Below are 55,417 nucleotides of genomic sequence, written 5' to 3'. Positions count from 1 at the left end.
GGCATTGTAGCGCGTCACGAGGCTTGCGATGCGTTCCGGCCGAAGCCGGTTTTGCGCGTCTTTGTGCCGCACAGCAACATTTGCTCCAGCTAAATTGACGGTTTCACACCAGTAACATCGCGCCCCGGCCAGCGCTTGGGTACAATTCCACGCTAATTTGATCGAGTATCAGGAACACTTACATGATCGCTTGCCTGCGGCTGTTCACTGCCCTCTGCCTCGCTGCCTTGCTGGCGGCCTGCGCCAGCTCCCCTTCCTCCAGCCTTGGCGAACTTCCACGGACCCCGGATGCCAGCATCGAGCAACTGCTCGAACAGGCTACCCAGGCCAAGACACCGGAAAAAGCCGCCCTGTTGCGCTTGAGCGCGGCAGACCTGGCTTACCGCCAGGGTAATGCCGGCCAGTCCGCGCAGATCCTGCAACAAGTGCCGATGGAGCAACTCAAGCCAGGCCAGCAGATCTTCGCCAGCACCCTGTCCGCTGAACTGGCGATGACTCGCAATCAGCCGAAAGCCGCGCTGACTGCCCTGAGCCATCCGAGCCTGCAGCATCTGAGCGAAATGCCGGAAGACCAGCAAGTGCGCACCGGCACCGTGCATGCCCGCGCACTGGAAGCCGATGGCCAGACCCTGGCGGCCGCTCGCGAGCGCATCTTCATCGCGCCAATGCTCAAAGGCGAAGCCGCGAGCAAGAACCACGAAGCGATCTGGACCCTGATCGCTTCGCTGCCAACCGATCAACTGCAACCCAATACCTCCGACGACCTCGGTGGCTGGATGGGCCTGGCCCTGGCAGTGAAAACTGCCGGCACCCTGGAACAGCAGCAAGCCGCGATCGATACCTGGCGCGCACAAAACCCGAAACACCCGGCTGCTATCAACCTGCCGCTGCCCCTGACCAAACTCAAGGAGCTGGCCAGCCAGCCCCTGAGCAAAATCGCCCTGCTGCTGCCGCAAGACGGCCCACTGGCCTCGGTCGGCAAGGCCCTGCGTGAAGGCTTCATGGCGGCGCACTATCAAGCGCAACAGGCCGGCCAGAAGCCGCCCGCCATCGAGTTCTACGACAGCTCCAAGCTGACCTCGATGGATGAGTTCTACCGCAAGGCCCAGGCTGACGGCGTGCAACTGGTGGTCGGTCCGCTGGAGAAACCACTGGTCAAACAACTGAGCACTCGTCCGCAACTGCCGATCACCACCCTCGCATTGAACTACAGCGAAGGTGATCAAGGTCCGGCGCAACTGTTCCAGTTCGGCCTGGCGGCTGAAGACGAAGCCCGCGAAGTTTCGCGTCGCGCCCGCGCCGACGGCCTGCACCGTGCGGCGATCATGGTGCCGAAAGGCGAATGGGGCGACCGAGTACTGCGTGCGTTCAGCCAGGACTGGCAAGCCAACGGCGGCAGCATCGTCGCCACCGAACGTGTCGATCAGCCAGTGCAACTGGCCCAGCAGATCGCCGACATGTTCCAGCTGCGTCAAAGTGAGGCCCGCGCCAAGAGCCTGCAGAATGCTGCCGGCACCAACGTAGCCGCACAGCCTTCGCGTCGTCAGGACATCGAGTTCATCTTCCTCGCCGCCACCCCGCAACAGGCGCAGCAGATCAAGCCGACCCTGAATTTCCAGTACGCGGGTGACGTTCCGGTATACGCGACTTCCCACGTCTACAGCGCCAGCGGCGACGTGAACCAGTACAACGACATGAACGGCGTGCGCTTCTGCGAAACCCCATGGCTGCTCGAAGCCAACGACCCGCTGCGCCAGCAAGTCACCGCACAGTGGCCACAAGCTGCCGGCAGTCTTGGTCGCCTGTACGCGATGGGCGTCGATGCCTACCGTCTGGCACCCCGCTTGGGCCAATTGAAAGCTCTGCCGGACAGCCGCATCGAAGGTCAGTCGGGCAGCCTGGGCATGACCCAGACCCAACGTGTAGTGCGGCAGTTGCCATGGGCGCAGTTCGTCAACGGTCAGGTTCAACGCCTGCCGGACACCCCGCGCTGATGCCCGACAGCTCGCACCTGCAAAGCGGTAAAGATGCCGAGCGCCAAGCGCTCGAGCATCTGCAACACCACGGTCTGCGCCTGCTGGCGCAGAACTGGTCATGCAAACGGGGCGAGCTTGATCTGGTCATGCTTGATGGCGATACAGTAGTATTCGTCGAAGTCCGCTACAGAAAAAACACTCAATGGGGTGGCGCGCTCGCTAGCATCGATGAGCGCAAACGGCAAAAACTGATTTTCGCCGCACAGTATTTTCTTCAGCGCGAGTCACGCTGGGCCGATTCCCCTTGCCGCTTCGACGTGGTGGCCATCGACAGGCACCCGGATCAATTGAACTGGTTGCAGAATGCGTTCGATGGTTGATTCTCTGCACACCACCCCGGACACTTTCACCGACAATTTTTGCTCTTTGCTTTGCGGGCTGCACATTCACGTGCCGAACAGCCGCGCCACTTAAGGTCACACAGATGGACATGCAATCCCGAATTCGCCAGCTTTTCCAGGCCAGTATCGACACCAAGCAACAGGCGATGGACGTACTTGCACCGCACATCGAGCAAGCCAGCCAGATCATGGTCAACGCCCTGCTCAACGAAGGCAAAATGCTTTCGTGCGGCAACGGTGGCTCTGCCGGCGACGCCCAGCACTTCTCCTCGGAGCTGCTCAACCGCTTCGAACGCGAACGCCCGAGCCTGCCGGCCATTGCCCTGACCACCGACAGTTCGACGATCACCTCGATCGCCAACGACTACAGCTACAACGAAGTGTTCTCCAAGCAGATCCGCGCACTCGGGCAACCGGGCGACGTACTGCTGGCGATTTCGACCAGCGGTAACTCGGCGAACATTATTCAGGCGATCCAGGCCGCACATGATCGCGAAATGATTGTCGTAGCATTGACCGGACGCGATGGCGGCGGCATGGCGTCATTGCTATTGCCCGAGGACGTCGAGATTCGCGTACCGGCCAGCGTCACTGCACGTATTCAGGAAGTCCACCTGCTGGCGATCCATTGCCTTTGCGATCTGATCGACAGCCAACTGTTCGGGAGTGAAGAATGACCCCTAATCGCCTTGGCCTTCTGGCCTTGACCCTGTGCCTCGGCATCAGCGGCTGCACCTCGGTGGTGAATGCCAGCCGTGAAGCGCCGATTGAAGACGACCGCGGCACCCGAACCTTCGGCAGCAAAATCGACGACTCGCTGATCGAGACCAAAGTCGGCGTCAACGTGGCCAAGGCCGACCCAGGCCTGGACAAGGACTCGCATATTGTCGTCACCAGCTTCAACGGCGTGGTGCTGCTCGCCGGCCAGACGCCGCGCGAAGACCTCAAGGCCAAGGCCGAACAGGCCGCCGCCAACGTCCAGCGCGTGAAGAAGGTGCACAATGAGCTGCAAGTGATTGCGCCGTCGAGCTTCCTCGCCCGCCAGAACGACGCCTGGCTGACCACCAAGATCAAGACCCAGATGCTGACCGATGCCAGCATTCCCGGCTCGCGCATCAAGGTCGTGACCGAGAATGGCATCGTCTATCTGCTGGGCCTGCTGACCAAGCAGGAAGCGCAACAGGCGACCAACCTGGTGCAGAGCGTTTCCGGTGTGCAGAAAATCGTGAAGCTGTTCGAATACATCGACTGAGGTGCACTTCTGTAGGAGCTGTCGAGTGAAACGAGGCTGCGATCTTTTGATCGTCAAAAACAAGATCAAAAGATCGCAGCCTTCGGCAGCTCCTACGTAATAAAAAAGGCGACCCTTTCGGGTCGCCTTTTTTATTACTTCACCACTTTCAAACTTGGCCGACCGCTTGGGCGCGGCGGCTCGCTGTCCGGTGGCGGCAAGTCGTCATCGGGTTCGATATCGTCTTCGTCATCCATCGGCGACTCGAGATCGAAGACCATGCCCTGACCATTCTCCCGGGCATAGATGCCCAGAATCGCACTGATCGGCACATACAGACTGTGCGGAACGCCACCAAAGCGACCCTCGAAGGTCACCACGTCGTTGTCCATGTGCAAGTGACGCACGGCACTGGGCGAAATGTTCAGGACGATCTGCCCGTCACTGGCAAAACCCTGCGGCACCTGCACCGCCGGGTATTCGGAATTGACCAGCATGTGCGGGGTGCAATCGTTATCCACAATCCACTCGTAGAGCGCGCGGACCAGATAAGGTCGACTGGAGTTCATAGCGGCTCCTTAAGCCTTAGCGCATATCGCGTTCGACGCCAGACAGACTCGCCTGGAAAGCCTCACGCGCAAACTGGCGCTCCATATAATCAAGCAGCGGCTTGGCCGGCCGCGGCAGTTCAATACCCAGAATCGGCAAACGCCAGAGTATTGGCAATAGGCAGCAATCCACCAGACTTTGTTCCTCACTGAGGAAAAACGGCTTGTCGGCAAACAGCGGCGACACGCCCGTCAGGCTTTCACGCAATTCCTTGCGCGCCACGACACGCGCGGCCTCCTTGGTTTTCGGATCAAGAATCAGATCCACAAGACCACACCAGTCACGCTGAATACGGTGAATCAGCAGACGGCTGTTGGCACGCGCCACCGGATAAACCGGCATCAGTGGCGGATGCGGGTAACGCTCATCCAGATATTCCATCACCACGGTCGACTCCCACAACGCCAGGTCGCGATCGACCAGCGTCGGGAGACTGCCGTAAGGGTTCACCTCAATCAGTTTAGGCGGCTGGCGACCAGCTTCCACGTAAATGATTTCGGCGCTGACACCCTTCTCTGCAAGCACGATGCGCACTCGGTGGGAATAGTGGTCGGCGGGGTCGGAGTAACAGGCCAACCGATTGGTCACGCCCATGGCGATCCTCCTCGCTTGTTGAAATTATCGGAACCGGAAAAACGCGCGCGCCCAGAGGGCGCCTCACGCACTGCCTGGCGAACCAGGCGTTGCGTTTTCAGAGGCACCCTTGGGCGCGCGCGATTAACAGCAATGCTTGAAGCGTATCAGTGCACGTCTTTCCAGTATTCACGCTTGAGCAGATAGGCGAACACAAAGAAGAACGCCAGGTACAGCAAGACGTAAGTACCGATGCGCTGATGTTGCAGCTTAACCGGGTTAGCCGAGTAAGCCAGGAAGGTTACCAGATTCTTGACCTTCTCATCGAACTGCTCTTCGTTCAGAGCACCGGTTTTCGGCACGATGGTCAACTGATCGCACGCTTCATGCGTCAACGGCGTACCGGTCAGCGGATCGTATTGCTTCTTGCCGTCCTCGACGATCTGCACTTGCTTGCAGCCCACCACCTGACGCCCTTGCAGGCCGACCAGCACGTTAGGCATGCCGACGTTCGGGAAGACCTTGTTGTTCACGCCCCATGGGCGCGCCGGATCTTCGTAGAACGAGCGCAGATAACCGTAGAGCCAGTCGGTGCCACGCACGCGCGCCACCAGGGTCAGGTCCGGCGGTGCTGCACCGAACCAGGTCTTGGCGTCAGCCGGTTGCATACCGATGTTCATGTGGTCACCGATCTTGGCACCGGTGAAGACGAGTTTTTCCAGCATCATGTCATGCGGGATCCCCAGGTCATCGGCAACGCGCTCGTAACGCTGGAACTTGGCACTGTGGCAACCCATGCAGTAGTTGGCAAAGGTACGCGCACCATCCTGCAGGGCAGCCTTGTCGGAAACGTCGATGTCGACTTTTTCCAGATCCGGACCGTGTTCGGCAGCAAAAGACAGCACAGGCAGAGCAGCAAAAATCAGAGCAAAAAATAACTTTTTCATCAGCCAGTCACCCTTTCCGGAACCGGTTTGGTCTTCTCGAGCCTGGTGTAGAAAGGCATCAGAATGAAGTAAGCGAAGTACAGAAAGGTGCAGACCTGCGAGATCAGCGTGCGCTCAGGCGTCGGAGCCAGAACACCGAGAATGCCGAGGATCACGAACGCGACGCAGAACACCAACAACCAGACTTTGCTCATCCAGCCCTTGTAGCGCATCGATTTCACCGGACTGCGATCAAGCCACGGCAGCACGAACAGCAAGGCAATCGACGCCCCCATGGCGATAACGCCCATGAGCTTGTCCGGGATTGCCCGCAAGATTGCGTAGAACGGTGTGAAGTACCAGACCGGTGCAATGTGCTCTGGAGTCTTGAACGGGTTGGCTTGCTCGAAGTTTGGCTTTTCGAGGAAGTAGCCGCCCATTTCCGGGAAGAAGAACACAATGAAGCAGAAGATGAACAGGAACACCACCACGCCGACGATGTCTTTCACGGTGTAGTACGGGTGGAAGGCGATGCCGTCCAGCGGGATGCCGTTTTCGTCTTTGTGCTTCTTGATGTCGACGCCATCAGGGTTGTTCGAGCCAACTTCGTGCAGCGCCAGAATGTGCAACACCACCAGACCGAGGATCACGATCGGCAGGGCCACGACGTGCAGGGCGAAGAAGCGGTTCAGGGTGATCCCGGAAATCAGGTAGTCACCACGAATCCACTGGGTCAGGTCGTTGCCGATGACCGGAATCGCACCGAACAGCGAGATGATCACCTGGGCCCCCCAGTAGGACATCTGACCCCACGGCAGCAGATAACCCATGAAGGCTTCAGCCATCAGCGCCAGGTAGATCAGCATGCCGAATACCCACACCAACTCGCGGGGTTTCTGGTACGAACCGTAGAGCAGGCCACGGAACATGTGCAGATAGACCACGATGAAGAACGCCGAAGCGCCGGTGGAGTGCAGCAGACGCAGGATCGAGCCGTACTCGACGTCGCGCATGATGTATTCGACGGAAGCGAACGCCTCTTCTGCCGACGGCGTATAGCTCATCGTCAGCCAGACACCGGTGACGATCTGGTTGACCAGCACCAGCAGCGCCAGCGAGCCGAAGAAATAGAAGAAGTTGAAGTTTTTTGGCGCGTAATACTTGCTGAGATGGTCTTCCCACATTTTGGTCGCAGGGAAGCGCGCATCAACCCAATCCATGAACTTGCTCATCACGCTTTCTCCGTATCGACGCCAATGACAATCAGGTCATCGGTCTCATAGGAATGCGGGGGAACTGGCAGGTTCAAAGGCGCAGGTTGCGACTTGTAGACGCGGCCAGCCAGATCGTAGTGGGAACCGTGGCAAGGGCAGAAATAGCCACCGACCCAGTCTTTACCCAGATCCGCAGGTGCCACTTCGGGACGGAAGGTTGGTGAGCAACCCAGGTGAGTGCAGATACCGATCAGCAGCAGAATTTCCGGCTTGATCGAACGCACTTCGGGGTCGACATAGGTAGGTTGCGTGGAGTTTTTGGAAGTCGGATCGGAGAGCTGGCCCTCGATCTTCTTGAGATTCCCCAGGATTTCCGCAGTACGGCGGACAATGAACACCGGCTGGCCGCGCCACTCGGCAATCATCTGCTGTCCTGGCTCGATCTTGCTGACATTCACTTTCACCGGTGCACCGGCGGCTTTCGCCTTGGCACTGGGAAACCATGACCCCACGAACGGGACCGCAGCCCCCACCGCTCCTGCAGCACCCACCACGGATGTGGCTGCTACCAAGAAGCGACGCCGGCCTGCATTCACGCCGTCATTGCTCATTCAGTCCTCTCCCATCAGCTTTTGTGGCCTGTTAAATCAGGCATCTACTAAATAAATCAATGTTACTTATAAAAATTTTGCCGAGATGGTAATGAAAAGCCCCAATTCTGACAAGGGAATTACCCGGAGCTCCCACCCTCAAGCCTTGTAGTATAGGGGGTCTACGAATGTGGCAAGTTGTCACAGCGCAATTCTTCAATAAATCGCAGGCATAAAAAAACGCCCGGTTCCGTGAGGAATCGGGCGTTCTTTTTTGAACGTGGAAACGAATTAACGCTTCGAGTACTGCGGACGCTTACGCGCTTTACGCAGACCAACTTTCTTACGTTCAACTTCACGGGCGTCGCGAGTAACGAAGCCAGCTTTGCGCAGAGCGCTACGCAGGGTTTCGTCGTAGTCCATCAGAGCGCGAGTGATGCCGTGGCGGATTGCGCCAGCCTGACCACTTACACCACCGCCGATCACGGTGACGTAGATGTCGAATTTCTCGACAGTCTCGGTCAGCTCCAGCGGCTGACGAACTACCATGCGGGCAGTTTCGCGGCCGAAGAAGTTATCCAGCGAACGGTTGTTGATGGAGATGTTACCAGTACCCGGACGCAGGAAAACGCGTGCGGTTGCGGTCTTGCGACGGCCAGTGCCGTAATTTTGAGTCGCCGACATAATGAACTATTCCGTTAAATCTTCAGTTCTTGGGGCTGCTGAGCAGTATGAGGGTGTGCAGCGCCCGCATAGACTTTCAGCTTACGGTACATGTCGCGACCCAGTGGGTTTTTAGGCAGCATGCCTTTAACCGCGGTCTCGATCACGCGCTCAGGGGCTTTGGCGATCAGCTTTTCAAAGTTGATCGACTTGATGCCGCCCGGGAAACCGGAGTGGGAGTAGTACATTTTGTCAGTGGTTTTAGCGCCGGTAACACGGATCTGCTCGGCGTTGATTACGACGATGTAGTCGCCAGTGTCAACGTGAGGAGTGTATTCAGGCTTGTGCTTGCCACGCAGACGGCTCGCGATTTCGGTGGCCAGACGACCCAGGGTCTGACCAGCAGCGTCGACGACAAACCAGTCGCGCTTTACTGTTTCCGGTTTAGCAGTAAAAGTTTTCATTCTTTATAGCCTCAGGGGCCGCCTGTAAATAAGACGGCGGATCTTACTGAATAGTGCGTACTTTGACAAGTCAAAGGCAGCCGGATACAGACGCTTTCGGGGGCTCGGGTCGGCGCGTCCGTTCAACGGCAAGATTCTTCGGCGGCGGCGCATCACTTCCACTGCAGAAAGAGGTCGGCAATTATGCAGATTGCGAAAAATTTTTCAACCTGCTTTTATGATTGTTTTGCCCAAGGAGCACCCGATGGACTATCGCCAGCTAGGCCGGACCGACCTGAACGTGAGTGCAATCTGCCTCGGCACCATGACCTGGGGCGAGCAAAACACTGAAGCTGAAGCCTTCGCCCAGATCGAACGGGCCAAGGAAGCCGGGATCAATTTCATCGACACCGCCGAGATGTACCCGGTGCCGCCGAAAGCCGACACCTACGCCACCACCGAACGCTACATCGGCAATTACTTCAAAACTCGCGGCGACCGCGCCGACTGGATTCTCGCCAGCAAGATCGCCGGCCCCGGCAACACCATCGACTACATCCGCGACAAGAACCTGCGCCACAATCGCCAGCACATTACCGCTGCGGTGGATGCCAGTCTCGAGCGCCTGCAGACCGATTACATCGACCTCTACCAACTGCACTGGCCGGAGCGCAGCACCAATTTCTTCGGCCAGTTGGGTTACAAGCACAAGATCGAAGCCAACCTGACGCCGCTCGAAGACACCCTCGAAGCCCTCGACGAACAAGTGAAGGCCGGCAAGATCCGTCACATCGGCCTGTCCAACGAGACGCCGTGGGGCACCATGCGTTTCCTCGCCCTGGCCGAAGCCCGTGGCTGGCCGCGCGCGGTGTCGATCCAGAACCCGTACAACCTGCTCAACCGCAGCTTCGAAATCGGCCTGGCGGAAATCGCCATTCGCGAACAGTGCGGCCTGCTCGCGTACTCGCCGCTGGCGTTCGGCTTCCTGTCCGGCAAGTACGAAGGTGGCGCTCGCCCGCCGAAAGGCCGTCTGAGCCTCTACAGCCGCTTCAGCCGCTATTTCAACCCGCAATCGGAGGCTGCTTGCAGCCGCTATGTGGCACTGGCCCGGGAACACGGTTTGGATCCGGCGCAGATGGCGCTGGCATTCGTCACCCAGCAACCGTTCGTCACCAGCAACATCATTGGTGCGACCACGCTGGAGCAACTGGACAGCAACATTGCCAGTTTTGATCTGAAACTTTCCGATGAAGTGCTGGCCGGGATTGAGGCGATTCACAAGGATCATCCGAATCCGGCGCCTTGATAGCCCGTTAAAAGCTTCGCGAGCAGGCTCGCTCCCACAGGTACGGTAATCCCTGTGGGAGCGAGCCTGCTCGCGAAGAGGCCCGTCAATGCAGCGAAGATCAAAGCGAGCGCGCAATGATCTCCTTCATGATTTCATTGGTGCCGGCATAAATCCGCTGCACGCGCGCATCCGCCCATGCCCGGGCCACCGGGTATTCCCACATGAAGCCGTAGCCGCCATGCAACTGTACGCACTCGTCGAGCACCTTGCATTGCAGGTCGGTGCCCCAGTATTTGGCCATCGCCGCTGTCGGCACGTCGAGCTTGCCCTGCAGATGCAATTCCAGGCACTTGTCGACAAATACTCGACCGATCTGAATTTCAGTGGCCATTTCCGCGAGTTTGAAACGGGTGTTCTGGAAGTCGGCAATCGCCTTGCCGAACGCCTTGCGATCACGGGTGTAATCCAGCGTCCATTTCAGCGCGGCTTCGGCTGAGGCCAGACCACCAATCGCCACCGTAAGACGTTCCTGCGGCAATTCCTGCATCAGGTAGGCAAACCCTGCCCCGGCCTGACCCAGCAGGTTTTCTTTCGGTACGCGCACGTCCTGGAAGAACAATTCCGACGTGTCCTGAGCCTTCATTCCGACCTTCTCCAGGCGTTTGCCCTTCTCGAAGCCCGGCGTATTCGCTTCCACCACAAACAGGCTGGTGCCCTTGGCGCCGGCCTTTGGATCGGTCTTGGCGACCACGATCACCAGGTCAGCGAGGAAGCCGTTGGTGATGAAGGTCTTGGAACCGTTGATCACATACTCGTCGCCATCCAGCACTGCGGTGGTCTTGACTCCCTGCAGGTCGGAACCGGCGCCCGGCTCGGTCATCGCAATCGCGCTGACCATCTCGCCCGAGACCAGTTTCGGCAGGTACTTGTGCTTCAGCGCTTCACTGCCGTAATGCAGGATGTACGGCGCAACGATGTCCGAATGCAGCGAGAAACCGATACCGGTCAGGCCGAGACGACCGACCTCTTCGATCACCACCGCGCTATACAAAAAGTCCGCGCCCAGGCCGCCATACTCCTCCGGCAGATGCGAGCAGAGCATCCCCGCCTCCCCGGCCTTGTTCCACAGTTTGCGGTCGATGTGGCCTTGTTTCTCCCACTGCGCATGGAACGGCACGGCCTCTTTTTCGAGGAAGGTTCGTACGCTGTCGCGGAACAATTCGTGCTCGGAGCTGAACAAGGTTCTGGGGATCATGCGGCACCTTTCATTCTTGTTGGAGGGATATGACCTTCAGAGACTAAGCCTCACCTCCGATACAGGACACTGGACACATCCGACAAAAAATAAGACGATCCAGCCGTCTGGTGACCACTTTCCCTTATAAAAACAAAACAAAAGTTGAATTATGTCCAAGCAAGTCTCCACGCCCTTGCGGCGCGTCAGCATCCTGGCAATCGACCGGGTTTTCGCCTCCACCCTCATGCAGGCCAAGGATTTCTTCCATCTGGCCAGCCTGCGTTACGGCAAACAACTGGGCCACGGCCTGACTCCGGCGTTCGAAACCCGCCTGGTCAGCCCCGACGGTAAACCGGTGAACAGTTTCAGTGACGTGATGATGCCGGTGGACGGCGCCCTGGAAAACGCCGACGTGATCATCCTCCCGGCGTTCTGGGACGATTTCGATACGCTTTGCGGCCGTTATCCACAGATCCTGCCATGGCTGCGCGAGCAGCACGCCCGCGGCGCCGTATTGTGCGGCGAAGCCACCGGGGTGTTCTGGCTGGCCGAGGCCGGCCTGCTCAATGGCAAGGAAGCGACCACTTACTGGCGCTTCTTCAATGCCTTTGCCGAGCGCTTCCCCAAGGTGTACCTCAATCAGGACAAGCACCTGACCGACGCCGACAACCTGTATTGCGCCGGCGGCACCACCTCGGCCTGCGACCTCTATATTTACCTGATCGAACGCTTCTGTGGCGCCAACGTCGCCCAAGCCGTGGCCCGCGACATTCTGTATGAAGTGCAGCGCAGTTACTCGCCGGGACGTATCGGTTTCGGCGGCCAGAAGCTGCACCAGGACGTGATCATCCTGCAGATCCAGCACTGGCTCGAAGAGCACTTCGCTGACAAGTTCCGCTTCGAAGACGTGGCCCGCGAGCACGGCATGAGCATCCGCAATTTCATGCGCCGCTTCCAGACCGCCACCGGCGACAAACCGCTGCACTACCTGCAACGGCTGCGCATCGAGACCGCCAAGGGCTTGCTGTCCGGCAGTCGAAAAAGCATCAAGACCATCAGTTATGAGGTCGGCTACGACGATGCGAGCTTCTTTGCGCGGCTGTTCCGCCAGCATACCGAGCTGTCGCCGAACCAGTATCGGCAGCAGTTTCAGCAGGCTGCATAAATCCCTGCCCACGCACAAAACCACTGTGGGAGCGGGCTTGCTCGCGAAAGCGTACTTTCAGTTGGCATCTATTTAGCTGACACACCGCATTCGCGAGCAAGCCCGCTCCCACAGGGGTACTGCGTCGCATAAAAAAAGGCCTGCAATTGCAGGCCCTTTTTATTTGCCGAAGCCGTTTAAGGCTTGTGCGCCCGCGACAGGAATTCGTGCGATTGCATCTCCAGCAGACGGCTGAGCGTACGCTGGAATTCGAACGTCAGGCGCCCGCCGGTGTACAGGTCTTTCAACTCGACTTCGGCAGAAATGATCAGCTTGACGTTACGGTCGTAGAACTCGTCGACCATGTTGATGAAGCGTCGGGCGATGTCGTCAGTGGTGACGCTCATCTGCTCCACGCCACTGAGCAGCACGGCGTGGAAGATCTTGCCCAGCTCGATGTAATCGTTCTGGCTGCGCGGGCCGTCGCACAGTTCGCGGAAGTCGAACCAGGCCACGTCGTCGCAAGTGCGCAGGGCACGGATTTCGCGGTTCTCGATGATCAGCACATCGTTTTCCACCGCGGCGGTGCATTCCGGCGTGAGGGCCTTGAAGCTCTTGCGCAGGCTTTCGTGCGCCGCTTCGTCCAGCGGATAGTGGAACAGCTCCGCTTGTTCGAGGTGGCGCAGACGGTAGTCGACGCCGCTGTCGACGTTGACGATTTCGGTGTTCTGCTTGATCAGCGCGATGGCCGGCAGGAAGCGCGCACGTTGCAGGCCATCCTTGTACAGACCGTCTGGAACGATGTTCGAGGTCGCGACCAGGGTCACGCCGTTCTTGAACAGCTCTTCCATCAGCGTGCCGAGGATCATCGCGTCGGTGATGTCCGAGACGAAGAATTCATCGAAGCAGATCACTCGCGATTCGGTGGCGAAGCGCTTGGCGATGATGGTCAGCGGGTTTTTCTCGCCGCCGAGGGTTTTCATCTCTTCGTGCACACGCTTCATGAAGCGGTGGAAGTGAGTGCGGGTCTTTTCCTTGAACGGCAGCGCTTCAAAGAAGGTGTCGACCAGGTAAGTCTTGCCGCGGCCCACGCCGCCCCAGAAGTACAGACCCTTGACCGGCCTCTGATCCTTTTTGCCAAACAGCTTGCCCAGCAAACCCGGCTTGTTCTGCTCGGCCGCGATCAGATCGTCGTACAGGCGCTGCAGATGACGCACGGCAGTTTCCTGCGCGGCGTCATGGAAGAAGTCCGGGCGTTTCAGATCAGCTTGGTATCGTTCTAGGGGCGTCATAATTCGTTAGCAAGGCAACAAAAACGGGCCGTCACTGTAGCGACGGCCCGTAGGAATGGCAATCAGCCCTTGGTCGGGCCGCGCCGCGGATTAGTCCTGAACCGGGGTCAGCGCAACGCGCAGAGCCTCGATGGCTGCGTCCCGCGCAGCAACATCAGCGAACGTCGGGCTGTCGCCAACGCACTCGCCTTCCAGCCACACGCTGAAGCTCAGGTCTTGATTGCGAATGTCCAACGCCTGACCGGCCTGCAGTTGCTTGGTCACCTGCCCGGCGGTTTTGCCGTCGGCGAAGTTGCGCGACAGCAGCAGTTGCTCGCCATCGGCCGCCAGCAGACGGAAACGGAAGCTGCCGTCATCTTCACGGAAGCTGACGAAACGTGCGGCTTTCGCGGCTTTCTTCTTGGTGGTCGCAGCAACTTGCACCTGATTGACGAACGAACGCAGACCGACCGCTTCACGCAGCTCGTTGAGGAACGGCGTCGCCACCGCACGGGCCTTTTTCGCACCGTGTTGCAGAATGTCTTCCAGATCCGCCGGGCGCTCGATCAACTGGTGGTAACGCTCGCGAGACTCGCCCAGCTCGTTATCCAGCAACTGGAACAGACGGTTCTTCGCCTCGCCCCAGCCCAGACCACCGAGCAGTTCGCTACGGAATTCGTCAGCCTGCGCAGGCGTTGCGAAGGCCTGGAACAGGGTGAACAGGTGCGAGTTGTCCGGATCTTTCGCCTCGCCCGGCGCCTTGGAGTCGGTGACGATCCGCGAGATCGCATCCTTCATCTCTTTGGCACTGGAGAACAGCGGGATGGTGTTGTCGTAGCTCTTCGACATCTTGCGCCCATCGAGGCCTGGCAGGGTTGCCACGCTTTCCTCGATCAGCGCTTCGGGCATGGTGAAGAACTCCTTGCCCTGGCCGAACAGATGGTTGAAGCGCTGACCGATATCACGGGCCATTTCCACGTGCTGGATCTGGTCGCGACCGACCGGCACCTTGTGCGCGTTGAACATCAGGATGTCCGCCGCCATCAGCACCGGATAGCTGTAGAGGCCCATGGTGATCCCGGCATCCGGGTCTTCACCAGTCTCGACGTTCTTGTCCACCGAGGCCTTGTAGGCGTGCGCACGGTTGAGCAGACCCTTGGCCGCGACGCAGGTCAGCAGCCAGGTCAGCTCGGGGATTTCCGGGATGTCGGACTGGCGATAGAAGGTCACACGATCCACATCCAGGCCACCGGCCAGCCAGGTCGCGGCGATTTCCAGACGCGAGCGCTGGATGCGCAGCGGGTCATCGCATTTGATCAGGGCGTGGTAGTCGGCCAGGAAGTAGAACGAATCGGCATTGCTGTCGCGGCTGGCGATGATCGCCGGGCGAATGGCGCCGGCGTAGTTGCCCAGGTGCGGCGTGCCGGTGGTGGTGATGCCGGTGAGGATACGGGTTCGGTTCGTCATGGGTAATCGCTTGTCAGACTGCAATCAATTCGAGAGACGCGGCAGGATCAGATCCTTGAGATCGGTCAGCTTGCCATGAAAAAAGTGTCCGCATTCTGCCACTTTCAGCAGCTCATGGGGGCGCTGGAGTTTTGCCGACCAGTCGTAGACCACTTGCGGGTCTATCACTTCGTCGGTTTCCGGCTGGATCACGGTCAGCTCGCCGTGCTGTGGCAGTTGATCCTGATCGCCCAGGCGCATCACCGCCGGCGCGACCATGAACAGCTGCTTGAGCTGCACGCCTTGAGCTTCGAGACGACCGCCGAGACTTGCTGCAACAAATCCGCCGAAGGAAAAACCGAACAGGGTCAGCGGCAGATCCGGGTGTTTTTCCAGCAGCCATGCGGCGGCGGCCTGAGCATCGTCGACTTCACCGCTGCCCATGTCGTGCGTACCTTCGCTGGCGCCAACGCCGCGATAGTTGAAGCGCAAGGTAATCAGACCGGCATCGCGCGCGGTGCGCTGCAGAGTCGAGACGACCTTGTTGAGCATGGTGCCGCCCTGCACCGGGTTGGGATGGCAAATCAGCGCGATGCCGTTTGGCTGCTCGTTATCCAAGTACAGCGCTTCGATTTGGCCGACTGGGCCAGCAATCACTACAGGGGTTTCACGCATCAGCAAGGAAGGAACTCCGTGACCTCGAATCGGGTCGACTCGTCTAGCAAATTGTCTGTGCCAATCTATTGCGAGTGAATCGCGGTATACAGCGCAGGTTCGAGCCGTTAACGTAAAGCAAAGCCGTTTATAGAGGAAGGACTCGTGGAACACTCGCTCTTAGTTTGGTTGTTACCGACTCTTGCCCTGGTTGTGGGTGTCGCCATTGGATTCCTGATCGCTCGCGTCGCACCGAATGCCGCGCCGAGCCGCACGCAGCGTCAACTGGATGATATCCAGGAGCGTTTCGACAGCTATCAAAACGAGGTGGTCACCCACTTCAACAGCACCGCGACGCTGGTCAAGAAGCTAACCCAGAGCTATCAGGAAGTGCAGGATCATCTCGCCGAGGGCGCCAACCGCCTGGCCCTGGACGAGCAGACCCGTCAACGCCTGATCGCCGCTTTGCACGCCGATGCCGCCCAGGCACCGCGCGAACGCCTGACGCCGCCGCGCGATCAGGAGCCGCCACGCGACTACGCGCCGAAAACCCCGAACTCGCCGGGCATGCTCGATGAGCACTATGGTTTGAAGAAATAATCGGGTTTCGCGCCCAACAAAAAGCCCCCGGACAATTCGGTTGTCCGGGGGCTTTTTTGTATCTGATGATTTGATGGCGATTGGCCCGGCCCCTTCGCGAGCAAGCCCGCTCCCACAGGGTTACGTGTTGAATACGAAATTGGTTATCAACACCGATCACTGTGGGAACGGGCTTGCTCGCGAAGGGGCCGGCACAGGCCAGACAAAAAAATACCCGATCACCAGGACCGGGCATTTCTTCATGCAACCATTTGGGTTACGGATACTGCTGCACTGTGCCCGGCTGCGGCTGCTGCTGACCACCATACTGCTGACCCGGAATCGCTTTCAGATTGACCTCGACGCGGCGGTTCTGCGCACGGCCATTGACGTCGCCGTTGCTGGCAATCGGGTTATCCGGGCCGGCACCACGGGCGCTCAGGTTGGCACCGCTGACACCTTGCGAGGTCAGGTAGGTCGCCACGCTCTGCGCACGACGCTGGGACAGGTCCATGTTGTGCTGGCGGCTGCCGGTACTGTCGGTGTAGCCGACGATTTCGATCTGGTTCTGGTTGAACTCTTTCAGCGAGTTCGCCAGGTTGTTCAGCGGCTGGTAGAAGCTTGGGGCGATGTTCGCCGAGTCGGTGGCGAAGGTGATGTTGCCCGGCATGATCAGCTTGATCTGATCGCCCTGACGCTGCACTTCAACCCCGGTGTTGGCCATGCTGGCGCGCAATTTTTTCTCTTGCTGATCGGCGTAATAGCCGTAGCCGGCGGCCGAAGCACCGACGACAGCCGCGCCGATCAACGCGCCCTTGCCACGGTTGTTGTGGTCGATGGCAGCACCGGCCAACGCACCGGCCAAAGCGCCGAGACCGCCGTATTTGGCGGTCTTGCTCACACCGCCGCCATCGGCCTGGCCCTGATTGTCATACGGGTTGGGCGAGGCGCAGCCGGCCAACATGGCCACAGCGGTAGCAACAATAATCAAACGAGGCGTGGTGAACATGAAGAGCTCCTGGTTTTCGCATTCTGTGTGGCAGCGGCCCTAGGCAATAGACCTGTGCGGGCGTTGGATCATGACAATGCACAAAAATTCCGCTGCACACTCGTGACAAAATGTTTAGGCGCGCACGAACGGGTTTTCCCGCATTTCATCCCCAAGACGCGTGTCCGGACCATGCCCGGCAACCACTGTCGCGTCTTCGTCGAGCGTGTACAGCCGCTGCTTGATTGATCGCACGATGGTCGCCTGATCGCCGCCCCACAAATCCGTGCGTCCTACGCCACGACGAAACAACGTGTCGCCGGCAATCAACAGCTTAGCCTCGGAAAACCAAAAGCTCATGGAACCGGGTGTATGTCCCGGCGTATGCAGCGCCACACCGCAGCCGCAAGCCAGTTCTTCATCGTCGCTCAACCAGCGATCCGGCGACGGCACCGGGGTGTACGGCACGCCGAACATCTGGCATTGCATCTCGAGATTGTCCCACAGGAACTGGTCTTCCTTGTGCAGATGCAAAGTCGCGCCGGTTTTTTCTTTCATCTGTCCGGAGGCGAGGAAATGATCGAGATGCGCGTGGGTGTGGATGATGCTGACGACTTTCAAGCCCAAGGCATCGAGGCGGGCCATGATCAGATCGGGGTTGCCGCCCGGGTCGACGACGATGGCTTTTTTCGTCAGCGGATCGCCGATGATCGTGCAGTTGCACTGGAGCGGGCCGACGGGGAAGGTTTCGCGGATGAGCGCAGGTGCTGTAACAGTCATGAGGCAATCCTGTTCAATATTCGACGGCGGTGGAAACCGCTGATGCCGAAGATTTTACCGGCACTAGATCATTAACCCCAGCGCCTTGGCCCGCGCCACCGCCTGCGTACGCCGCTCAACGCCCAGCTTGCTGTTGATATGGCTGGCATGGGTTTTCACGGTATGCAGCGAAATGAACAGTTGTTCGCTGATTTCCTGATTGGAACAGCCTTGGGCAATCAAACGCAGCACCGCCAGCTCCCGGCTGCTGAGTTGTTCGGCAGCGGTGGACTCAACCACCGGACGAGTCGCCACCAGCGGAAAATGCGCCAGTAACGGCTGTCCTGCCAACGCCGGTGAGGCGTGCAGTTGGCTGCGTAACCAGTCCGAATATTCTCTGATCAGCGCGTCAAACGGCTGTATCACGCCGCCAGCCGCCGCTTCCAGCGCCTGACTCAACGCCTTGCGCGCCTCCGGTTCGCGGCCAGTGCCCAGCAACAAGGCGACCTTCTGCGCCAGCGCCATGACACATAGCAACTGGCGTCCGGTTTGCTGGCCGTTTTCCAGCAGCACATTCAGTCGCCCTTCGGCGAGCATCGGCTGGCCCTTGATCACATCAAGCAACGCCTGCTGCAGTTCGACGTGCAGCGGCAACTGTGGATGAAACTCCGGTGGCGCCGCTGCACGCTCGCCGGTGTAGGTCTGCCCCAGACGTGCCAGCCAGGCTTCGGCCAGATCGGTACGGCCCTGCGCCAGCCACAGTTCGCATTTGACCAGGGTGATCATCGCCAGGTAGTAGATCGGCGGCACGTCCCAGATGTGCATCAGGCGCTCGGCTTCGGCGAGTTCGGCGAAGGCCTTGGCAAACTCGCCGGCGCTGCCGTCCAGACGGGCGATCACGCAGTGGCCGATCAATACGCTGATATCGCGGCAGGCCCGCGCTTCGGCCAGACCGCTCAGCAAGCGGGCCCGGGCCTGCTGCGGTTGCAGGCGCATTGACAGCAGAAAACCTTCATACAGCGTCAGCCGCGCACGCACCGCGTACAGGCGTTGCGGAGATAATCCACGCAATCGCTCCAAGCCCTGATGCACCTCATCCAGTGCCCGCAGAATCTCGCCACGGGCCTGTAACACCCGCGCACGATCGTAATGCGCCAGCGCTTCGAACAACGGGTTGCCGACCCGCTGCGCCAGCTCAAGCGACTCGCGATTCAGGCCCCGCGCACGCCACAGGTCACCGTCGGCAATCGCCAGATTGGACAAGGTCGACAGGCACATCAGACGCTGCCCGTAACGTTTCACCGGCAGGCTTTCCAGCGCCTCGCTGCAATAGCGCTGGGTCAGTTCGCGATGGCCGCGCCCGCGGGCGATGATCCCGCTGAGCGCCAGCCACTGTGCAAGCATCGACTTCTGTGCGGAGGCCGACGGCGCCGGCAGAAACCGGCTCAGGTGACTGGAAAGCTCTTCGGCCGCATCGAGCTGACAGGCCAGCCCCAGCGCCCAGCTGTACAGCACGATCAAGCGTGGCGTGCTGATCAGCAGGCTGTCGGGCAAGTCCATTTTCCAGCGCAGCAGCATGCCGACGTTCTGCTCGGCGAGCAGTTGTTCCTCGGACAGGTTCTGCACCAGATTGGCCGCCACATCCAGATGCCCGGCGCGCAAGGCCTGTTCGACCGCTTCGTCGAGCAGGCCTTGCGCATTGAACCAGCGACAGGCGCGCAGGTGTAACGTCGCGGCGGGCACCAACGGTCGAGCAACGGGCCGGCTGCGCAGCAGATCGGAGAACAGATGGTGATAGCGATACCAGTGACCGTGTTCGTCCAACGGCACCAGAAATACCTGATGCGCCAACAGAAACCGCAGAATTTCGGCGCTGTCGTGGGCTTCGCGCACCGCGTCGCATAGCTCGCTGCAAAAACGCTCCTGAGGAGCGGTGTCGTAGAGAAACGCCTGCACCTCGGCGGGCAGGCAGTCGATGACTTCTTCCAGCAGGTAGTCGCGAATCAGCCCTTCCCCGCCGTTCAGCGCTTGCGGCAACGCGGCCTCGCTACCGGCTTCGGATGCCGCCAGCAACCAGAAACGCAGCCCGGCCACCCACCCCTCGCTGCGCTGGATCAGGTTTTCCAGCGCCTCACCACGCAATGAACTGCTGTGTCGGTCGAGCAGTGTCAGCGCCTCATCGTGGGTCAGGCGCAGATCCTGTTCATGCAGTTCCAGCAGTTGCCGCGACAGGCGCAGGCGCGCCAGATGCCAGTCAGGGCGCTGGCGACTGGTGACCATGACCAGCAAGCCGTCAGGCAAATGATTGAGAAAAAACTGCAGGCAACGATCGAGCACCGGGCCTTGGGCGAGATGGTAATCATCGAGCACCAGCAGCAACGGCGCGGTGGGTTGCAGTTGCAGCGCCAACTCGTCGAGCAAGCCGTCGAGCCATTCTTCGAAGGCAAAGGGCTGATGGCGCTGACGCATCTTCAACAGGCCGAGCGCGCGACTGCCCAGATCCGGAAAGTAGTCCTGCAGCCCTTCCAGCAACCGCTCGAGAAAGCGCCCCGGATCGTTATCCCGCGGGCTCAATCCCAGCCACAGACTTTGCCAGTGCGCCGGCAGGCTCTGACAGAACTCCACCGCCAGCGAGCTCTTGCCGAAGCCGGCGGGGGCGCAGACCAGCAACAGGCGTCCCGCGAGTCCGCCACTCAGGCGTTCACACAGACGCGGTCGCAGGACATAGCCGTCGGGCAGCGGCGGACGAAAAAAACGCCCGTCCAGTGTCGCGACGGCAGCGCTTGCAGGATCCGGAAGCGGGGACAGATCAGTCATGGCCGGCTCTTGTTTGAATGGCTGTTGGCGGCGTAGCAGATGTCCGCAGCCTAGCCTTAAACGTAGCGGTTATGAAGGTTGCTGCTACAAATGGCTACAAAAAGGTTCAGCCAATAACGCCGGGCAAAAAAAAGCCCCGAACCAGTCGGGGCGTTTTTTCGAGGATGCGGCCTCGGGTCAAAGCTTAGCGGATACCGTCCTGGCCCAGGTTGCCTGGCTGGAATTCGCTCTTGGTGGCAGAGAAGCCGAAGTCATACGCCTGCTTCTCTTCGTTCTTCATGCCCAGTGCCAGGTAGCGTCCCGATTGCAGGTCGTACAGGGCTTCCAGCGCGTACCACGGCACTTGCTTGTCGTAGTAGTCCTCGGCATGCGCCTCGGCCACACGCCACAGTTGACCGCGACCGTCATAGTGGTCGATGACCGCTGCCTGCCAGGTGTCTTCGTCGATGTAGAAATCACGTTTGGCATAAATGTGGCGCTGACCCGGTTTCAGGGTGGCGACCACGTGCCAGACACGACGCAACTCGTAACGGGTCAAGTCCTGGTTGATATGGCCGGCCTTGATGATGTCGGCGTACTTGAGGGTCGGCGAGTCGATCTTGTAGCTGTTGGAGGCAATGTACATCTCCTTCTTGCCTTCGAGCTTCCAGTCGTAACGATCCGGTGCACCGTTGTACATGTCGAGGTTGTCGGAAGTACGCAGACCGTCCGCCGCAGTACCCGGGCCGTCATAGGAAACTTGCGGTGCCTGACGTACACGGCGCTGGCCAGTGGCGTAGACCCAGGCCTTGCGCGGTTCCTTCACCTGATCGAGGGTTTCGTGCACCAGCAGTACGGTACCGGCCAGACGTGCCGGCGCAGTCACTTTCTGCTTGAAGTAGAACAGGATGTTGCCCGGGTTGGCCGGATCGTAGTCCTTCATCTTGTCGCGGAACACGAACTGGTCCTGGAAGTACACCAGGCTGAACGAGCCGTTGGTTTGCGGAGTCGCCTGGGTCACCAGACGGGTCACGCTGCCACCGCGATAGCGAGTGATGTGGTTCCAGATCACTTCCAGACCGCTTTTCGGAATCGGGAACGGCACGGCGGTATCGAAGTTTTCCAGACCGTTGCCGCCGGCGACCAGATTGGTGGTGGTGGCGTTCTTCTTGATCGCGGCGAATACGCTATCCGGCACGGTCGAACCGCGATGGGACGGGTAAACCGGAATCTTGAAGGTCTCCGGGTAGCGCTTGAACATCGCGTACTGGCCCGGGGCAAGCTTGTCCTTGTACTGCTCGACGTTCTGCGCGGTGATGGTGAACAGCGGTTTTTCACTGCCGAACGGGTCGGACAGGAAGCCCTTGCTGTCGACCGTGCCGGCATTTTTCGGCAGCGGTTTCCAGGCCGGGATCGAACCGTCGGCGTTGCCGGCCATTTCGGCGCCCATCGGCGTCAGGCTTTTGCCCAGCTTGTCGGCTTCAGCAGCCGGTACGGCCGCCATGACGCTGCTCGCCAGCAACGACAAGCCCAGAACACCGGCGTGGAACAGACTCTTTGTTATTTTCATATGTGTGTTCGTCCTGAAAAAACTGTGCTTAGAAGTTCATGCCGACGCTGAGGGCCACGAAGTCGCGATCATCCACCGTGCTGTAGTCGCCGCCAAAGAAGTTGGTGTAGGCCAGACTCGCCGTGTAGGTGTTCTGGTACTCAGCATCGAGACCGAGGCTGATGGCCTTGCGACCTTCCTCGAAGTTGCCGCCAGGGCCTGGCGAGTAGCCTTTCACGTCATGCGACCAGGCCACGTTCGGCTTGAGGTTCACACCGGCGAAAACGTCGCTGTAATCCCAGATGGCACGAGCGCGATAGCCCCAGGAAGTGGCCGTGGTGAAACCGTCGTTGTTGCAGTTGCTGGAAACGTTGTCCCGCGAAGCCCCTGCCCCGGCACCGTTGATGGTGGAGGTGTTGAGGATCTGCGAGCAGGTGTTGAGGCCGCCGGTCGACGGCAGTTCACCCGGACCGAACACCGGGTCGCGGCCGTAACGGGCTTCGGATTTGCTTTCCAGACCACCGACGTGGGTCACGCCGACTTCACCTACCAGGGTCAGACGGTTGGCGCCCATTACCTGATCGAAGAAGTGCGTCAGGGTGGTTTGCAGTTGGGTGATTTCCTTGCGGTTGTAACCGTGCAGATCCTGGCCCGGCACGCCGTTGAGGATCGACGCATTGGTCAACGCGCCACCCAGCGGACGTACGCCGGCGAACAGAATGTCGGTGGAGTTCAACTGCACCGGCGCATTCGGCCGGTAGCTGACCTCACCGCTCCACGCCGTACCGGTAGGCAGGGTGGTGGAGAAGCTCAGACCGTAGAGGCGGATGTCTTCAGGGTATTCGATGAAGTATTCCGAGTTGCCTGCCACCACCAGCGGGCCCAGTGCCTGGAACGGCCCTGGCAATGCCTTGACGCCGTTATAGATCGACTGTGGCGCACCGGTGGCGCTGAAGATCGGCGCACGGCTGTGGTAGTTCATGAAGTAGGCGCCGAACTCGGTGGCCAGCGGGTCGAACATGTACTTGGCGGACACACCCCACTGCCCGCTGTCACGCGCATTACGGTTGGGCGAACGACGCACCAGCACACCTTCTTCGTTGACGTCGACGCCAGCGTTGGCCAATGGCCCGAGCGCAATACCCGGAATGGTCGAACGTTTGTTCAGTACCCGCAGGTTGTCGTCGCAACCGGTGGTGACGATGTCCGGCTGCGAGAAGAACGTGCCGCAGTTGTCGGTCACGGTCTTCTGCCAGTCGATCTGATAGAAACCTTCGGCCGAGAGGTTTTCGGTGATGCTCTGGGACACGTAGAACATGTTGACCGGAATCAGGCCTTCCTTGATCTCGGCGCCCGGACGGCGGAACGCGGACACGTCGATCGGGTTGATCGAGTTGATGCCACCGCCGATGAAGGTACTTTCACCCCAGTTCACCACCTGCTTGCCCAGACGCACCGAACCCGGCTCATCGGCAATCGAGTAGTTGTGGTAGACGAAGGCGTCGAGGATCTGCCCGCCGGAAGAACGCGCTGCGACGTCGCGGTTGTGGTTGCTGACGTCCTTGTATTCCAGGTCCTGATTCTGCAGCGCGAAGTCGTACCAGTATTTGCCCCGGACGAAGACCCCGGTGTCACCGTATTTCAATTCGAGATCATGGATACCCTTGAAGATCTTCGAGAAGGCTTGCCCGCTCTTGAAGTTCAAGTGACCGTCGTCGGAGGTCTGGGACAAGCCCTTGCCGCCGTTGTTGACACCAATAAGGTCCTTGTTCGGCTGCTGGGTCGAAACACTCATGCCCAGGGAGAGCGAGGAATCGAACTGACCTTCGATTTCACCGACGTTGAAACTGACGCCGAATGCGGGCCCGGCGAGCGTAGAGGCAAGACTGACGGCCAGAGGCAGTTTAGCCCGGCGCCAGAACTGGTTTACTGATGTCATCGACGCTACTCCATGTGCATTATTGTTATGGCAGTGAGTACTTTTAAAAACGCCTGGAAGACCGGGAGCCAGTAGCCACCCGACGTCACTCCAAAATTGCATCGCCCCGTTTGTGCGTGTGCCCCGTTCTTAAAAATCCTTGAGCGGACTATAGCCAGCAGGTGGTACTGCTTGATCCCTCTAAAGTGTGATTTGCAGCTGCCGGCCACTCTGGAACAGTCCTTTCGCCAGTCCGACAGATGTCGGCCCGGCAAGGATGGCTGATTTTTTCGATTTCACAAGCCAAGCGCTTGCTTGGTGGGTCTGGCGCGCCGTTTTCGGCGCGCCAGCAGACGCTCAGAGCGTCGAGAGGAAGGTGCTGTTGTTGGCCTGCCATTCGGTGATGTCGAGGCGGATGCGCTTCTTGTCGAGTTTGCCGACACTGGTCTTGGGAATTTCCGTAACAAGGGCGATCTGGCTCGGAATCGCCCACTTGCTCAGGTGCCCCAGCTCCACGAATGGCTTGAGGTGTTCCTTGAGTTCGCGCGCGCCGATCTCGTGCCCTTCGCGGATCACCAACAAGGCAAACGGCCGCTCGCCCCACTGCGGATCGGCAATCCCCACCACGGCTACTTCACGCACCGCCACATGCCGGCTGATCAGGTCTTCGAGGTCCAGCGAAGAGATCCACTCGCCGCCGGTCTTGATCACGTCCTTGATGCGGTCGCGGATGTCGATCACGCCCATGCTATCGAGCGTTGCCACATCCCCGGTGTGCAGCCAGCCACCGGCCCAGAGTTCGGCGCCCTTCTGTGGTTCGTTGAAATAGCCTTCGGTCAGCCACGGCGCGCGCAGCACCAGTTCGCCCTGAGTCTCGCCGTCGGCGGGGAGGAAGTTGCCGTCACCATCGACAATCGCCGCTTCCACCAGCGGCCCCGGCACACCGGCCTTGATCCGGTAAGTGGTGCGCTCGTCTTCGGTGCCGGCCATCAGTTCGTCGTTCAGATGCGCACACGAGACCAATGGCCCGGTCTCGGACATGCCGTACGCCGCCGTGAGCTGAATGCCCCGGGCCTTGGCGGTCTCGTACAGCGTGCGATTGAGCGCACTGCCACCGATGACAATCTTCCAGCCGCCGAAATCGGTGCCTTGCGCGCCTTTGGCGTTGAGCAGCATTTGCAGGATGGTCGGCACGCAGTGGGAGAACGTGACCTTCTCCTTGCGCCAAAGCTCGACCAGAAACTCCGGATCGTAACGCCCCGGGTAAACCTGTTTGAGCCCGAGCATGGTCGCCACGTACGGCAGGCCCCAGGCATGCACATGGAACATCGGAGTGATCGGCATGTACACATCGTTGGTGCCGAGCAGGCGCACGCTGTCGATCGCTCCCATGATCGTCGACACGCCCATGGTGTGCAGCACCAGTTGCCGATGGGTGAAGTACACACCTTTCGGGTTACCGGTGGTGCCAGTGGTGTAGAAGGTGGTGGCGACCGAGTTCTCGTCGAAGTCCTGGAAGTCGTACTGCGGACTCGCAGCGGCCAGCAGTTGCTCGTACTCGCCGACCAGATTCGGCAGCTCGGCGGTCTTTTCCGGCAGATCGGTCAGCAGCAGGGTTTTCTGCACCGTGTTCAGGTGCGGCGCGATGGCCTGATACAGCCCGACGAACTCGCTGTTGACCAGCACGAAGCGATCCTCGGCGTGGTTCATGGTGTAGAGGATCTGTTCCGGCGACAGGCGCACGTTGATCGTGTGGATCACCGCGCCGATCATTGGAATGGCAAACATGCACTCGAGGTAGCGATGGCTGTCCCAGTCCATCACCGCCACAGTGTCACCCGCCTTCACCCCCGCCGCCGTCAACACGTTGGCCAGCCGCGCAACCCGCTCGATCAGAGTCGGATAGCTGTAACGCAACTGGTCTCGGTAAATGATCTCGCGGGTTTTCTCGTAACGGGCGCCGGACATCAGCAGCCGTTTGATCAGCAATGGATACTGGTAGGCCCCATCGGCCGGGGGAATGACGCGAGTCTGCAACATATGAATCCCTTTTCTGGCTGCACGGTGTTGGCGTAGAGAGCGTTACTCTAGAGCCGTTATACCCCAGTCAAATCAGCCGAAGGAATGATTTGCACAGCCGTACAAATGCTAGCTTTGAGCCAGCATTTGCCTGTATTCAGCCCCACTCAGGCGGCTTGTCCTACCGCCGCTTCGGAAGGTGTGCGTGGGAAAGCTACGGCAGCGAGGAAGGTCAACGCGCCAAAACCCGCCAGAATCAGGTATAGCCCGACGAAACCATGGCGCGGCTCGACGTAGGAAATCAGCGGAATCGCCGTTGCGCTGGCGCCGAACGACAGGCAGTAACGCAGGGCGAACACCCGGGATTGCCACTGCGGTGCAACGAAGTTGGCGACCATCGAGTCGTTCACCGTGACCTGGCCGAACACCACGAACATGAACGCCGCTCCAAGCACGATCACCGCCCAGCCATCGACCTGGGCCATGCCGTATAACAGCGGTGCCTGAAACAGCGTGAGCACCAGAAACGGCCATTTCAGGCTGACCCGATGCAGCACCTGCCCGATGCTCAACTGCGCCACCGCGCCGAAGGCATACGCCAGGCTGACCACCACGCCAAGGGTTTGCGGCGAGGCGAACAGGTCATGCAAGCGCTCCTGAAACAGCTTCGGATAGGTCATGGTGGTGGCGTTGAACACCACACCGCCGGTGGCCGTCGCCAGCGCCAGCACACCGAATACCATGAGCATCGAAATCTTCTGACCGGCAGCGCCTTTCAGCACGGTGTGCGGACGCTGCGGGATCGGCTCTTCACGCACCTGCAGGGCAAAACCGATACCCAGCACGATCGCCACCACGCCCGGTAACACAAAGGCCGAGCGCCAGCCGAATTGCGCCACCAGCAACCCGGTGATCAGCGCCGAAAACGCCACGCCGAGGTTGCCCCACATGCCGTTGATGCCGATTTCCCGGCCACGGTTCTGCGCGTAGGCCACCAGCATCGCGGTACCCACCGGGTGGTAGATCGCCGCGAAAATGCCGATCAGGGTCAGCCCGACCACCAGCATCGTCGGGCTGCTGCTCAACCCGGTGAAGATCGCCGAGGCGCCGATGCCGAAGAAAAACACCAGCATCATCTGCCGCCGACTCCAGTGATCACCCAGCCAGCCGGCCGGCAGCGAACAGGCGCCGAAGGCAATGAAGCCACCCAGTGACAGACCGATCAGCGCGGCGTAGTCGAGGCCAAAGGCCTGGGTCATGCCGAGCACGGCGGCGGGAAAAATCAGCATGAACATGTGATCGATCACATGGGCAGCGTTGACGTAGCGTATGACGTTTCGGGATTGATTCATGGCAGCACGCTTGAGTGTGTTGTGGGCGGATTGTTATGAGCGGCCTATGCTAAGTTGGCGAAAAAGCGCATATGTGCCATTCAGGTCATCAAACCCGACATGTTGATCAGCCATTTCGAACACGGCCCGGTGAGTGCCTATCCCCGGGATTATCTGGACGGTGCCCACCAGCCGCTGCACCTGCACCGCGAGGCGCAGTTGCTGTATGCCGTCAGAGGGATCATGCGCGTGGTCACCGATCTTGGTGCCTGGGTGATTCCGCCGAGCCGCGCGGTGTGGATTCCGCCGCAGGTCGCACACGAGATTTTCATGTCCGGCGATGTGCAGATGCGCTCACTGTTCATCGCCCCCGAACTGTCACCGGCCAGCCTGCAACAGTGCTGCGTGCTGGCGGTGACGCCGCTGTTGCGCGAGTTGATCCTGCGCGCCGTGCAGGGCCCGCCGCATGCGGACAATCCATTGATCCAGCAGTTGATGCTGGAAGAACTGGCCGGCCTGGAAAACCTGCCGCTGCACATTCCGATGCCTACTGACCGGCGCCTGCAGAACATCTGCCTGGCCTTGCTGCACACCCCCGATCACCCCAACACCCTGGAAGACTGGGCGCAGCAGGTCGGCGCCAGCTCGCGCACCCTGGCGCGGCTGTTCCAGCGACAACTGAAGATGAGTTTCAACGCCTGGCGCCAGCAACTGCGCCTGATGGAAGCCCTGCCGCGCCTGCTCACCGGGGATAGCGTACAAAGCGTGGCACGGGACTTGGGCTACGGCAGCGCGCGGGCGTTCAGCGCGATGTTTCGCCGTTTGCTTGGGGACAATCCCCGCGACTACCTAAATAATCTGAGCAAACTCAGCGAGCTTGTGTAAGACCCTGTGGGAGCGAGCCTGCTCGCGAAAGCGGTCTTTCAGCCACCAATAATGTCGACTGACCCAACGCTTTCGCGAGCAGGCTCGCTCCCACAGGTTTAAGTCGCGGTTCTGAGATCAATGCATCTCGGTGAAGGCGAGTTTCACGCCGATCGCGATCAGCACTGCGCCCATGGTGCGGTCGAACCAGTGGCCCATGCGGGCAAAACCGGCGCGCACGCGCTGCTGGCTGAACAGCATCGCCACCAGGCAAAACCAGACAGCCGTCGCGACCGCCAGATAAACCCCGTAACCGGCCTGCACCGCCAGGGGCGTGTGCGGGTTGATCACCACGGTGAACAGGGAGAGGAAGAACAGCGTGGCTTTCGGATTGAGGCCGTTGGTGACGAAGCCCGAAGTGAAGGCGCCGCGAGCGGTACGCACGCCGGCTTCCTTGTGCAAGTCATCGCTGACGGTTTTCGCCGGCTGCGCGCGCAAAGCCTTGAAGCCGATGTACAGCAGGTACGCCGCTGCAGCCCATTTCAAGGCGTTGAACAGCACGATCGACTGCGACACGATCAGGCCGATGCCCAGCAGCGAATAGCCCACGTGCAGGAAAATCGCCGTGCCCACACCCAGCGCGGTCCAGGTGCCGGCGCGACGCCCATGGGTCACGCTCTCGCGCACCACCACGGCAAAGTCCGGGCCGGGGCTGGCCACGGCCAACAGGTGGATCAGTGCAACGGTCAAGAACTCGGTCCAGTACATGGGGGCTCCTCTTTAATGAGTAAAAACAATTCATCAACTGGCTTAAACCCTGTGGCGAGGGAGCTTGCTCCCGCTCGGCTGCGCAGCAGTCGTAACACCTGAAACACCGGTGTGCCTGACACAGTACGGTGAATGGGTTTGAGTCTGCTTCGCAGCCCAGCGGGAGCAAGCTCCCTCGCCACAGGGTATTGCGGGCGCTGTGCGTAACCATTTGTTTCATCTGGTAGGCTCGGCAGATTACGCCTTCCGTTCCAAGCACAAAAGGTACAGTTGATGACGAACCCGCGCCGCGCCGTATTCCTCGATCACCCGTCACTGGATCTCGGCGATCTCGACCTCAGCCCGTTGCGCGCCTGCTTCAGCGCTCTGCAACTTTTCGCTCAGACCTTGCCTGAACAGGTCAGCGAGCGCCTGCACGGTGCCAGCGTGGCGATCACCAACAAGATCCACATCGACGCCGCCGCGATGGCCGCCAACCCGGATCTTAAACTGATCCTGATCACCGCCACCGGCACCAACAACGTCGATCTGGACGCGGCCCGCGCCCATGGCATCACCGTGTGCAACTGTCAGGGTTACGGCACGCCGTCGGTGGCGCAGCACACGATCATGTTGCTGCTCAACCTCGCCACCCGCCTGGCGGATTATCAGAAAGCCGTCGGCGAGGGTCGCTGGCAGCAGGCCAAACAGTTCTGCCTGCTCGACTACCCGATTGTCGAACTGGAAGGCAAAACCCTCGGTCTGCTCGGTCACGGTGAACTCGGCGGTGCGGTCGCGCGCCTGGCCGAAGCATTCGGCATGCGTGTATTGCTCGGACAGATTCCGGGCCGCCCGGCGCGCCCGGATCGTCTGCCACTGGCCGAACTGCTGCCGCAGATCGATGCCCTGACCCTGCACTGCCCGCTCAACGAACACACCCGGCACTTCATCGGCGCCCGCGAGCTGGCATCGATGAAACCCGGCGCGTTTGTGGTCAACACTGCGCGCGGTGGTTTGATCGACGAGCAAGCCTTGGCCGATGCCCTGCGCAACGGTCATCTCGGCGGCGCCGCTACCGATGTGTTGAGTGTCGAACCGCCGGTCAACGGCAATCCGCTACTTGCGGCGGATATTCCGCGGCTGATCGTCACCCCGCACAACGCCTGGGGCAGTCGCGAAGCGCGGCAGCGTATCGTCGGCCAATTGACTGAAAACGCTCAGGCGTTCTTCAGCGGTACAGCGCTGCGGGTCGTCAGTTGATAAACTGCGGCACTTTTTTTCCAAGGAGCAGTTATGGATCCGCGCAGTGAAGTACTGCTTCGTCAGGCCGAGTTATTCCAGGGTTCGCTGTTGTTGGCCGGTTTGCCTGCCGACGATTTGCTCGGGCGCCTGCCCAATGCGTTCGGCTGGTGCTGGCATGCCGGCGATCAAGCGGCACTCGATGCGCGCTTCGAAGGTCGCAGCCATTTCGGTGTGAATGTGCCGGAGCGCGAATTCGACAGCGCCGTGGTGTTTCTGCCCAAGTCCAAGGATCTGACCGATTACATCCTCAATGCCGTGGCCGCACGTCTGCCCGGGCGCGAGGTGTTTCTGGTCGGGGAAAAACGCAGCGGTATCGAGGGTGCGTCCAAGCAGCTCAACCCGTTCGGCAAGCCGCGCAAACTCGACAGCGCCCGTCACTGCCAACTGTGGCAAGTCACCGTGGCCAATGCACCCGAAGCCAAATCGCTGGAAAGCCTGGCGCAGACTTATGAGCTGCCACTGGCCGAAGGCCCGTTGAAAGTCATCAGTCTGCCGGGCGTGTTCAGCCATGGTCGACTGGACCGCGGCAGCGCCTTGCTGCTGGAGCATCTGGACAAATTGCCGAGCGGTCACCTGCTGGACTTCGGTTGTGGCGCCGGGGTGTTGGGCGCGGCGGTCAAACGGCGTTACCCGCACAATCGGGTGACCCTGCTCGACGTCGATGCCTTCGCCGCCGCCAGCAGTCGCCTGACATTGGCGGCCAACGGTCTGGAAGCCGAAGTGCTGACCGGTGATGGCATCGACGCTGCACCGATGGGTTTGAACGCGATTCTGAGCAATCCGCCGTTCCACGTCGGCGTGCACACCGATTATTTCGCTACCGAGAACTTGCTGCGAAAAGCGGCCAAACATCTGAAAAACGGCGGCGAACTGCGCCTGGTTGCGAACAGCTTCCTGAAGTATCAGCCACTGATCGAAGAGCATCTGGGCGTGTGTGCGATCAAGGCCGAAGGCAATGGTTTCCGGATTTACCGGGCCAAGCGCGGCTGAAAATTAGCACTTGCCGAATGGATTCTGCCTAGGCAGAATCCGCTCCGTCCTAGGGGAGTAGTCTCCCACGAGCGCCAAGCTCGTCCGGCATACGTCAACATACTTGATCCTCAGATCATGGCGTATGCGACCCAAGCGTCCGCACCAGACGGATCGCAGGGTTTGACAAGACCTATGACACGCACACCTTACCCGGGGCGGGAAGGCTGTACGTGTCATAGCCGTGTCGACCCGCCCCTTAGGAAATCCTGATGCTGGACTCGTTACTCGTTCCCACCGCAATCGTTGCCTTGGCCGAAATCGGCGACAAGACGCAACTGCTCGCGCTGATTCTCGCCGCTCGCTTTCGCAAACCCTGGCCGATCATTGCCGGTATTGTCGCTGCGACCCTGGCCAACCACGCAGCAGCCGGTGCGGTAGGCGCCTGGTTCGGCAGCTTCTTCTCAGACTCGGTCCTGCACTGGATTCTCGCCGCGAGCTTTACCGCCACTGCGCTGTGGACGTTGGTCCCGGACAAGATGGACGACGATGAAGCCAGCACCGCACGCAAGTTCGGCCCCTTCCTGACCACGCTGATCGCGTTCTTCCTTGCGGAAATCGGTGACAAGACGCAGATCGCCACCGTGATGCTGGCGGCGCAATATCCGGAGCTGTGGCTGGTGATCATCGGCACCACGGCGGGCATGCTGATTGCCAACGTGCCGGTGGTATTGGCGGGTAATTTTGCTGCGGAGAAATTGCCGCTGACCCTGATCCGTCGCCTGGCCGCTTCGGCGTTCTTCATTCTGGCGATCGTTGCGGTGTACAAGGCGATGCAGAGCAGTGGCTGGATTTAACCCCTGCGCCTGAGCCTTGCACATCATTGTGGCGAGGGAGCTTGCTCCCTCGCCACAAAAACAAGGCCCCTTTTGCCCCGACTATCTATCAGGATTTAGGGGCTTTTTCGTACAGCGGCATGACTTTTGGAATCGCCGCCTGCAGCGAGGCGATCCGGCTGGTCGAGGCCGGGTGGGTGCTCATGAATTCCGGCGGTGCGCCTTCAGAAGCCTTGCTCATCTTGTTCCACAAGGTGATCGCCGCATTCGGGTTGTACCCGGCGCGGGCGGCCAGTTCGAGACCGATCAGGTCGGCTTCGTTTTCGTTGGCGCGGCTGTTGGGCAAGGTCATGCCGTAGTTGGCCACGGTGTCGGCCAGCGCCAGGCTGTCCTGACCCAGACCGAGCAACGCACCGGCACCCTGCTTGGCCATTTCAATGCCATAGGCTTTGGACATCGCTTCACGACCGTGCTCGCGCAGGGCGTGGGCGATTTCATGGCCCATGACTGCGGCGATTTCATCGTCGGTCAGCTTCAGGCTGTCGATCAGCCCGGTGTAGAAAATGATCTTGCCGCCAGGGCCGCAGTTGGCATTGAGCTCATCGCTCTTGATCAGATTGACTTCCCACTGCCATTGCGCCGCATCCGGGCGGAAGTTAGGTGCCTGGGCAATCAGCCGGTTGGCAATCGCCTGAACCCGTTTGGCCTCCGGGCTGGTCTTGTCCAGCACGCCTTTGCTCGACGCCTCGCCGACGGTCTTCTGATAGGACTGGGCATACATCTGGTCGACCTCTTGCGAGGACAGCATGCTGAACATGTACTGCTTGCGCTCCACCCCCACGGCTCCGCCGCTGGTGGTGTTGACCGACTGACAACCGGCCAGCAACAGCGCTGCGCTCAGTGCACTTACAACCAATGTCTTGTTCATTCAAAAGCTCCCTGAAAACCTGCCGCGTATCGTAGGGGGTGAATTGTATCGGCGCCAGATACAACAGACGTGTTGCAGCGTCTTTCGGAAGTTTCCCACCACTGCTGTCGTAAAAAATTCACAGCAACCGGCAGACCCGCTGCCACTGCGTCGCACACTGATCCATTTGCGACATCGCCCGCCCAATATGCCGCCGGCCACTCATGGCGCAATGCCTGCTGCCGATACAACAGCGCAGACGTCCTCTTGCGTGCGGAGCTCCCATGAAGTTCAAGTCGATCCAGTTTTCCGTCGCCGCCCTGGCCGGCGCCATCGTGCTCAGCGTGGTCGCCGCGCTGGTGCTGTACGCGCTGTTTTCCGGTGCCCGCACCCAGGACATGGTGCAACAGCGCACCCAGGCGCAGTTCGAACAAGTCATCGAACAACGCCTGACCTCGCTGGCGCAGACTCAGGTCAGCCAGATCCAGCGCGAACTCGAAGCGCCACTGCTGATTGCCGGCGGACTGGTGCGGGTCAACGCGCTGCTCGGCACGCCGGGCGCCGACGGCCAGCCGCGACTGACCATCAGCCGCGAGCAACTGATCAGCCTGATCAAGGAGAACGTCGAGCAGAACCCGAAGATTCTCGGCACCTACATCGGCTGGGAAAAAAACGCACTGGACCACAATGACGCGGCCTACATCGGCACCCGCGTGGTCGGTATCGACGCGGCCAACGGGCGCTTCCTGCCCTGGTGGTTCCGCAATGACGACGGCACCCTGGGCCTGGACAAACTGGCGGACGTCGACGACCAGAAAGTCCTGTCCACTGGCGTACGGGCCAGCGAGTACTACCTGTGCTCGAAAGAGAGCAAGAAATCCTGCGTGATCGATCCGGCGCCGTACAAGGTCGGCGACAAGATCGTCATGCTCGCCTCCTTTATTGAACCGATCATGCTCAACGGCGCATTCCAGGGCATCGTCGGCGCCGACCTGTCGGTGAACTTCATCCAGGAAATGCTCCTCGGTGCCAACCAGAAACTGTACAGCGGCGCCGGACAAATGGCCCTGATCGGCGGCAACGGCCGGATCGTCGCCTACACCAAGGACCCGAGCAAATTCGGCGAGAAAGTCAGCGACATCCTCGACGCCGAGCAGATCGCCAACATGGCCAATCTCAAACGCGGCGAAGTCACCTACTCGGTGAACAAAGACAAGGGCCGCATCGAACTGTACCTGCCGTTCGGCATCGGCCAGACCGACGCGCGCTGGACGCTGATGCTGCAACTGCCGTTGAACGCGGTGATGGCCGATCTGCAAAAACTCCAGGCCGATCTCGATGCACAGCGCAAGTCAGACACCTTTGGCATGGCCATGGTCGGCCTGATCATTGCCGCCATCGGCCTGCTGGTGATCTGGCTGGTGGGTCACGGCATCGCCCGACCGCTCAAGCAAATGGTCGCCATGCTGGATGACATTGCCAAAGGTGAAGGCGATCTGACTCGTCGCTTGAGCAGTGATCGCAGCGATGAACTGGGCTCGATTGCCAAAGGCTTCAACACCTTCCTCGCCAAGTTGCAGGCGATGATCACGCAGGTGGTGACGTCGGTGCAGAGCGTCAGCGATTCCTCCGAGCACACTGCCGACATCGCGATTCGCACCAACATCGGCATTCAGAAACAAATGGCCGAGATCGATCAGGTCGCCACCGCGGTGCAGGAAATGACCGCCACTGCGCAGGACGTGGCGCGCAACGCTACCCAAGCGGCTCAGGCAGCGAGCCATGCGGACCAGGCCGCCGGTCAGGGCATGCAGATCGTCCGTGATACGTCGAACTCGATTGGTGCGCTGGCGATGGAAATCGGCAAAGCGGTGGACGTGGTGCAGACGCTGGCCAAGGACAGCGAGAACATCAACGCGATCCTCACCGCGATTCGCGGGATCGCCGAGCAGACCAACCTGCTGGCGCTGAACGCGGCGATCGAAGCGGCGCGGGCCGGCGAGCAGGGTCGCGGTTTTGCCGTGGTGGCGGACGAGGTGCGCAATCTGGCGCAGAAGACCCAGAAGGCCACCGAAGAAATCCAGACCATGATTCAGCAACTGCAACAGGGCACCCGCGATGTGGTGCGGGTCATGGAGGACAGCCAGAACCGCACCGACGAAAGCGTGCAGCACGCGGCGAAAGCGGCCGAGGCGCTGGAGACGATTACTCAGGCGGTGTCGGTGATCAATGACATGAACACGCAGATTGCCAGTGCCGCTGAAGAGCAGAGCGCAGTGGCCGATGACATCAACCGCAACGTGATCAATATCGGTCAGGTGGCGAATGAAGTCGCGGGCGGTGCGGATGAGTCGAGTTCGGCGAGTGCCGGCCTGACGAAATTGGCGGAGCAGCAGCGGCGGTTGATCAATCAGTTCAAGGTCTGATCCAAAGGCCCCTTCGCGAGCAAGCCCGCTCCCACAGTAATTTTGCGGCGTTCACAAAACCTGTGGGAGCGGGCTTGCTCGCGAAGAGGGCGGCACAGCATCAAATCAACCCGGAGTCAGGCACTCCGGCCCATTGAGCTTCGGATCATTGATCAGATTCGCCAACACCCGCTCGCGCAACGCTGCGGGCTCACTGGCGAGCAGGCCCTGCAGCACATGCAGCGGCGTCGCAGGATCGAGCCATGCCGCCTGCCCTGCCTCATCGAGAATCAACGGTCGGCGCTGACTGGCCGCCGGCTGCGTAATGACCGCGGTGCTCAGCCACACCTGCTCCTGCACCGGATACGCCTCCCAGATCGCCGCGAAAAACAGCGACGAGCCCTCCCCCGGCGTCAGCCAGTAAGGGCGCTTGCGCAGATTACCGCGCCATTCGTAGAAACCGTTGGCCGGCAACAGACAGCGACGCAGGCGCAGCGCCTCGCGGAACATTGGTTGCTCGGCGACGGTTTCGGCCCGGGCATGCGCCGGGGTACGCGACAGATCGGTCAGCCACGGCGGCGTCAGCCCCCAACGGGCGCGGGCCAGGGTGCGTTGGCCGTCGGCCTCGGCACGCAGCATCAACACCGAATCATTGGGGGAAATGTTCCACTGCGCCTGCTGATCGGCGGGAAATCCGGGCAGGGCCGCGAAATCGCGGTTCCAGCGAAACAGGGCATAACGTCCACACATGGCGCAACACGACTCAAAAATAAAACGAACGTCAGCCTAACAGACCAGCGTCCCGGGGAAGCTCTCCGGTTCATCGCCGGGCAGCGGCAGCGCGGCATTGTACGCGGTGATCAGTTCGCGGGCGTATTCGGCCTGGTCGTTTTCGACCGACAGGCCGAGCAGGCCGAAAATCGGCAATTCCCCGGTGCCGCCCAGCAGATCCCGGCCCACCAGGTGCGCCTCGATGCCCTCACTGGCGAGCATGCCCTTGAGCATCTCGCCTTCCATCAGGTTTTCCGGCTCGTAGATTCGCTGCATGGGCGCCCCCTCACTCGTTTTCGCTGAAGACTTCCAGAAACCAATCTTCGCCATGCACCTGCAATACGAACTTTATTGGCGCACAGCACACCTGACAGTCTTCGATATAGGTTTGATCACCACCGGACAAGTCCACTGTCGTCTCGACCGTCTCCCCACAATAAGGACATTCGTATTCAGCGGCTTCCAGCATCGCGGTCTCCCAGGTGACTTGTGCGTATAATCGCCGGTCTATTTGCAGGGCTATTTTTGTCTGGCTACCTTTTCAGACCGTGCCCCGTTGGTTTTCGATCAAAACCTTTACTTACCCTAGCCGTTTCCAACAAGAGAGCATGATGGGCGAATTCGATGCCATCCGACCTTACGACGACAGCGAAGTACCTGCGGTACTGGCAAGACTGCTCGGCGACAAGGCGTTTCTAGATATCCTCACCCACTTCCGCTTCCCGCGTTTTGCCGGTGCCTTCGGCTGGATGCTCAAACCACTTATAGCCCATCGGCTGCGTCGTGAGTTTGCCGACGTGACCTCCGTGGCCACTTTGCAGGACAAAGTCGAGTTTTACGTCGACCACACCATCGAGCGCGCCACTGATGGCGTGACTTACACCGGTGTCGAGCAATTCAAGTCCGGCAGCGCCTACCTGTTTATCGCCAACCACCGCGACATCGTGATGGACCCGGCCTTCGTCAACTATGCCGTGTACCACGCCGGCCTGCCGACCCCGCGCATCGCGATCGGTGACAACCTGCTGCAAAAGCCTTTTGTCAGCGACCTGATGCGCCTGAACAAGAGCTTCATCGTGCACCGCTCGATCACCGGGCGCCGCGAGAAGATGGCGGCGTATCAATTGCTGTCGGCGTACATCAACCACTCGATCCGCAACGATTGCGCGTCGATCTGGATCGCTCAGGCCGAGGGCCGGGCGAAGGATGGTGACGACCGCACCGAGTCGGCGATCCTCAAGATGTTCCACATGAGCCGCAAGGACGAGCCGTTCGGCGAAGTGATTCAGTCGCTGAACCTGACCCCGGTGTCGATCAGCTACGAATACGACCCATGCGATCAGGCCAAGGCCCGCGAGTTGTACATCCGCGCCACCACCGGCACCTACACCAAGGCACCGGGCGAGGATGACGTGAGCATCGCCAAGGGCATCACCGGCTACAAGGGCCGGGTGCACGTGAACTTCGCCGCGCCGATCACCGAGCTGTTCGAAGACACCAAGCAATTGGCGGTCGAGATGGACAAGCAGATTCTCGGCGGTTATCGCCTGTTCCCGGTGCATTACCTGGCGTATGCGATGTGGGCCGATGCCGATCCGCAACTGAACGTGCCGAAGGCCGCCGAGGTGTTCCCGGCCGATGAGCTGGCCAAGGCGCAGGAAGAATGGCAGCGCCGGCTGGACGCCTGCCCCGAGGAGCACCGTCCGTATCTGGTGCTGCAATATGCGACGCCGGTGCGTAATCAGTACCGGGTGAAGGCTGGGTTGCCGTTGTAAAAACTGTTGGCACATCACACTGTGGCGAGGGAGCTTGCTCCCGCTGGGCTGCGCAGCGGCCCCAAGATTTTGTGAGCGCTACGCACTCAAGCGGGAGCAAGCTCCCTCGCCACAAAATTGCGCATCAGATTCAGAAGCGCGTGCTGACCCACGAGACGATCAGCGCCAGGCCGAGGCAGGCAAAACCGAAGCGGTAGAAAAAGCGGTTCATGCGCAACGTTGCCCAATCCAGAATCGGTTCGGCATTCGGTTGAGCCTGGCGTTGAGCGGCGATGCTGGCCAGAGCGCGTTGTTCACGACGGCGGGTCGCGTGCAGCAGCCAACTGCCTGGAAAGGCCAGTGCCAGTGCCAGCAGGTTGATCAATTTGGCGGGATGGGCGGTAAACAGCGTCATCAAGTGCAGCGACATCACAGACCTCGGAACTGAATCGGTGTGGCAGGCGCCAGATCGACGACCGCGGCGCGGATTCTACCGAAACACGCCTCCACTACCCTACCCTTTGCGACAAATAACCTGACAATCGACCGATGGCTGCCCTGTGTCACGGCATCGTCATTTACATCGGCCACCATGCGCGCCTCGAAACACACATGGAACGCGACATGCTTCACGCCGAAAACCAGGATCGCCTGTACCTCATCACCCCGACCGACGAACAACAGAGCCTCGTCGGCAGTCTTGCCTTCAATGTTCAGGATCGCCACTGGCTGGTGTATTGCGCCCTCGGCGGGCATCAGCACGCGGATTTGCCGGAGACTGATCTGCTGACCGGCGTGAGCGTGCTCGACTTCTACTCCCAGGCTGCCTGACACACGCCTGTCCCTGTGGGAGGGGCTTGCTCCCGAAGACTGAGTGCCAGTCGACTTTTGAGTTGACTGATCCACCGCTTTCGGGAGCAAGCCCCCTCCCACAGTTGTATGAGTATTCAGATGAATTGTGTGGCCACAAAAAAGCCCGGCGCCATCACTGGCGCCGGGCTTTTTCACATCTGCCGAACAGCTTACTCGGCGAGGATCTGACCTACGGTCGGGTCCTTGAACAGACGGGTCAAGGCATCGCTCAACACGTCGCTGACCAGCTTGGTGTTGGTTTCCTGGTTCGGCGCCATGCCGAAGCGCTGGTCCAGCGAAGCACCGTAGCGCCCGCTGTAGCGACGGTTGCCGCTCTGCACATCGGAGCGGAAGGTCGCGCCGATGGTGGCTTCGGTCACGTACATGCCTTCTTTCGGCGACTGGTACTTCAGCTCGGTCAGGGTCACGGTCAGTTGCGGCGCGTTCATCCCGTTGCTGGTCGGGGTGAAGCCGAGCAGACGCACCGCGGCTTCAGCCTGCGCCTGCAGCTTCGGCAGGATCTGCTCGCGCTGCACGGTGATGGCGCTGGTTTCCGGGTACAGGCCGCCACGGGTGCCGAGGGTTGGCGACGGACGACCGTCAACCACGCGCACCACCACTTGCTGGCCATGGCCGACCGGGGCCAACTGCGTGGTCAGCTTGGGTTCCGGGCTCAGTTGTTGCGGGCTGTGGGCGCAGCCAACCAGGGTCAAACTGGTCACAGTGATCAAACCGAACAACAGGCGTTGCAACATGCTCTTTTCTCCAGAATCAGGCACAAACAGGCCGGCAGTATAGCGGTGGGCCACTGCGGGTAACCAGCACTCGACAGTGAATACTCAAATGTCTGACCCACCCGTGGGAATGCGGTTCCTGTCACAGATTATTCACCGCCCATACACCTTGGCGTCACGGCCACTTGGCAAGCTTCAAACCAGTCCTCCAACAAGGTACCTGGCCATGCGTTATCTGATCTCGTTGTTCGCTCCACGTCCGCTGCACCGCAGCTTTGCCCTGCTCGACCGCAACGGTCATTGCCAGGCATTCAAGCAGTGCAGCCTGCAACCGATGGGCGATGGCTGGGTGGAAATCGAAGAAATCCGTCTCAACTGGTTGCACCAGCCACTGCCCGCCAGCGCCCGCGTCATACCGTCGCAGCCCCGCGCACGCGTGCAAGCGATGTTGAGCATCTGACCGGATGCCTAATAAAAGTCATTAAACACGAGCAACTGCCCGCATTTCTTCGATACAATCTCCCCCCGATTATAAGGACGTCTCCTGATCGGGCCCCGCAACACCGGCAATGCCCAGCATTAGCCATCAAAATCGCCCACAGAGAGCCGCCCACACAGATCGAGTGAAGTTGGCGCGCTTGCCTGTTCTTCCGGCAAAACCCCGCTTTTCGCGAATCTGCAGAGCTGTCATACGCTCGGCCACCGCGTTGTTTTGCCTTTGCGGGCACGGTGCCAGGCCTGGACAGCCCTTTTTGAGGTTCACGTCTTCAAAAGAGCGTGAAAAAAACGGGTTTTCACAACTTCACAAGAGTGTGGCGAGCAAATGAATAGTTTTGCGTCTGAACATGCACCATTAGCGTCTGAAACAGCCCAACGACACAGGACCGGGGATACCTCGAACATCGGAGCCTGAAGCCTGTCCGCTACGGATTTGGTTGCACAAAACGGATGTCTCGACCATAAGTCGAATTGCCAGCCGCGTGCTGAAATGAGTTCATGCAACTCTTGAAGCCAGGCCGCATGCATCCGTCGAAGTTGCGAAAAATTGCGAAGATTCGGACATGACGAACCTGACCATGGGTATCCGGGGCGCAACTGACCTGCCCCGTCACTCCCTGGCAGCCATGCCGACAATTTGGTGCTGCAGATTTTGGAGACGCGTTAAATGGCGCATAACGAAGCAGTCGACGTAGTTCTGGTTGGGGCCGGCATCATGAGTGCCACCCTGGCAGTACTGCTCAAAGAGCTCGACCCGGCGATCAAGCTGGAAGTCGTCGAGTTGATGGATTCCGGTGCTGCGGAGAGTTCCAACCCGTGGAACAACGCCGGTACCGGCCACGCCGGCCTGTGCGAGCTGAACTACACGCCGCAGGCAGCCGACGGCAGCGTCGACATCAAGAAAGCCGTGCACATCAACACCCAGTTCGAAGTGTCCAAGCAGTTCTGGTCGTACCTGACCAAGAAAGGCACCTTCGGCTCGTGCAAATCCTTCATCAGCCCGGTGCCGCACCTGAGCTTCGTTCAGGGTGACAAAGGCGTGTCGTTCCTCAAGGAACGCTTCAACGTGCTGCACAAGCACCACGCCTTCGCCGACATGGAATACACCGAAGACAAGGCCAAGATGGCCGAGTGGATGCCTCTGATGATGCCGGGCCGCTCGCCGGATGAAGTGCTGGCCGCCACCCGCGTGATGAACGGCACCGACGTCAACTTCGGCGCCCTGACCAATCAGTTGCTCAAGCACCTGACCAGCGCACCGGACACCCAGGTCAAATACTGCAAGCGCGTGACCGGCCTCAAACGCAACGGCGCTGGCTGGACCGTCAGCATCAAGGACGTCAACAGCGGCAGCAGCCGTGAAGTCGATGCCAAATTCGTCTTCCTCGGCGCCGGTGGCGCGGCCCTGCCGCTGCTGCAGGCTTCGGGCATCGAAGAAAGCAAAGGCTTCGGCGGCTTCCCGATCAGCGGCCAGTGGCTGCGTTGCGATAACCCGGAAGTGGTCAAGCACCACCAGGCCAAGGTCTACAGCCAGGCTGCAGTCGGTTCGCCACCGATGTCGGTGCCGCACCTGGACACCCGCGTGGTCGACGGCAAGAAATCCCTGCTGTTCGGGCCATACGCCGGTTTCACCACCAAGTTCCTCAAGCACGGCTCCTTCATGGACCTGCCGCTGTCGGTTCGCGCCAGCAACATCGGCCCGATGCTGGCAGTGGCGAAAAACAACATGGACCTGACCAAGTACCTGGTCAGCGAAGTGATGCAATCGATGGAGCAGCGCCTGGATTCCCTGCGCCGCTTCTACCCGGAGGCGAAAGCCGAAGACTGGCGCCTGGAAGTGGCCGGCCAACGGGTACAGATCATCAAGAAAGACCCGAAAAAGGGCGGGATCCTGCAATTCGGTACCGAACTGGTCGCCGCGAAAGACGGCTCCCTCGCCGCTCTGCTCGGCGCTTCGCCAGGGGCTTCGGTGACCGTTTCGATCATGCTCGAGCTGATCGAGAAATGCTTCCCGGCCAAGGCCAAGGGTGAGTGGGCGGCCAAACTGGCGGAGATCTTCCCGGCCCGCGAGAAGGTTCTGGAAACCGATGCTGCGCTGTATCGCAAGATCAACACGCAGAACAACATCGCTTTGGAACTGGTTGAAGAAAGCAGCGAGACCCCAAGCTTCGCTTGATCTTGCGGCATAAAAAACGCCCCGTACTCAGTGAGTGCGGGGCGTTTTTTTATGGGCAGGACTTAGTTGAACCACCGACCACTGTGGCGAGGGAGCTTGCTCCCGCTTGAGTGCGCAGCGCTCACAAGATCTTGGGGCCGCTGCGCGGCCCAGCGGGAGCAAGCTCCCTCGCCACAGGGATCAGGTGCGGGACTTTTCGATCAGCTCGATATAGTCCGGGGCGTTGCGTTGATCGGCGATCAGCTCAACGAAGGTCTTGCCCTGCTCATCCTTGCCATCCACGTCGTAACCGGCAGCCACGAAGAACGTCAGAAAGCGCTCGAAATCGTCGATGCGCAGGCCGCGATAGGCCTTGACCAGTTTGTGCAGCGACGGCGAAGTGGCGTCGACCGGTTCAAAATCGAGGAACAGCTTGATCTGCTCATCGCCGATCTCGTCACCAATCACCTGTTTCTTATCTTTACGCATTGCCGACTCCAGCTCGCAGACATTACACGGGGCGGGCAGTTTACCCCTGCCCCGCTACAAGGCTCAACGCGAACGAACGGCCCCGGTGTGCAGATCGGCCCAGATGTGGCCGTTGGCGTAACTGAGGAATTGCACATAGACGGTGTCGTTGCGCAGCAGATCGATCACTACCCGGTACTGGGCCAGCGGGTAATACAGGGTCAGGGTCTTGCTCTTGTCGTCATAAACCGGTTTTTTCAGGCTTTTGCTTTCGCCATCGAAGTTGACCAGCACTTGCGTGATGGTCGCGCCCTTGTTCAACGACTTGCCCTTGAGACGGATCATCAGCGGCGACGTGACGGGGATTGGCTGCTGATTGGACTGGCGTTGCGCACCGACCACCACCGAATAATCGGTGACTTGCAGCAGTTGTTGTTGCTCGGGCTCGGCATCGCGCAGGGTCAGGTCGTCTGGCGGCAGAAATTGACTGTGCATCGGCGCCGGGGCGGCGGCCAAGGGCAGGCTGAGGGCCAGCAACAGGGTGGCAAGGCTGCGGATCAAAAGGCTCATGACAGGCTCCGGGGGCGGGGCCGAGCACTCTAGCCGCGTTTTGCGCAGTCCTGCAAAGCAAAAAAGGTGCAGGTCGCGTTATCAGCGGCCTGCACCTTTTTTGTTCCAGCCTCGCATCAATCGAACTGCGCGCGCATCCACGTCTGGTATGCAGCCACACCGGCCTCGCCTTCCCGCGGGGCCCAGTGAGCAAGTTCACCTTCACCGACCGGACGATAGGGACCAGCCTTGCACTCAAACATCAAACTGTTGGCTTCCAGCACCACCAGGCCATGGAAGACGCCCGTCGGCAGATCGACACCGACACACTCACCACCGGCCTGCAGAACCTGCTTTTTCACCACGGCACCGGTTTCATCGAAGATCAACAGACCCAGCCGGCCCTTGAGCACCAGCAGTGTTTCCGCCTTGTTCTCACCCAGATGCCGGTGCGGCGGAATATAAGTGCTCGGTTGCAAGCCCACGGCCATGCGATGGCACGTTTCTTCCATCTGGTGGAAGTTGTGGTGCTGACGTCCACGAGGGTTGGCCGCAGCTTTCTCGGCCAATTCAGCGAATAGCGTTTGATCAAGAAAGCTCGGCGTGTTCATGGATTACATTCCTTTAACGGCAAAGATCCCGTTGGCGTTGCGCCAGTAGCCTTTGTAGTCCATGCCGTAACCGAAGATGTAACGGTCAACGCATGGCAGGCCGACGAAGTCTGCTTTCAGGTCAGGACGCGCCTTGCGGTCGTGATCCTTGTCGATCAGCACGGCGGTGTGCACTTTGCGCGCGCCGGCGTGTTTGCAGAAGTCGATGATCGCGCCCAGGGTGTGACCTTCGTCGAGGATGTCGTCAATGATCAGCACGTCGCGGTCGATGAACGAGACTTCCGGCTTGGCTTTCCAGAACAGGTCGCCGCCGCTGGTTTCGTTGCGATAACGGGTCGCGTGCAGGTAGGACGCTTCCAGCGGAAATTGCAGGTGAGTCAGCAGTTTGCCGGAGAAGATCAGGCCGCCGTTCATCACGCAGAACACCACCGGGTTGCTGTCGGCCAGTTGTTCGTTGATTTGTGCACCGACGCGAGCGATGGCGGCCTCGACTTCAGATTCGGTGTACAGGCAGTCAGCCTCTCGCATGATTTGACGGATATGCTCGAGATCAGCGGACATGGCGCTCTCCAGGGGGATGTTTTCGGAAAAGCGGGCAAAGGTACGCATCCCGTGAGGTCGAATCAAGCCTTAATGGACTAACGTACTCAATGTCCTATAGGACATCACCCTCGGATAGATTAATCTAGGCCGGTTTTTTTGCCCGCCGCCGGAGTTTTTCCATGCCCATCCTCGAGATCCGCCATCCGCTGATCCGCCATAAACTCGGCCTGATGCGCCGCGCCGATATCAGCACCAAGAATTTCCGTGAGCTTGCTCAGGAAGTCGGCGCTCTGTTGACCTATGAAGCTACAAAAGATTTGCCGCTCGAATCCTACGATATCGCCGGTTGGTGCGGCACTGTGTCGGTGGAGAAAATCGCCGGCAAGAAGATCACCGTCGTGCCGATCCTGCGCGCCGGCATCGGCATGCTCGAAGGCGTGCTGAGCCTGATCCCGGGTGCCAAGGTTTCCGCTGTGGGCGTTGCCCGCAACGAAGAAACCCTGCAAGCGCACACTTATCTGGAAAAACTGGTTCCGGAAATCGACGAACGGTTGGCGATGATCATCGACCCGATGCTCGCCACCGGCAGCTCCATGGTTGCGACCATCGACCTGCTGAAGAAAGCCGGTTGCAAGGACATCCGCGCAATGGTGCTGGTGGCCGCGCCGGAAGGCATTGCCGCGGTGGAACAGGCTCACCCGGATGTGACCATCTACACTGCGTCCATCGATGAGCGTCTGAACGAACACGGTTACATCATCCCAGGGCTTGGCGATGCCGGTGACAAGATCTTCGGTACCAAGCAGAAGGACGCGTGAGCATGCAGCAAGAGTTCAACGATCCGCTCTGGCGCACGGTGCTGTCCGGCGCCCAGATGCTGTTCGTAGCGTTCGGCGCCCTGGTGCTGATGCCGCTGATCACCGGCCTTGACCCGAACGTGGCACTGTTCACCGCGGGTCTGGGGACGATTCTGTTCCAGATCGTCACCGGGCGTCAGGTGCCGGTATTCCTTGCATCGAGCTTTGCCTTCATTACCCCGATCATTCTCGCCAAGGGCCAGTTCGGCCTCGCCGCGACCATGGGCGGCGTGATGGCAGCCGGTTTCGTCTACACCTTCCTCGGCCTCGCCGTGAAGATCAAGGGCACCGGTTTCATCGATCGCTTGTTGCCGCCGGTGGTGATTGGTCCGGTAATCATTTCCATCGGCCTGGCCATGGCGCCGATTGCCGCGAACATGGCGATGGGCAAGGCGGGCGACGGCTCCGAGCTGATCCACTACCAGACCGCGATGATGATCTCGATGCCGGCGCTGCTGACCACGTTGATCGTGGCGGTGTTCGGTAAAGGCATCTTCCGTCTGGTGCCGATCATTTCCGGGGTGCTGGTGGGTTTCGCCATGTCGTTCTATTTCGGCGTGGTCGATACCGCGAAGATTGCGGCGGCGCCATGGTTTGCGCTGCCGCACTTCACCGCGCCGGAGTTCAACTGGCAGGCGATCCTGTTCATCGTTCCGGTGGCGCTGGCTCCGGCCATCGAGCACATCGGCGGCGTGATTGCCGTGGGTAGCGTGACCGGTCGCGACTATCTGAAGAAGCCTGGCCTGCACCGTACCCTGCTCGGTGACGGCATCGCCACCACGGCGGCCGGCCTGTTTGGCGGCCCGCCGAACACCACCTACGCCGAAGTGACCGGTGCGGTGATGCTGACCAAGAACTACAACCCGAAAATCATGACCTGGGCGGCGATCTTCGCCATCACCCTGGCGTTCATCGGCAAGTTCGGCGCGCTGCTGCAAAGCATTCCGGTGCCGGTGATGGGCGGGATTCTGTGCCTGTTGTTCGGTTCGATCGCGGCGGTGGGGATGAACACCCTGATCCGGCACAAGATCGACCTCGGCGAGGCGCGCAATCTGGTGATCGTGTCGGTGACCCTGGTGTTCGGTATCGGCGGTGTGCTGGTCGGCACCGGTACTGGCCCGGATGACTTCGGCCTCAAAGGCATTGCGCTGTGCGCGGTGGTGGCGATTGCGCTGAACCTGATCCTGCCGGGCAATGATGGCTGGAAGAACAAGAAGGCGGATGAGCCGCTGATCTAAAATCTGGCGCCTTACCTGTGGCGAGGGAGCTTGCTCCCGCTTGACTGCGAAGCAGTCATAAACTCGGCGGATGCGGTATTTCTGTGAACCGCGTCCGCAGGGTTTAGGGCTGCTTCGCAGCCCAGCGGGAGCAAGCTCCCTCGCCACAACAGCTACAGGGCCAGCGGCGCTCGTTCACACAGGGTTGCCAACGCCTTCGCCCATTGCGGCTCATCATTCAGGCACGGCACCAGCACCAACTCCTCGCCCCCCGCTTCGCGGAACTGTTCCTTGCCGCGATCACCGATCTCTTCCAGCGTCTCGATGCAGTCGGCAACGAACGCCGGGCACATCACCAGAATCTTCTTCACGCCGCTTTTCGCCAGCTCATCCAGCCGCGCTTCGGTGTAGGGTTCGATCCACTTCGCCCGCCCCAGACGCGACTGAAACGACACCGACCATTTGCCATCGGCAATGCCCGCGCGCCTAGCGAATTCGGAGGCGGTGCGCATGCACTGGGCGCGGTAACAGGTGGCGAGCACGGCCGGCGAAGCATTCTTGCAGCAATCCGCGTTTTTCAAGCAGTGATTGCCAGTGGGATCGAGCTTGGTCAGGTGTCGTTCCGGCAAGCCATGGAAGCTCAGCAGCAAGTGATCGTAGTCCTGCTGCAAATGCGGCGTGGCGCTGGCGACCAGTGCGTCTATGTATTCCGGCTGGTCGTAAAACGGTTGCAGCACTGAAAGCTGCACGTCGAGTTTCTTCTCGCGAATCACCCGCCTGGCTTCTTCGATCACCGTGGTCGTGGTGCTGTCGGCGAACTGTGGATAGAGCGGCGCCAGGGTGATGCGCTTGTGCCCTGCTGCGACCAGCTGCAGCAACTTCGTTTCAATCGACGGCTCGCCGTAACGCATGGCCAGCTCTACCGGACCGTGGCTCCACTGGGTGGTCATCTGCTGTTGCAGACGACGGCTGAGCACCACCAGCGGCGAGCCCTCCTCCCACCAGATCGAAGCGTAGGCATGGGCCGACTGCTCGGGGCGCTTGATCAGGATCAGCGACACCAACAACCGCCGCACCGGCCACGGCAGGTCGATCACATACGGATCCATCAGAAATTGATTGAGGTAGCGGCGTACATCGGCCACCGAAGTGGAGGCCGGGGAACCCAGGTTGACCAGAAGCAAGGCGTGATCGGTCATGCATCGTCCTATTTCAAAGGCGGCCGGAGAGATCATCCAGGGCCGCGCGCAAATCCGTGAACTGGAAAGTGAAACCCGCTTCCAGCAAGCGTGCCGGCATGGCGCGTTGGCCACCCAGCAACAGCGATGACATTTCGCCAAGCCCGACCTTCAAGGCCAGGGCCGGCATCGGCATGAACGCCGGGCGGTGCAGCACGCTGCCCAGCGTTTTGGCAAACTCGCGATTGCGCACCGGTTTGGGCGCGCAGGCATTATAAGGACCGCTCGCCTGATCGCGGTGCAGAAGAAAATCAATCAGGGCGATTTGATCATCGATGTGAATCCACGGCATCCACTGCCGGCCATTGCCCAAAGGCCCGCCCAGACCGAGTTTGAACATCAGCAACAGCCGCGACAAAAAGCCGCCCTCGGCCGACAGCACCAGCCCGGTACGCACCAACACCACGCGGATGCCCTGACCTTCGGCACGCTGGGCGGTTTCTTCCCAGGCAATGCACAACTGACTGGCAAAGTCGTCTATCACTGGCGGCGAATCTTCGGTCAGCTCACGTTCACCGCCGTCGCCATACCAGCCGACAGCAGAGCCGGAGATCAACAACCCCGGTTTCTGCTGACGCGTTTCCAGCCAGGCCAGCAGGGTTTCGGTGAGGGTGATGCGGCTGCTCCACAACAACGCCTTGCGCCGATGGGTCCATGGCCGATCAGCAATCGGCGCACCGGCCAGGTTGACCACTGCGTCCAGCGGCTCGTCGCCGAAGTCTTCGAGACGCGCAATCGCGCGCACCTGCGCGCCACAGATTTTCGCGACTTTTTCCGGACGCCGACTCCACACCGTCAGTTGATGGCCCTGTCCCGACCAGTGCCGGCAGAGCTGACGGCCTATCAAACCAGTACCGCCGGTCAGCAATATGCGCATGACATCTTCCTCGCGTGGCGTTTTACCCGGATCACTAGTCTATTTTTATAAGCAGGGATCTTTTCTATCGGGCAGGCTCTATTGTTTAACCATAGGCCAAGCTGTCAGAACGAGAACGCTAGAAGTTATACCAAAAAACAAAATTGTACAGGTTTCATTGACGGCGTAGTCTGTACAGAAAGGTAAAACGAGGCCCCTATGACTGTACCTATCGCAATCATCGGCACCGGCATCGCCGGACTCTCCGCCGCCCAGGCCCTGACAGACGCCGGACACACCGTCCAGCTGTTCGACAAAAGCCGCGGCAGTGGCGGGCGCATGTCGAGTAAACGCAGCGACGCCGGTTCTCTGGACATGGGCGCGCAATACTTCACCGCCCGCGACCGGCGTTTCGTCACCGAAGTGCAACGCTGGCAAAGCCTGGGCTGGGTCGCCGAATGGACGCCGCAGCTCTATACCTTTCAGGGCGGGCAACTGAACCTGTCGCCGGACGAGCAGACCCGCTGGGTCGGCACGCCACGCATGAGCGCGATCACCCGGGGTTTGCTCGACGGTCTGGAAGTCCACTTCGCCTGCCGCATCACCGAAGTCTTTCGCGGTGAAGAACACTGGCACCTGCAGGACGCGGAAGGCTTCACCCATGGCCCCTTCAGCCACGTGGTGATTGCCACACCGGCACCGCAAGCCACTGCATTGCTGGCCGCGGCGCCGAAATTGGCCGGTGCGGCCGCCGGGGTGAAAATGGACCCGACCTGGGCCGTCGCCCTCGCCTTCGATACGCCACTGGATACGCCAATCGAAGGTTGCTTCGTGCAGGACAGCCCCATCGACTGGCTGGCGCGCAACCGCAGTAAACCGGGGCGCGACACCACTTGCGACACTTGGGTACTGCACGCCAGCAGCGCCTGGAGCCGACAACACATCGATCTGCCCAAGGAAGCGGTCATCGAGCAACTGCATGGCGCTTTCGCCGAACTGCTGCACAGTGCAATGCCCGCTCCGACCTTCAGCCTCGCCCACCGCTGGCTCTACGCCCGCCCTGCGACCGGCCACGAATGGGGCACGCTGGCCGATGCCGACCTGGGCCTGTACGCCTGCGGCGACTGGTGCCTGTCCGGCCGTGTCGAAGGCGCCTGGCTCAGCGGTCAGGAAGCCGCGCGCCGCTTGCACGAGAACCTGCAGTGAACCGTATCAATCCGCAAAAACTGCTGCTGTCGAAGTGGACAGCAGCCCACCCGCAAAACCGCGAAAAGCATTTTCTGGTCACCGAGCTGTTCCGCGATGAGGAAGGTACGGTGCTGGAGATTGAGTTGCAGGCGGTGTTGACCAAGCGCGCAGAACGCCTCGATTGGCAGACGTTGAAGAACAACGATCACTGGTTACTGGGCTGGCAATAAAGCTCCTGTAGGAGTGAGCCTGCTCGCGATGGCGTCGCATCATTCAACATCAATGCTGCCGACATACCGCTATCGCGAGCAGGCTCACTCCTACAGGGGATTGAGGAATCCGCAAAAACTTATACAAATGATTTGACTTGTACACGTATGAATCTATGCTGAGGAAAAGTTGTACAGAGCTAACTCCCTGTACAGGAATAGATTCGAGGTGTGCATGTCCGACCTTTCTGCATCCCGGCCCAAAATCGCCATCAGCGCCTGCCTGATGGGCGCTGAAGTGCGCTACAACGGTGGGCACAAAGAATCGCGGCTGTGCAGCCGCACCCTGGCTGAACATTTCGAATTCGTCCCGGTGTGCCCCGAAGTTGCCATTGGCCTGGGCATCCCTCGTGAACCGATCCGTCTGGTCGGCGATCCGGAGGCTCCCGAAGCCGTCGGCACAGTCAATCCGCAAATCAATGTGACTGAACCGCTGGCCGTCTACGGGCAAAAAATGGCCGGAGAACTCGATGACATCTGCGGCTACATCTTCATGCAGCAGTCGCCTTCGTGCGGTCTGGAGCGGGTCAAGGTCTATCACGCCAACGGCGCCCCGGTGAATGGCGGCGGCCGTGGCATCTATGCCCAGGCATTCTGCGCGCAGCACCCTGATCTGCCGGTGGAAGAAGCCGGGCGCCTGAACGATCCAGTGCTGCGGGAAAATTTCATCACCCGCGTGCTCGCCTACAGCGCCTGGCAGCAGGTGCTCGAACAAGGCTTGAGCCGCCGCGCACTGACCGAATTCCACTCGCGCTACAAATACCTGCTGATGGCGCACAACCCGGAGCAATACAAAGCCCTGGGCAAACTGCTGGGCAACATGGGCAAGACCAATCCGGTCGAACTCGGCCCGCACTATTTCAGCGAGTTGATGAGCGCGTTGAAGAAATGCGCCACCCGCCGCACCCACAGCAATGTCCTGCAGCACATCAGCGGCTACCTGAAACAGGCGATCAGCCCTGAAGACAAACAGGAAATGCAGCATGTGATCGGCCAGTACCGCCACGGCATCGTGCCGCTGGTGGTGCCGTTGACCTTACTCAAGCACCACTTTCGCCTACACCCGGATCCCTACATTGCGCAGCAGGTCTACCTGCAGCCGCATCCGGAAAACCTCAGCCTGCGAAACGCCATTTGATGAACGACACACTCGACACCAGCGCCCAGGAAGACCTGGGTGCCGACTTCAAGAAAGCCCTCGACGAGGGCTGGCTGCCGATCCGCGAAGTGGCGCGGCAGACCGGCGTCAACGCCATCACCCTGCGCGCCTGGGAGCGCCGTTACGGGCTGATCGTGCCGCAACGCACACCCAAGGGCCATCGCCTGTACTCCAGCGAACATGTGCAGCAAATTCTGACCATCCTGACCTGGCTCAACCGGGGCGTGGCGGTCAGTCAGGTCAAGCCGTTGCTCGACACCCCGCAAGCCTTTACCGAAACGGTGGAAAACGACTGGCAGCGCCAGCGCAACGTATTGCTCGACGCCGTCACCCACCTCAACGAGCGCAACCTCGACGACAGCATCAACCAGGCCATGGCCCTGTATCCGCCGCGCACCCTGTGTGAGCAGTTGCTGCTGCCGCTGCTGACCGAACTCGAGCAGCGCTGGCAAGGCCAGTTCGGTGCGCAGATGGAGCGGGTGTTCTTTTATTCCTGGTTACGCAGCAAATTCGGCGCGCGCATCTACCATAACAATCGACAGTTACACACCGCGCCGCTGCTGTTGATCAATCACTCGGACCTGCCGCTGGAACCGCACCTGTGGCTCTGCGCGTGGCTGATCAGCAGCGCCGATTGCCCGGTGCAAGTGTTCGACTGGCCGCTATCGGCCGGAGAACTGGCGCTGGCGGTCGATCATCTGCAAGCGCGCGGCGTGCTGCTGTATTCCAGCAAGGCGATGAACCTGGCGCAGTTGCCAAAACTGCTGAATGGCGTCAGTGCCCCCACATTGCTGGTCGGACCAACGGTATGCATCCACCAGACCGAGTTGTCCGTAAGAACTGGCGAAACCGCTGATTTGATCCTGGCCGAAGATCCGCTCTCGGCGCATCAGGCACTCGTCCAGCGTGGGCTGATTTAATGGAATCCGCTATGCAAATGATCTGGCTGCGCAGCGACTTGCGCCAACATGACAACACCGCTCTCGCGGCCGCCGCAGCGCGCGGGCCGACGGTTGCCGTGTATCTGTTGAGCCCGCAGCAGTGGCTGGAACACGACGACGCCGCGTGCAAGGTCGACTTCTGGCTGCGCAACCTGCGTGAGCTGAGCAGCCGCCTCGGCGAGCTGAACATCCCGTTGCTGCTGCGCACCGCTGATCATTGGGATCAGGCCCCGGCGGTGCTGCTTGAGCTTTGCGTGCAGTTGAATGTCCAGGCCGTGCACGTCAACGAAGAATATGGCATCCACGAAAGCCGGCGCGACGCCGCCGTGGCCGTGGCCCTGAAGACCAAAGGCATCGCTTTCCACAGCTACCTTGATCAATTGCTATTCAAGCCCGGCACGGTGCTGACCAAAACCGACACCTACTTTCAGGTGTTCAGCCAGTTCCGCAAGGTCTGCTATGAACGCCTGCACCGCTCGATGCCGGCGCTGGTGAAGACGCCCGGCAAGCAGGCAAAGCTGAATATCGACAGCGATCCGGTACCGGCAACCGTCGCCGGTTTTGCAACGCCGAGCGAGTCCCTGCGTGCGCTGTGGCCGGCGGGCGAGCAGGAAGCCCGGCGCCGCCTCGATACCTTCGCCGACGCGCAGATCGACTACTACCAGAGCGAGCGCGATTTTCCGGCCAAGCCCGGCACCAGCCAACTTTCGCCGTATCTCGCCGCCGGGGTGATTTCGCCACGCCAATGCCTGCAGGCAGCCCTGCAAAGCAATCAGGGCGAGTTCGACAGCGGCAAGGTCGGCGCGGTGACCTGGATCAACGAGCTGCTGTGGCGCGAGTTCTATAAACACATTCTGGTCGGCTACCCAAGGGTTTCGCGCCACCGCGCGTTTCGCCCGGAAACCGAAGCGCTGGCCTGGCGTGACGCACCGGACGATCTGGCGGCCTGGCAAGAGGCGCGCACCGGTTTGCCGATCATCGATGCGGCCATGCGCCAACTGCTGGAAACCGGCTGGATGCACAACCGTCTGCGGATGGTAGTGGCGATGTTCCTGACCAAGAATCTGCTGATCGACTGGCGTGAAGGCGAGCGCTTTTTCATGCGTCACCTGATCGACGGCGATCTGGCGGCGAACAACGGCGGCTGGCAATGGAGCTCATCGACCGGCACCGATTCGGCGCCGTACTTCCGCATTTTCAACCCGATCAGCCAGTCGGAAAAATTCGACAGCGAAGGCCTGTTCATCAAGCACTGGTTGCCCGAACTCGCCGGCCTGAACAAGAAAGAAGTACACAACCCGGCCAGTGTCGGTGGACTGTTCGGCGTCGCCAACTATCCGTCGCCGATCGTCAATCTCGGGGCTTCGCGCGAACGGGCGCTGGCGGCCTTCAAGAGCCTGCCGTCGCGCTCGTCCACGGGAGAAGCCCATGAGTGAATTCCTGCGCCGCTTCGCCCGCCAGTTCGCCGAGCTGGACAAAGACAACTTGCAGCGTCTGGGCGAGCTGTACAGCGATGACATTCACTTCACCGATCCGCTGCATGAAGTGCAGGGGCTGGCGCAGTTGCGCCATTACTTCAGCGAGCTGTACGCCAACGTCAGCGAGCTGCGTTTCGATTTCCACGGCTTCGACCAGATCGGTGACTGTGAAGGTTACCTGCGCTGGGTCATGAGTTACCGCCACCCGCGTCTGGCCGGTGGTCGTTTGATTCGCGTCGCCGGGTGTTCGCATCTGCTCTGGCGCGACAAGGTTTATCGCCACCGGGATTACTTCGATGCCGGGGCCATGCTGTATGAACATTTACCCGTATTGGGCCGGGTGATCGCCTGGCTGAAAAGGAGAATGGGATGAGTCGTACACCTCCACGGCGTTATTGGCTGACCGGAGCCAGCAGTGGCATCGGCGCAGCGCTGGCCGAAGAGATTCTGAAAAGCGGCGCGCATCTGGCCGTCAGTTCACGCCAGGTGGCGCCCTTGAAAGTCTTGTCCCAGCGCTACCCGGGCCAAGTACTGGTGGTGCCCGGAGACTTGACCAATAGTCAGACCGTGCGTGAGATCGGTCAGCAGATCAGCGAGACCTGGGGCTCGCTGGACTCGGTGATTCTCAATGCCGGGACCTGTGAATACGTCGACGCCCGGCAATTCGACGCGTCGATCATCGAGCACGTGGTGCGTACCAATCTGCTGGCCAGCAGCTATTGCATCGAAGCCGCCCTGCCGTTACTGCGCAAGGGCACCGCGCCGCATCTGATCGGCATGGCCAGCTCGGTGACCTACCTGCCGCTGCCCCGGGCCGAAGCCTACGGTGCCTCCAAGGCAGGCCTGCGTTACCTGTTCGAATCGCTGCGCATTGATCTGGCGGATGAAGGGATCGAGGTCACCATCATCAGCCCGGGGTTCGTCGATACGCCACTGACGGCGAAAAACGATTTCCCGATGCCACTGAGCTGGCCTGTGGATAAAGCCGCGCGGCACATCTTCGCCAAACTCAAGGATCGACCACTGGAGATCGCTTTCCCGGCGCTGTTCATGGCGGCGTTGTGGCCGCTGTCGAAACTGCCGTCGCGGGTTCAGTTGGCGATCGGCAAACGCATGGTGCGTAAACCGCCACCGCTGCAGGAACCCTCGTGAAAATCGCCATCATCGGCAGCGGAATCGCAGGCCTGACCTGCGCCTATCTGCTCAATCGCCAACACGATGTCACGGTGTTCGAAGCCAGCGACTGGGTCGGCGGCCACACGCACACCGTGGAGGTGACCGTCGAAGGCCGCGAATACGCCGTGGACACCGGATTCATCGTGTTCAACGACTGGACCTACCCGAACTTCATCCGTTTGCTCGGCCAGCTCGGCGTGTCGTTCAAACCGACGGAAATGAGCTTCTCGGTCACCGATCCGGACACTGGCCTGGAATACAACGGCAACAACCTCAACAGCCTGTTCGCCCAGCGCAGCAACCTGTTGTCGCCGGGGTTCTGGGGCATGTTGCGCGACATCCTGCGCTTCAACAAAGAAGCCCAGCGCGACCTCGCCGAACAGCGGATCGCCGCCGACACCACGCTCGACGATTACCTCAAGGCCGGCGGTTATGGTGAGCGTTTCATCCTGCATTACATCGTGCCGA

The 55,417-nt window shown here is 60.3% G+C and carries 58 protein-coding genes and 1 riboswitch (2 of these 59 only partly in view); of the genes, 26 read left to right on the top strand and 32 right to left on the bottom strand.

Annotated features, from left to right (window positions below):
• Positions 1-5, bottom strand: partial view of a 16S rRNA (cytidine(1402)-2'-O)-methyltransferase gene (rsmI, locus tag LCH64_RS21305; RefSeq protein WP_080593268.1) — the beginning only. It extends 901 nt beyond the left edge of the window; only the first 5 of its 906 coding nucleotides appear in the window; its start codon is at positions 3-5; its stop codon lies beyond the left edge, outside the window.
• A gap of 177 nt (positions 6-182) precedes the next feature.
• On the opposite strand from rsmI, the gene LCH64_RS21300 reads away from it, so the two are divergent.
• The 4 genes from LCH64_RS21300 (at position 183) to LCH64_RS21285 (ending at position 3,629) form a co-directional block, all read left to right on the top strand.
• Positions 183-1,994: a penicillin-binding protein activator gene (locus tag LCH64_RS21300; RefSeq protein ID WP_003228032.1), complete on the top strand. Its 1,812-nt coding sequence runs from the start codon at positions 183-185 to the stop codon at positions 1,992-1,994.
• The gene (locus tag LCH64_RS21295; protein ID WP_003228044.1) at positions 1,994-2,356 is read left to right on the top strand and encodes a YraN family protein; all 363 of its coding nucleotides are present in this window, start codon (positions 1,994-1,996) and stop codon (positions 2,354-2,356) included. Before LCH64_RS21300 ends, LCH64_RS21295 begins: the two co-directional genes overlap by 1 nt.
• A 104-nt stretch (positions 2,357-2,460) precedes the next feature.
• Positions 2,461-3,054, top strand: coding sequence for a phosphoheptose isomerase (locus tag LCH64_RS21290; protein ID WP_226501178.1), 594 nt, complete (start codon positions 2,461-2,463; stop codon positions 3,052-3,054).
• Positions 3,051-3,629, top strand: coding sequence for a BON domain-containing protein (locus LCH64_RS21285; RefSeq protein ID WP_007961621.1), 579 nt, complete (start codon positions 3,051-3,053; stop codon positions 3,627-3,629). Before LCH64_RS21290 ends, LCH64_RS21285 begins: the two co-directional genes overlap by 4 nt.
• Before the next feature lie 134 nt (positions 3,630-3,763).
• On the opposite strand, the gene LCH64_RS21280 is transcribed toward LCH64_RS21285, so the two are convergent.
• From LCH64_RS21280 to rplM, 7 genes are all read right to left on the bottom strand, one after another.
• Entirely contained in the window at positions 3,764-4,177 is a 414-nt protein-coding gene (locus LCH64_RS21280; protein ID WP_003228047.1) for a ClpXP protease specificity-enhancing factor, read from the bottom strand.
• 16 nt (positions 4,178-4,193) lie between these two features.
• A complete protein-coding gene (locus LCH64_RS21275) occupies positions 4,194-4,811 on the bottom strand; it encodes a glutathione S-transferase N-terminal domain-containing protein (protein WP_003228048.1) in 618 nt (205 codons plus the stop codon).
• Positions 4,812-4,957: 146 nt separating this feature from the next.
• Positions 4,958-5,737, bottom strand: coding sequence for a cytochrome c1 (locus tag LCH64_RS21270; RefSeq protein ID WP_003228049.1), 780 nt, complete (start codon positions 5,735-5,737; stop codon positions 4,958-4,960).
• Entirely contained in the window at positions 5,737-6,948 is a 1,212-nt protein-coding gene (locus tag LCH64_RS21265; RefSeq protein WP_003228050.1) for a cytochrome bc complex cytochrome b subunit, read from the bottom strand. Before LCH64_RS21265 ends, LCH64_RS21270 begins: the two co-directional genes overlap by 1 nt.
• Positions 6,948-7,541, bottom strand: coding sequence for a ubiquinol-cytochrome c reductase iron-sulfur subunit (gene petA, locus LCH64_RS21260; protein ID WP_003228055.1), 594 nt, complete (start codon positions 7,539-7,541; stop codon positions 6,948-6,950). The genes LCH64_RS21265 and petA overlap by 1 nt, the downstream gene beginning before the upstream one ends.
• Positions 7,542-7,811: 270 nt before the next feature.
• The gene (gene rpsI, locus LCH64_RS21255) at positions 7,812-8,204 is read right to left on the bottom strand and encodes a 30S ribosomal protein S9 (protein ID WP_003228056.1); all 393 of its coding nucleotides are present in this window, start codon (positions 8,202-8,204) and stop codon (positions 7,812-7,814) included.
• Between the two features lie 14 nt (positions 8,205-8,218).
• Positions 8,219-8,647: a 50S ribosomal protein L13 gene (gene rplM, locus LCH64_RS21250; RefSeq protein ID WP_003228062.1), complete on the bottom strand. Its 429-nt coding sequence runs from the start codon at positions 8,645-8,647 to the stop codon at positions 8,219-8,221.
• A gap of 244 nt (positions 8,648-8,891) precedes the next feature.
• Here rplM and LCH64_RS21245 point away from each other — a divergent pair, with 244 nt between their 5' ends.
• Positions 8,892-9,932 (top strand): NADP(H)-dependent aldo-keto reductase, encoded by a 1,041-nt coding sequence (locus tag LCH64_RS21245; protein WP_226501177.1) that lies wholly within the window; start codon positions 8,892-8,894, stop codon positions 9,930-9,932.
• A 100-nt stretch (positions 9,933-10,032) separates the two neighbouring features.
• Here the strand turns inward: LCH64_RS21245 and LCH64_RS21240 are convergent, their stop codons facing one another.
• Positions 10,033-11,169: an acyl-CoA dehydrogenase family protein gene (locus tag LCH64_RS21240; RefSeq protein WP_003228064.1), complete on the bottom strand. Its 1,137-nt coding sequence runs from the start codon at positions 11,167-11,169 to the stop codon at positions 10,033-10,035.
• Between the two features lie 250 nt (positions 11,170-11,419).
• On the opposite strand from LCH64_RS21240, the gene LCH64_RS21235 reads away from it, so the two are divergent.
• Positions 11,420-12,316 carry a GlxA family transcriptional regulator gene (locus LCH64_RS21235; RefSeq protein WP_177434775.1) on the top strand — a complete coding sequence of 299 codons (897 nt, stop codon included), beginning with the start codon at positions 11,420-11,422 and terminating at the stop codon, positions 12,314-12,316.
• Between the two features lie 176 nt (positions 12,317-12,492).
• On the opposite strand, the gene zapE is transcribed toward LCH64_RS21235, so the two are convergent.
• The 3 genes from zapE to LCH64_RS21220 form a co-directional block, all read right to left on the bottom strand.
• Positions 12,493-13,587: a cell division protein ZapE gene (gene zapE / locus LCH64_RS21230; RefSeq protein WP_226501176.1), complete on the bottom strand. Its 1,095-nt coding sequence runs from the start codon at positions 13,585-13,587 to the stop codon at positions 12,493-12,495.
• Between the two features lie 90 nt (positions 13,588-13,677).
• The gene (locus LCH64_RS21225; RefSeq protein WP_226501175.1) at positions 13,678-15,033 is read right to left on the bottom strand and encodes a tryptophan--tRNA ligase; all 1,356 of its coding nucleotides are present in this window, start codon (positions 15,031-15,033) and stop codon (positions 13,678-13,680) included.
• A 24-nt stretch (positions 15,034-15,057) separates the two neighbouring features.
• Positions 15,058-15,687 (bottom strand): alpha/beta fold hydrolase, encoded by a 630-nt coding sequence (locus LCH64_RS21220; protein WP_226501232.1) that lies wholly within the window; start codon positions 15,685-15,687, stop codon positions 15,058-15,060.
• Between the two features lie 144 nt (positions 15,688-15,831).
• Between LCH64_RS21220 and LCH64_RS21215 the strand changes: the two genes are divergently transcribed.
• Positions 15,832-16,266 carry a DUF1043 family protein gene (locus LCH64_RS21215; RefSeq protein ID WP_003228072.1) on the top strand — a complete coding sequence of 145 codons (435 nt, stop codon included), beginning with the start codon at positions 15,832-15,834 and terminating at the stop codon, positions 16,264-16,266.
• Positions 16,267-16,522: 256 nt separating this feature from the next.
• Here the strand turns inward: LCH64_RS21215 and LCH64_RS21210 are convergent, their stop codons facing one another.
• The 7 genes from LCH64_RS21210 to LCH64_RS21180 form a co-directional block, all read right to left on the bottom strand.
• On the bottom strand, positions 16,523-17,254 hold the full coding sequence (locus LCH64_RS21210; protein ID WP_003228074.1) for an OmpA family lipoprotein: 732 nt from the start codon (positions 17,252-17,254) through the stop codon (positions 16,523-16,525).
• Between the two features lie 114 nt (positions 17,255-17,368).
• Positions 17,369-18,013: an MBL fold metallo-hydrolase gene (locus LCH64_RS21205; RefSeq protein WP_226501174.1), complete on the bottom strand. Its 645-nt coding sequence runs from the start codon at positions 18,011-18,013 to the stop codon at positions 17,369-17,371.
• Between the two features lie 63 nt (positions 18,014-18,076).
• Entirely contained in the window at positions 18,077-20,809 is a 2,733-nt protein-coding gene (locus LCH64_RS21200) for a LuxR C-terminal-related transcriptional regulator (RefSeq protein ID WP_226501173.1), read from the bottom strand.
• A gap of 184 nt (positions 20,810-20,993) precedes the next feature.
• Positions 20,994-22,358: a DUF1329 domain-containing protein gene (locus LCH64_RS21195; protein ID WP_226501172.1), complete on the bottom strand. Its 1,365-nt coding sequence runs from the start codon at positions 22,356-22,358 to the stop codon at positions 20,994-20,996.
• A 28-nt stretch (positions 22,359-22,386) separates the two neighbouring features.
• On the bottom strand, positions 22,387-24,276 hold the full coding sequence (locus tag LCH64_RS21190; RefSeq protein ID WP_226501171.1) for a DUF1302 domain-containing protein: 1,890 nt from the start codon (positions 24,274-24,276) through the stop codon (positions 22,387-22,389).
• 336 nt (positions 24,277-24,612) lie between these two features.
• Positions 24,613-26,295, bottom strand: coding sequence for a fatty acid--CoA ligase (locus LCH64_RS21185; RefSeq protein ID WP_226501170.1), 1,683 nt, complete (start codon positions 26,293-26,295; stop codon positions 24,613-24,615).
• A 146-nt stretch (positions 26,296-26,441) separates the two neighbouring features.
• Entirely contained in the window at positions 26,442-27,626 is a 1,185-nt protein-coding gene (locus LCH64_RS21180) for an MFS transporter (protein ID WP_226501169.1), read from the bottom strand.
• Positions 27,627-27,725: 99 nt separating this feature from the next.
• On the opposite strand from LCH64_RS21180, the gene LCH64_RS21175 reads away from it, so the two are divergent.
• A complete protein-coding gene (locus tag LCH64_RS21175; RefSeq protein ID WP_226501168.1) occupies positions 27,726-28,490 on the top strand; it encodes a helix-turn-helix transcriptional regulator in 765 nt (254 codons plus the stop codon).
• 117 nt (positions 28,491-28,607) lie between these two features.
• On the opposite strand, the gene LCH64_RS21170 is transcribed toward LCH64_RS21175, so the two are convergent.
• Positions 28,608-29,237, bottom strand: coding sequence for a LysE family transporter (locus LCH64_RS21170; protein ID WP_226501167.1), 630 nt, complete (start codon positions 29,235-29,237; stop codon positions 28,608-28,610).
• Between the two features lie 273 nt (positions 29,238-29,510).
• Between LCH64_RS21170 and LCH64_RS21165 the strand changes: the two genes are divergently transcribed.
• The 3 genes from LCH64_RS21165 to LCH64_RS21155 all read left to right on the top strand — a co-directional run bounded on the left by LCH64_RS21165 (position 29,511) and on the right by LCH64_RS21155 (position 32,344).
• Positions 29,511-30,476: a 2-hydroxyacid dehydrogenase gene (locus tag LCH64_RS21165; protein ID WP_226501166.1), complete on the top strand. Its 966-nt coding sequence runs from the start codon at positions 29,511-29,513 to the stop codon at positions 30,474-30,476.
• 33 nt (positions 30,477-30,509) lie between these two features.
• Entirely contained in the window at positions 30,510-31,508 is a 999-nt protein-coding gene (locus tag LCH64_RS21160; RefSeq protein WP_226501165.1) for a class I SAM-dependent methyltransferase, read from the top strand.
• A 40-nt stretch (positions 31,509-31,548) separates the two neighbouring features.
• A riboswitch (yybP-ykoY riboswitch) is annotated at positions 31,549-31,671 on the top strand.
• A gap of 88 nt (positions 31,672-31,759) precedes the next feature.
• Entirely contained in the window at positions 31,760-32,344 is a 585-nt protein-coding gene (locus LCH64_RS21155) for a TMEM165/GDT1 family protein (RefSeq protein WP_003228090.1), read from the top strand.
• 88 nt (positions 32,345-32,432) lie between these two features.
• Here LCH64_RS21155 and LCH64_RS21150 read toward each other — a convergent pair whose 3' ends face one another.
• A complete protein-coding gene (locus LCH64_RS21150; protein WP_226501164.1) occupies positions 32,433-33,251 on the bottom strand; it encodes a M48 family metallopeptidase in 819 nt (272 codons plus the stop codon).
• 263 nt (positions 33,252-33,514) lie between these two features.
• Between LCH64_RS21150 and LCH64_RS21145 the strand changes: the two genes are divergently transcribed.
• Complete coding sequence (locus LCH64_RS21145) at positions 33,515-35,656, top strand: methyl-accepting chemotaxis protein (RefSeq protein WP_226501163.1); 2,142 nt, start codon at positions 33,515-33,517, stop codon at positions 35,654-35,656.
• A 105-nt stretch (positions 35,657-35,761) separates the two neighbouring features.
• On the opposite strand, the gene LCH64_RS21140 is transcribed toward LCH64_RS21145, so the two are convergent.
• From LCH64_RS21140 to LCH64_RS21130, 3 genes are read right to left on the bottom strand one after another with little or no spacing between them, the layout of a single operon-like run.
• Positions 35,762-36,385 carry an SOS response-associated peptidase gene (locus LCH64_RS21140; protein ID WP_045122631.1) on the bottom strand — a complete coding sequence of 208 codons (624 nt, stop codon included), beginning with the start codon at positions 36,383-36,385 and terminating at the stop codon, positions 35,762-35,764.
• Between the two features lie 36 nt (positions 36,386-36,421).
• A complete protein-coding gene (locus tag LCH64_RS21135; protein WP_003228093.1) occupies positions 36,422-36,682 on the bottom strand; it encodes a DUF2007 domain-containing protein in 261 nt (86 codons plus the stop codon).
• Positions 36,683-36,692: 10 nt separating this feature from the next.
• Positions 36,693-36,875: a CPXCG motif-containing cysteine-rich protein gene (locus tag LCH64_RS21130; RefSeq protein ID WP_027612211.1), complete on the bottom strand. Its 183-nt coding sequence runs from the start codon at positions 36,873-36,875 to the stop codon at positions 36,693-36,695.
• 142 nt (positions 36,876-37,017) lie between these two features.
• Between LCH64_RS21130 and LCH64_RS21125 the strand changes: the two genes are divergently transcribed.
• The gene (locus LCH64_RS21125; protein WP_003228096.1) at positions 37,018-38,181 is read left to right on the top strand and encodes a 1-acyl-sn-glycerol-3-phosphate acyltransferase; all 1,164 of its coding nucleotides are present in this window, start codon (positions 37,018-37,020) and stop codon (positions 38,179-38,181) included.
• A 130-nt stretch (positions 38,182-38,311) separates the two neighbouring features.
• Here the strand turns inward: LCH64_RS21125 and LCH64_RS21120 are convergent, their stop codons facing one another.
• Positions 38,312-38,590 carry a hypothetical protein gene (locus LCH64_RS21120; protein WP_103485755.1) on the bottom strand — a complete coding sequence of 93 codons (279 nt, stop codon included), beginning with the start codon at positions 38,588-38,590 and terminating at the stop codon, positions 38,312-38,314.
• 194 nt (positions 38,591-38,784) lie between these two features.
• Between LCH64_RS21120 and LCH64_RS21115 the strand changes: the two genes are divergently transcribed.
• Positions 38,785-38,991, top strand: a complete 207-nt coding sequence (locus LCH64_RS21115) for a hypothetical protein (RefSeq protein ID WP_027612213.1) — start codon at positions 38,785-38,787, stop codon at positions 38,989-38,991.
• Positions 38,992-39,182: 191 nt separating this feature from the next.
• Here the strand turns inward: LCH64_RS21115 and LCH64_RS21110 are convergent, their stop codons facing one another.
• Positions 39,183-39,767: a YajG family lipoprotein gene (locus LCH64_RS21110; RefSeq protein WP_003228101.1), complete on the bottom strand. Its 585-nt coding sequence runs from the start codon at positions 39,765-39,767 to the stop codon at positions 39,183-39,185.
• A 205-nt stretch (positions 39,768-39,972) separates the two neighbouring features.
• Here LCH64_RS21110 and LCH64_RS21105 point away from each other — a divergent pair, with 205 nt between their 5' ends.
• Entirely contained in the window at positions 39,973-40,206 is a 234-nt protein-coding gene (locus LCH64_RS21105; RefSeq protein ID WP_003228102.1) for a hypothetical protein, read from the top strand.
• A 705-nt stretch (positions 40,207-40,911) separates the two neighbouring features.
• Positions 40,912-42,420 carry a malate dehydrogenase (quinone) gene (mqo, locus tag LCH64_RS21100; protein ID WP_003228110.1) on the top strand — a complete coding sequence of 503 codons (1,509 nt, stop codon included), beginning with the start codon at positions 40,912-40,914 and terminating at the stop codon, positions 42,418-42,420.
• A gap of 180 nt (positions 42,421-42,600) precedes the next feature.
• On the opposite strand, the gene LCH64_RS21095 is transcribed toward mqo, so the two are convergent.
• The 4 genes from LCH64_RS21095 to LCH64_RS21080 all read right to left on the bottom strand — a co-directional run bounded on the left by LCH64_RS21095 (position 42,601) and on the right by LCH64_RS21080 (position 44,588).
• On the bottom strand, positions 42,601-42,888 hold the full coding sequence (locus LCH64_RS21095) for a PA4642 family protein (RefSeq protein WP_103522311.1): 288 nt from the start codon (positions 42,886-42,888) through the stop codon (positions 42,601-42,603).
• Between the two features lie 63 nt (positions 42,889-42,951).
• Positions 42,952-43,437 carry a hypothetical protein gene (locus LCH64_RS21090; protein WP_226501162.1) on the bottom strand — a complete coding sequence of 162 codons (486 nt, stop codon included), beginning with the start codon at positions 43,435-43,437 and terminating at the stop codon, positions 42,952-42,954.
• Positions 43,438-43,553: 116 nt separating this feature from the next.
• Entirely contained in the window at positions 43,554-44,027 is a 474-nt protein-coding gene (locus LCH64_RS21085; protein ID WP_226501161.1) for a WbuC family cupin fold metalloprotein, read from the bottom strand.
• Between the two features lie 3 nt (positions 44,028-44,030).
• Positions 44,031-44,588, bottom strand: coding sequence for a hypoxanthine-guanine phosphoribosyltransferase (locus LCH64_RS21080; protein ID WP_003228116.1), 558 nt, complete (start codon positions 44,586-44,588; stop codon positions 44,031-44,033).
• Positions 44,589-44,749: 161 nt separating this feature from the next.
• Here LCH64_RS21080 and upp point away from each other — a divergent pair, with 161 nt between their 5' ends.
• The gene (upp, locus tag LCH64_RS21075) at positions 44,750-45,388 is read left to right on the top strand and encodes a uracil phosphoribosyltransferase (RefSeq protein ID WP_003228118.1); all 639 of its coding nucleotides are present in this window, start codon (positions 44,750-44,752) and stop codon (positions 45,386-45,388) included.
• Positions 45,389-45,390: 2 nt separating this feature from the next.
• Entirely contained in the window at positions 45,391-46,665 is a 1,275-nt protein-coding gene (locus LCH64_RS21070) for a uracil-xanthine permease family protein (protein WP_003228120.1), read from the top strand.
• 152 nt (positions 46,666-46,817) lie between these two features.
• Here the strand turns inward: LCH64_RS21070 and hemH are convergent, their stop codons facing one another.
• Together hemH and LCH64_RS21060 are read right to left on the bottom strand one after the other, a co-directional pair.
• Positions 46,818-47,843, bottom strand: coding sequence for a ferrochelatase (gene hemH / locus LCH64_RS21065; RefSeq protein ID WP_103522310.1), 1,026 nt, complete (start codon positions 47,841-47,843; stop codon positions 46,818-46,820).
• Positions 47,844-47,856: 13 nt separating this feature from the next.
• Positions 47,857-48,759: a TIGR01777 family oxidoreductase gene (locus tag LCH64_RS21060; protein WP_003228123.1), complete on the bottom strand. Its 903-nt coding sequence runs from the start codon at positions 48,757-48,759 to the stop codon at positions 47,857-47,859.
• Positions 48,760-48,957: 198 nt separating this feature from the next.
• Here LCH64_RS21060 and LCH64_RS21055 point away from each other — a divergent pair, with 198 nt between their 5' ends.
• The 8 genes from LCH64_RS21055 to LCH64_RS21020 all read left to right on the top strand — a co-directional run.
• Complete coding sequence (locus LCH64_RS21055; RefSeq protein WP_201136610.1) at positions 48,958-49,944, top strand: FAD-dependent oxidoreductase; 987 nt, start codon at positions 48,958-48,960, stop codon at positions 49,942-49,944.
• Positions 49,941-50,156: a TIGR02450 family Trp-rich protein gene (locus LCH64_RS21050; protein ID WP_027612220.1), complete on the top strand. Its 216-nt coding sequence runs from the start codon at positions 49,941-49,943 to the stop codon at positions 50,154-50,156. The genes LCH64_RS21055 and LCH64_RS21050 overlap by 4 nt, the downstream gene beginning before the upstream one ends.
• 214 nt (positions 50,157-50,370) lie before the next feature.
• Positions 50,371-51,333 (top strand): DUF523 and DUF1722 domain-containing protein, encoded by a 963-nt coding sequence (locus LCH64_RS21045; RefSeq protein ID WP_226501160.1) that lies wholly within the window; start codon positions 50,371-50,373, stop codon positions 51,331-51,333.
• A complete protein-coding gene (locus LCH64_RS21040) occupies positions 51,333-52,274 on the top strand; it encodes a MerR family transcriptional regulator (RefSeq protein ID WP_003228132.1) in 942 nt (313 codons plus the stop codon). Before LCH64_RS21045 ends, LCH64_RS21040 begins: the two co-directional genes overlap by 1 nt.
• 11 nt (positions 52,275-52,285) lie before the next feature.
• Positions 52,286-53,731: a deoxyribodipyrimidine photo-lyase gene (phrB, locus tag LCH64_RS21035; protein WP_226501159.1), complete on the top strand. Its 1,446-nt coding sequence runs from the start codon at positions 52,286-52,288 to the stop codon at positions 53,729-53,731.
• Positions 53,724-54,146, top strand: coding sequence for a nuclear transport factor 2 family protein (locus LCH64_RS21030; protein ID WP_003228136.1), 423 nt, complete (start codon positions 53,724-53,726; stop codon positions 54,144-54,146). Before phrB ends, LCH64_RS21030 begins: the two co-directional genes overlap by 8 nt.
• Positions 54,143-54,925 (top strand): SDR family NAD(P)-dependent oxidoreductase, encoded by a 783-nt coding sequence (locus LCH64_RS21025; protein WP_003228137.1) that lies wholly within the window; start codon positions 54,143-54,145, stop codon positions 54,923-54,925. Before LCH64_RS21030 ends, LCH64_RS21025 begins: the two co-directional genes overlap by 4 nt.
• Positions 54,922-55,417, top strand: partial view of an FAD-dependent oxidoreductase gene (locus tag LCH64_RS21020; protein ID WP_226501158.1) — the 5' portion only. It continues 752 nt past the right edge of the window; 496 of the gene's 1,248 nt are visible here — the first part of the coding sequence; its start codon is at positions 54,922-54,924; its stop codon lies beyond the right edge, outside the window. The genes LCH64_RS21025 and LCH64_RS21020 overlap by 4 nt, the downstream gene beginning before the upstream one ends.

This window comes from Pseudomonas sp. MWU16-30322 (assembly GCF_020515535.1).
GTDB classification, from domain to species: Bacteria; Pseudomonadota; Gammaproteobacteria; order Pseudomonadales; family Pseudomonadaceae; genus Aquipseudomonas; species Aquipseudomonas fluorescens_H.
This window is presented reverse-complemented; position numbering and strand designations above follow the sequence as displayed.

Coding starts and splice junctions, on each gene's coding strand:
- LCH64_RS21055 (WP_201136610.1), top strand. CDS start 48,958: ATGACTGTACCTATCGCAATCATCGGCACCGGCATCGCCGGACTCTCC.
- LCH64_RS21275 (WP_003228048.1), bottom strand. CDS start 4,811: ATGGGCGTGACCAATCGGTTGGCCTGTTACTCCGACCCCGCCGACCAC.
- LCH64_RS21165 (WP_226501166.1), top strand. CDS start 29,511: ATGACGAACCCGCGCCGCGCCGTATTCCTCGATCACCCGTCACTGGAT.
- zapE (WP_226501176.1), bottom strand. CDS start 13,587: ATGACGCCCCTAGAACGATACCAAGCTGATCTGAAACGCCCGGACTTC.
- LCH64_RS21290 (WP_226501178.1), top strand. CDS start 2,461: ATGGACATGCAATCCCGAATTCGCCAGCTTTTCCAGGCCAGTATCGAC.
- LCH64_RS21200 (WP_226501173.1), bottom strand. CDS start 20,809: ATGACTGATCTGTCCCCGCTTCCGGATCCTGCAAGCGCTGCCGTCGCG.
- LCH64_RS21180 (WP_226501169.1), bottom strand. CDS start 27,626: ATGAATCAATCCCGAAACGTCATACGCTACGTCAACGCTGCCCATGTG.
- LCH64_RS21145 (WP_226501163.1), top strand. CDS start 33,515: ATGAAGTTCAAGTCGATCCAGTTTTCCGTCGCCGCCCTGGCCGGCGCC.
- LCH64_RS21090 (WP_226501162.1), bottom strand. CDS start 43,437: ATGAGCCTTTTGATCCGCAGCCTTGCCACCCTGTTGCTGGCCCTCAGC.
- LCH64_RS21095 (WP_103522311.1), bottom strand. CDS start 42,888: ATGCGTAAAGATAAGAAACAGGTGATTGGTGACGAGATCGGCGATGAG.
- LCH64_RS21130 (WP_027612211.1), bottom strand. CDS start 36,875: ATGCTGGAAGCCGCTGAATACGAATGTCCTTATTGTGGGGAGACGGTC.
- LCH64_RS21280 (WP_003228047.1), bottom strand. CDS start 4,177: ATGAACTCCAGTCGACCTTATCTGGTCCGCGCGCTCTACGAGTGGATT.
- mqo (WP_003228110.1), top strand. CDS start 40,912: ATGGCGCATAACGAAGCAGTCGACGTAGTTCTGGTTGGGGCCGGCATC.
- LCH64_RS21240 (WP_003228064.1), bottom strand. CDS start 11,169: ATGATCCCCAGAACCTTGTTCAGCTCCGAGCACGAATTGTTCCGCGAC.
- LCH64_RS21185 (WP_226501170.1), bottom strand. CDS start 26,295: ATGTTGCAGACTCGCGTCATTCCCCCGGCCGATGGGGCCTACCAGTAT.
- LCH64_RS21150 (WP_226501164.1), bottom strand. CDS start 33,251: ATGAACAAGACATTGGTTGTAAGTGCACTGAGCGCAGCGCTGTTGCTG.
- LCH64_RS21175 (WP_226501168.1), top strand. CDS start 27,726: ATGTTGATCAGCCATTTCGAACACGGCCCGGTGAGTGCCTATCCCCGG.
- LCH64_RS21140 (WP_045122631.1), bottom strand. CDS start 36,385: ATGTGTGGACGTTATGCCCTGTTTCGCTGGAACCGCGATTTCGCGGCC.
- LCH64_RS21190 (WP_226501171.1), bottom strand. CDS start 24,276: ATGACATCAGTAAACCAGTTCTGGCGCCGGGCTAAACTGCCTCTGGCC.
- LCH64_RS21295 (WP_003228044.1), top strand. CDS start 1,994: ATGCCCGACAGCTCGCACCTGCAAAGCGGTAAAGATGCCGAGCGCCAA.
- rpsI (WP_003228056.1), bottom strand. CDS start 8,204: ATGTCGGCGACTCAAAATTACGGCACTGGCCGTCGCAAGACCGCAACC.
- LCH64_RS21285 (WP_007961621.1), top strand. CDS start 3,051: ATGACCCCTAATCGCCTTGGCCTTCTGGCCTTGACCCTGTGCCTCGGC.
- LCH64_RS21155 (WP_003228090.1), top strand. CDS start 31,760: ATGCTGGACTCGTTACTCGTTCCCACCGCAATCGTTGCCTTGGCCGAA.
- LCH64_RS21265 (WP_003228050.1), bottom strand. CDS start 6,948: ATGAGCAAGTTCATGGATTGGGTTGATGCGCGCTTCCCTGCGACCAAA.
- LCH64_RS21030 (WP_003228136.1), top strand. CDS start 53,724: ATGAGTGAATTCCTGCGCCGCTTCGCCCGCCAGTTCGCCGAGCTGGAC.
- LCH64_RS21025 (WP_003228137.1), top strand. CDS start 54,143: ATGAGTCGTACACCTCCACGGCGTTATTGGCTGACCGGAGCCAGCAGT.
- LCH64_RS21205 (WP_226501174.1), bottom strand. CDS start 18,013: ATGACTGTTACAGCACCTGCGCTCATCCGCGAAACCTTCCCCGTCGGC.
- LCH64_RS21115 (WP_027612213.1), top strand. CDS start 38,785: ATGCTTCACGCCGAAAACCAGGATCGCCTGTACCTCATCACCCCGACC.
- phrB (WP_226501159.1), top strand. CDS start 52,286: ATGCAAATGATCTGGCTGCGCAGCGACTTGCGCCAACATGACAACACC.
- LCH64_RS21045 (WP_226501160.1), top strand. CDS start 50,371: ATGTCCGACCTTTCTGCATCCCGGCCCAAAATCGCCATCAGCGCCTGC.
- upp (WP_003228118.1), top strand. CDS start 44,750: ATGCCCATCCTCGAGATCCGCCATCCGCTGATCCGCCATAAACTCGGC.
- LCH64_RS21070 (WP_003228120.1), top strand. CDS start 45,391: ATGCAGCAAGAGTTCAACGATCCGCTCTGGCGCACGGTGCTGTCCGGC.
- LCH64_RS21160 (WP_226501165.1), top strand. CDS start 30,510: ATGGATCCGCGCAGTGAAGTACTGCTTCGTCAGGCCGAGTTATTCCAG.
- LCH64_RS21195 (WP_226501172.1), bottom strand. CDS start 22,358: ATGAAAATAACAAAGAGTCTGTTCCACGCCGGTGTTCTGGGCTTGTCG.
- LCH64_RS21040 (WP_003228132.1), top strand. CDS start 51,333: ATGAACGACACACTCGACACCAGCGCCCAGGAAGACCTGGGTGCCGAC.
- LCH64_RS21270 (WP_003228049.1), bottom strand. CDS start 5,737: ATGAAAAAGTTATTTTTTGCTCTGATTTTTGCTGCTCTGCCTGTGCTG.
- LCH64_RS21120 (WP_103485755.1), bottom strand. CDS start 38,590: ATGTCGCTGCACTTGATGACGCTGTTTACCGCCCATCCCGCCAAATTG.
- LCH64_RS21220 (WP_226501232.1), bottom strand. CDS start 15,687: ATGCGTGAAACCCCTGTAGTGATTGCTGGCCCAGTCGGCCAAATCGAA.
- LCH64_RS21105 (WP_003228102.1), top strand. CDS start 39,973: ATGCGTTATCTGATCTCGTTGTTCGCTCCACGTCCGCTGCACCGCAGC.
- rplM (WP_003228062.1), bottom strand. CDS start 8,647: ATGAAAACTTTTACTGCTAAACCGGAAACAGTAAAGCGCGACTGGTTT.
- LCH64_RS21210 (WP_003228074.1), bottom strand. CDS start 17,254: ATGTTCACCACGCCTCGTTTGATTATTGTTGCTACCGCTGTGGCCATG.
- LCH64_RS21085 (WP_226501161.1), bottom strand. CDS start 44,027: ATGAACACGCCGAGCTTTCTTGATCAAACGCTATTCGCTGAATTGGCC.
- LCH64_RS21125 (WP_003228096.1), top strand. CDS start 37,018: ATGGGCGAATTCGATGCCATCCGACCTTACGACGACAGCGAAGTACCT.
- petA (WP_003228055.1), bottom strand. CDS start 7,541: ATGAGCAATGACGGCGTGAATGCAGGCCGGCGTCGCTTCTTGGTAGCA.
- LCH64_RS21080 (WP_003228116.1), bottom strand. CDS start 44,588: ATGTCCGCTGATCTCGAGCATATCCGTCAAATCATGCGAGAGGCTGAC.
- hemH (WP_103522310.1), bottom strand. CDS start 47,843: ATGACCGATCACGCCTTGCTTCTGGTCAACCTGGGTTCCCCGGCCTCC.
- LCH64_RS21135 (WP_003228093.1), bottom strand. CDS start 36,682: ATGCAGCGAATCTACGAGCCGGAAAACCTGATGGAAGGCGAGATGCTC.
- LCH64_RS21300 (WP_003228032.1), top strand. CDS start 183: ATGATCGCTTGCCTGCGGCTGTTCACTGCCCTCTGCCTCGCTGCCTTG.
- LCH64_RS21245 (WP_226501177.1), top strand. CDS start 8,892: ATGGACTATCGCCAGCTAGGCCGGACCGACCTGAACGTGAGTGCAATC.
- LCH64_RS21225 (WP_226501175.1), bottom strand. CDS start 15,033: ATGACGAACCGAACCCGTATCCTCACCGGCATCACCACCACCGGCACG.
- LCH64_RS21110 (WP_003228101.1), bottom strand. CDS start 39,767: ATGTTGCAACGCCTGTTGTTCGGTTTGATCACTGTGACCAGTTTGACC.
- LCH64_RS21060 (WP_003228123.1), bottom strand. CDS start 48,759: ATGCGCATATTGCTGACCGGCGGTACTGGTTTGATAGGCCGTCAGCTC.
- LCH64_RS21170 (WP_226501167.1), bottom strand. CDS start 29,237: ATGTACTGGACCGAGTTCTTGACCGTTGCACTGATCCACCTGTTGGCC.